We start from the raw sequence: 57,671 nt of genomic DNA, 5'->3' as shown, positions 1-57,671 counted from the left end.
ATTTCCGGTTACGCCGGAGCGTCGCGCCAATCCGGCGTGGGCTGAAAACTGTGTTGATGGTGATGAGATCAACCTGTTTGATATTCTGCCGCTGTTTCGCCTGAACGATGGCGACGGCGGTTTCTATCTTGATAAAGCCTGCGTGGTGTCGCGCGATCCGCTGGATCCGGACAACTTTGGCAAACAGAACGTCGGCATTTATCGTATGGAGGTGAAGGGCAAACGCAAGCTTGGCCTGCAGCCGGTGCCGATGCACGATATCGCGCTGCACCTGCATAAAGCCGAAGAGCGCGGTGAAGATCTGCCGATTGCCATCACGCTGGGTAACGATCCGATTATCACCCTGATGGGGGCCACGCCGCTGAAGTACGATCAGTCGGAATACGAAATGGCGGGAGCGCTGCGTGAAAGTCCGTATCCGATCGCTACCGCGCCGCTCACCGGCTTTGACGTGCCATGGGGTTCGGAAGTGATCCTCGAAGGGGTAATTGAAAGCCGTAAGCGTGAAATCGAAGGGCCGTTTGGCGAGTTTACCGGGCACTATTCCGGTGGACGTAATATGACGGTCGTGCGTATCGATAAAGTCTCTTATCGCACCAAACCTATTTTTGAATCGCTGTATCTGGGGATGCCGTGGACGGAGATTGACTACCTGATGGGGCCGGCAACCTGCGTACCGCTTTATCAACAGTTGAAAGCCGAATTCCCGGAAGTGCAGGCGGTGAATGCCATGTATACCCACGGTTTGCTGGCGATTATCTCCACCAAAAAACGCTACGGTGGCTTTGCCCGCGCGGTGGGGCTGCGCGCAATGACGACGCCGCATGGCCTGGGTTACGTGAAAATGGTGATTATGGTTGATGAGGATGTTGATCCGTTCAACCTGCCGCAGGTGATGTGGGCGCTGTCTTCGAAGGTCAATCCGGCGGGCGATCTGGTGCAATTGCCGAATATGTCGGTGCTGGAGCTTGATCCGGGTTCCAGTCCGGCGGGGATTACCGACAAGTTAATTATTGATGCGACCACGCCGGTTGCGCCGGATAACCGTGGGCACTACAGCCAGCCGGTATGCGATTTACCGGAAACGAAAGCCTGGGCAGAAAAACTGACCGCCATGCTGGCCAACCGTAAATAAGGAGTAGCAGATGATTTGTCCACGTTGTGCCGATGAACATATTGAAGTGATGGCAAACTCGCCGGTAAAAGGTGTCTGGACGGTATATCAGTGCCAGCATTGTCTATACACCTGGCGTGATACTGAGCCGCTACGCCGTACCAGCCGCGAGCACTACCCGCAAGCGTTTCGCATGACGCAGAAGGATATTGATGACGCACCGATGGTGCCGAGTATTCCACCGCTGCTGGCAGAAGATAAGCGCTAATCAACACGCCGGGTGCGGCTTCCTTACCCGGCCTACATATAGCGATATTTTGAAGGCCCGATAAGCGTATCACTATCGGGCATTACGGCGTTACACCAGACTCTTCAACCGGTAGATCCACTCCAGCGCCTGGCGAGGCGTTAGCGAATCCGGGTCGAGATTTTCCAGTGCTTCAACGGCGGGCGACGTTTCTTCCGGAGCTGACAGGAGCGACATCTGTGTGCCGTCGACCTGAGTTGCAGCAACATTCGGCGCGATGCTTTCCAGTTCGCGCAGTTTTTGCCGCGCGCGTTTAATAACCTCTTTTGGTACACCTGCCAGGGCAGCTACCGCCAGACCATAGCTCTTGCTCGCCGCACCATCCTGTACGCTGTGCATGAAGGCGATGGTATCGCCGTGCTCTAACGCATCAAGATGCACATTTGCTACGCCTTCCATTTTCTCCGGTAACTGAGTCAGTTCGAAGTAGTGGGTGGCAAACAACGTTAATGCTTTGATTTTATTGGCCAGATTTTCAGCGCACGCCCACGCCAGCGACAGGCCGTCGTAGGTGGAGGTGCCGCGTCCAATCTCATCCATCAGCACCAGGCTGTTCTCGGTGGCGTTATGCAGAATGTTGGCGGTTTCGGTCATTTCTACCATGAAGGTAGAACGACCGGAGGCCAGATCATCCGCCGCGCCCACGCGGGTAAAGATGCGGTCGATAGGCCCGATCTCCACTTTCTGCGCCGGAACGTAGCTGCCGATGTAGGCCAGCAGCGCAATTAACGCAGTCTGGCGCATATAGGTACTTTTACCCCCCATGTTCGGGCCGGTGATAATCAGCATCCGTCGCTGAGGCGAGAGGTTAAGTGGGTTGGCGATAAACGGCTCGGTCAGCACCTGTTCAACTACCGGATGACGTCCCTCGGTAATACGAATACCAGGCTTGTCGGTGAAGGTCGGGCAGGTGTAATTCAGGGTATAAGCGCGTTCCGCAAGGTTGACCAGTACGTCCAGTTCTGCCAGCGCGCTGGCGCTTTGTTGCAAATCAGCCAGGTGCGGCAGCAGCATATCGAACAGCTCATCGTACAGCTGTTTTTCCAGCGCCAGCGCTTTACCTTTTGATGTCAGAACTTTGTCTTCGTACTCTTTCAGCTCCGGAATAATGTAGCGTTCGGCGTTTTTCAGCGTCTGGCGACGCACATAGTTAATCGGCGCCAGATGACTTTGCCCGCGACTGATCTGAATGTAGTAGCCGTGAACGGCGTTAAACCCAACCTTCAGCGTATCAAGGCCGGTGCGCTCGCGCTCACGGATTTCCAGTCTGTCCAGATAGTCAGTTGCGCCATCAGCTAGCGCTCGCCACTCGTCCAGTTCTTCGTTATAGCCTGGGGCGATGACGCCACCGTCGCGAACCAGCACAGGTGGAGCTTCCACTACGGCACGTTCCAGCAGTTCACGCAGCTCAGCAAACTCACCCATTTTCTCGCGCAGCATCTGTACGGGGGCACTGTCTACGCTTTCCAGTTGTGCGCGCAGTTCCGGTAATTGCTGGAATGCATGACGCATACGGGCCAGATCGCGCGGACGCGCGGTACGCAGGGCCAGACGTGCCAGGATACGTTCAAGATCGCCGACCTGACGCAGCACGGGTTGCAATTCACCGGTGGAATCCTGTAGCGCGCCGATGGTCTGTTGGCGTTCAGTGAGGACTCTGGTGTCGCGGACCGGCATATGCAGCCAGCGCTTGAGCATACGGCTGCCCATCGGCGTCACGGTGCAGTCGAGTACTGAAGCCAGCGTGTTTTCAACGCCGCCCGCCAGGTTCTGGGTAATTTCCAGATTGCGGCGCGTGGCGGCATCCATAATGATGCTGTCCTGCTGACGTTCCATGGTGATGGAACGAATATGCGGCAGCGAGGTACGCTGGGTATCTTTTACGTATTGCAGCAGGCAGCCGGCCGCGCATAATCCACGCGGGGCGTTTTCTACGCCAAAGCCAATCAGATCCCGCGTGCCAAACTGCAGGTTTAGCTGCTGGCGAGCGGTATCGATTTCAAATTCCCATAGTGGACGACGACGTAATCCGCGACGTCCCTCAATCAGTGAGGTTTCAGCGAAATCTTCGGCATACAACAGTTCAGCGGGATTAGTGCGCTGCAATTCTGCGGCCATGGTCTCGCGGTCGGCGGGTTCGCTAACACGAAAACGCCCGGAGCTGATATCCAGCGTGGCGTAACCATAACCTTTACTGTCCTGCCAGATAGCGGCCAGCAGGTTGTCCTGGCGTTCCTGTAACAGCGCTTCATCACTGATGGTGCCTGGCGTGACGATACGGACCACTTTGCGCTCGACCGGACCTTTGCTGGTCGCCGGATCGCCAATCTGTTCACAAATAGCGACTGATTCACCCTGGTTGACCAGCTTGGCGAGGTAGTTTTCTACCGCATGGTGAGGAATGCCCGCCATCGGGATTGGCTCGCCCGCAGACGCGCCGCGTTTGGTCAGGGAGATATCAAGCAACTGAGACGCACGTTTCGCATCGTCATAAAACAGTTCGTAAAAGTCGCCCATGCGGTAAAACAACAGTATCTCCGGGTGCTGGGCTTTCAGCTTGAGATACTGCTGCATCATTGGGGTGTGGTTCGTGAAGTCCGTATCAAGTGACTCTTTCATATCGCTTTTGCTCTTTTTTTAATCTTTTTGGGGACCTGGGCAGTCTCACGTGAGCCCCTGGAAACTCACATAAACCCACAAATTTGTCATTCGAAAGCCGCCTGATGGGCAGTAACGACGAGCGTTGGCTCGACCTGAATGGTCTATCTTATCACCGACAACGACCGAGATTCATCCGTAGGTTTTATCGCCAGGGTGCTGATGGATTATTGATTTTCCGGCAAAGCATAATTCTGGCAGTACAGATAGGGGATCCCCTCTTTGGTAATCAGGTATGTCTCGCTGTTCAGCGCAAAAAAATCGACGTTGGATACGCTGGTGTTGGTCAGGAAAAAATCGGGGAGGAGTTCCTGAATAAGGCTGGCGGGAGCTGTTTCGCGATTGGAAATTTGGATTTTCTGTGAAATCCAAACCGGGCTTGAGCCGTAGCTGGATTGTGTAAAAAGTACCATGCGTTGCACGGTTTGCTCATTATTTTCGGCATCTTTGATAATACCATCAATATTCACAATACCTTTACTGCCCCCGGTTTTAATATCAATAATCCCTCGGAACGAGCTTGTATTGCGTACAATTTCGATGGCAGAGCGGCAGGTGAGATCATGTAACTCGCCATTGTTCTTACTGTACCGATAGACGACAGTAAGAATAAGCGCAGCAAAACAAAGCAGCAGGATAATACCTGTCTGGATGCGGGACGTTCGGGGATATAAGTTCATTAGCTATCATACCGTGGGTAATATACCGACTGACAGGCATTTTCTTGCCTGGCTTTTATCGGTGAGCGACACACCAGCACGGACAGTTTCTTAGACTCAGGATAGGTCGTGATATAGATAAATTTATGGCTCTGACACAGTCCTGGGTTTTTGTCGATAAACGCGGTATGCCGGGAGAAATTACTGGCATCGTTATTGAAATAATACTGACAGCCAGTGGGTGCTTTATCCGCAGTGATATAGCCGGAGAAATAATCATCGCTGGCTTGCCACGGATATAATATAAGCACACAAATTATCAGGGTAAGTGCCAACATTATCGTTTCTGCTGTCGTTATCAAAGGTTGACGCAGTGTGTCAGCCAAAAATTCCTCAATGGTGGCATCTGGCGCTAAGGATTCTTCAGCAGAAGCAGAGTTCTCCTCCGGTGTTTCAATGACCTGAATATCAAACTCTTCTTGAATGATCAGCCCTTTGCGGGGGATCGTTGTGATCAGCGGTTGTTCAAGCTCCAGCTGCAGTAAGCTTTTACGCAACGAGAGAATGCTTTGATAAAAGGCGTTGAAACTCACCTGCCGGTGATTTTTACCCCAACCGAATTCCAGCAATTCGTTTTGAGAAACCACTTGCCCGCGATGTTGAATAAGTAATAAAAGACATAACGACGCTGAGTGTTTGAGTTTTATCCGCTGATTGGGGTGATCTACCCGCGCCAGACATTGTGTGGCTGGCGTAAATATTATTCTATTTTCAATCAGATAACTGACATTGCCAGTCTCAGACATATTGTCTCTACTCTTGATGATGCGTCTGGTGGTTGTTTAGTCATGATACCACTGAGCCTATAAAGACCACCAGCATGGACCTGATTCCACAGCGAGAACCGCGAAGTGTTGCAAATTGGTATCATAATATAACAAGAATGAAAACTTTTTAATGAAAATAAAATCCATTAAAATCAATTGATTGTATCTTTTTGGCTACTCTGCAAAGAACAGAAAGATGAAAAAATGTCGACAAAGATGATTGCCATTAATTCTTTATGGACAGCGCCATATACTGCATGGCACCACCACGCGAAAACAGCATGAACCTTAACGCGTCAATGGCACCAGGGAATGCCGGTGGTAGATGTAGATGGGAATAAATGTCAGCTTGTTTGCGAGCTGACATTTATTTTTAGTGCCGAGTAAATTTAACCATCTTTTTGACTAAGCCATAATTTGCGGTAGAGAGTCCCATGTTCCAGAAAGAAATTGAAAATGCTGTAGTGCTCGTTGGCGATGAAATGAAGAAGTCGGATAATGCCTGGCTGTCGTTACGTAAAAAACGTCAGCGTATTGATTTGAAGACCGATGGACAAATCTTATTTCTGGAGAAAGGGACTGTCTCTGTTTATCGTGTGGAAAACGATTTAGTCACCGTGAGTATTTCTGCACCTGCTATTCTCGGCCTGCCACAAATGCGTACGGAAGTGGCTGGTCACTATTTACGTTGTGATACCGATTGTGAAATGTGGGCGATGAGCGTACAAAATGCCGATCACCTGTTTACGACCAAAAACTTATGGAAGCAGGCGTTTGATATCTTAACGCATCATCTTCAACGTTATTTTCAGCGTGAGGCGTTGCAGTCGCACCGCACTATACGTGAGCAGATTATTGAACACGTGAAATATATCTGGTCGATGGAACCAGAGGTTCGCGAGAAAACATCCGTGTATACTTTTATTTTGACCCGTAACCATATTTCACGTAGTGCCATCCATAAGGTGTTACAGGAGCTGGTTAATGACGGGAAAATCACCCTGAATCGTGGAAAGCTCTCTTTTTGCACGCCGTTATAAATTCATGCGCTCCCCGGCAAAATGTAAGGGAGCGCAACCGATCAACGTTCTCTGAGTGCTTCCGCGCGTGCGCGAATAATCGGTTTTAACAGGTAGCTCAGAATCGTTTTCTTGCCGGTGAGAATATCGACGCTCGCCACCATGCCGGGAATGATCAGCATCGGATGCTCTTTTGTTCCCAGGTAATTTTTGTCCGTCTGCAAACGCACAATATAAAAGCTTCTCCCCTGCTTATCGGTAACGGTGTCCGGGCTTATCTGCACTACTTCGCCTTGCAGACCGCCATAGATGGTGTAATCGTAAGCGGTAAATTTCACCATCGCATGTTGACCCGGATGGAGGAAGGCGATATCGCGCGGCTGGATTTTGGCTTCGATTAACAGTTTGTCATCCAGCGGAACGATTTCCACCAGATCGCTGCCCGGTTGAATGACGCCGCCGATAGTATTCACCATCACCTGCTGGACGATACCCCGCACCGGTGAGGTGACCATGGTACGGTTCACCCGATCCTCCAGTGCTTTAACGCTTGCCTGGGTTTTACTCAGATTGGTGCGAGCTTCATTGAGTTGGGCCAGCGCATCGCTCTGGAAACGGCCACGGCTTTCACCGATTTTATTCTCAATCTCTTTAATTTCTGACGTAGCCTTGGGCAGCGACAGGCTAATAGAATTGAGCTGCCCGGCGGTTTCCACTTCGGTACGACGCAGTCGCAGCAGTTCGACTTTTGAAATGGCGCCTGAAGCGAGCAGCGGCTCGGACATTTTGATTTCCTGACGGATTAACCCGAGGCTGTGCTTAAACTGATCCTCCTTTGACTCAAAGTCGCGCAGTTCCTGTTTTTTCTGCACCAGCTGTTCTTCGAGCCCGGAAATTTCGTTGTGAAATTGTTCCCGGCGGCTGTTGTACAGCTCGGTTTCTCCCCGGGCGACTTCCGGCGCCTGGCTGGCTATCTCGGGTGAAATCACAAAGTCCCGGTTTTCAACTTCCGCCGTCAGGCGTTCTACCTTGGCGCGCAGACCGAGTTTGTCGGCTTCGGTTTCACCCACGTTGGAGGCGAAACGCGTGTCATCGAGGTGCAGTAGTGGAGTTCCGGCGTTAACGATTTGCCCTTCATGCACGTACAGCTCGGTGACAATTCCCCCTTCCAGGTTCTGGATTTTTTGCAGTTTTGATGAAGGGATCGCTTTGCCTTCACCGCGTGTCACTTCATCAATTTTTGCAAAACCAGCCCAGATGAAGGACAGCACCACCAGCGCGAGGATCACCCACAACGTCAGTCGTATCACTCTTGGGGCGTCATCAATTATGGCCTGACTGACCTCATTAATACTGTCGGTTTGATTTTCATCACGACCGCGAAAATAGTGCTGCATATAGCTGCGGGCACGAGTCAGGAGATCAGCGAGACGCATTAATTTGCCCCTTTTTCAACGCATCCATCACTACCCCTTTCGGACCGTCTGCGATGATGCGACCTTTATCAACAATAATCAGACGGTCAACCAGCGACAGCATGGAAGCGCGGTGCGTGACCAGTAATAACGTTTTTCCCGCAATACAGGGGGCCAGCGCGTGTTTGATCTTCTCTTCGCTGGTGTTGTCCATCGAACTGGTGGGTTCATCCAGTAGCAGGAGAGGGGGATCAAGCAACAGTGCGCGCGCGAGCGCCACCGCCTGCCGTTGCCCACCGGAAAGCTGGGAGCCGCGTTCGCCTACCTGCAGGTTATAGCCGTCGGGATGCAGGCGTGCGAATTCGTTGACGCCAGCCAGTTCTGCCGCTCGCAGCATGGTTTCGTCATCGACATAGCGCGCTCCGCACAGCAGGTTATCGCGCAGCGTGCCGTTGAATAGCTGGATGTCCTGTGGCACGTAGCCGATGCTGTGGCGCAGATCGTTCACATCCAGTTGACGAGAGTCGATACCATCGATCAGCAGGTTCCCGGCGCTCGGCTGGTATAAATTGACGATTAGTTTACTCAACGAACTTTTACCGGAACCGCTGCGCCCGATAATGCCGATGCGCTCACCGGGCTGAATGGTCAGATTAATTTTGTGCAGCGACAGGTTTTGTTGCTCCGGGTAGCTGAAATCCACATCGCGAAATTCAATACTGCCCTGTAACTGTTCACGCTTGAGTGGGTTTTCATCCGCACGGCGCTCCTGTGTCAGCGACATCATTTTCTCAGTGTTTTTGATGGTCAGTTTCGCCTGCTGATAGCGGGCGATAAGGCCGGTGAGCTGACCCAGCGGCATCAAGGCGCGACCATTGAGCATGTAGCAGGCGATCAAGCCACCCATACTCAGTTTGCCGTCGATAATCATGTACACCCCGACGATGATCATCACCACGCCTGAAATTTGCTGGAACCAGCCGGTGAGGTTGCTGGCCAGGCTGGACAAGGTTTTCACCCGCAGTTCGAGACGGCTCAGGCTGCCCAGCGTTTGTTCCCACTGGAACTGGCGTTCGCTTTGGGCATTATTCACTTTGATGGCATCCAGACTGCTCAGGGTTTCAATCAGTAGTGCCTGACGTTCGCTGGCGAGGCTCATGGTCTTTGCCACCGCAGCGTTGACCGGCTTTTGTAGTGCCCAACTGCACAACAGGGCAATCGGTAATGTCAGTACCGGGATCCATGCCAGCGCGCCGCCGATAATGCCAATAACAATCAGCAGTAACAGGGTGAAGGGCAAATCGATAATTGTCGTCAAAGTGAGGGATGAGAGGAAATCACGCAGTGACTGAAACTCGTGAATGTTTTGTGCAAAGCTGCCCACGCGTGCCGGGCGCTCTTTCATCTCCATACCGACAATGCGCTCAAATAGGGTTGAAGAGATGATGAGATCGCTTTTCTTACCTGCAATATCAAGGCAGATACCGCGCAGCATTTTTAAAATCAGATCAAAGACAAAAGCCAGGCAGATGCCGACTGCCAGCACCCATAATGTGACCGTTGCCTGGTTTGGCACGACGCGGTCATACACATTCATGGTAAAGAGCGGTGTGCCGAGCGCAATCAGGTTGATTAACAGACTGGCCAATACCGCATCCATATACAGAAAACGCGACAGCTTCAGCGTGTCTTTAAACCAGGATTTGGTACGCGGCAGAAAGGCCTCTGCCTGCAAATCGAATTCGTGGCGCGGATGCGCAAAAATGACTTTGCCCGCATAGTTTTGCTCAAGCGTGGCGGCATCAACGCAAATTTCACCACCTTCGCTTTCGCTGGGCATAAAGCGGGCGCTGCCGTCATCGTTCCATGCCAACAACACCCCGGTTCCCCCTGCGTTCAATAACAAGACAGCAGGCAGAGACATTGCCGGAATTTTATCGAGCGTGCGCGTGACGACTCGCGCCTTTAAACCGGCCCTTGCCGCTGCGCGTGGAAATATATTCAGCGTGAGCCGATCGTTTTCTAATGGCAGGCCACTGCTTAATGTTGAACGACTCGCCGGTTTACCGTGCAGAGAACACAGAATCAGTAAGCTATCTAATAACGGGTCGTCATTATGGCTACGTGGGTCGTGATGTTGAGAATTAGGACGAGCGTAATTCTCAGGGTCGTCATTTAATAATTCGGCTTGTGCACTCATTTTCGCAACCATTCTGACCGTGCACGGTTAAATAATAGCAAGCTAATTATAAGCGTGCAGGTCAGGGATTTATTGGGGATTAATAATTATTAATGAAGTTCCGGTAAGCTATTTTCTTCTGCTGAATCTACCGGTTGCCCCGAAGGCGGCGGTGTGATTTTTAGAATATTCATTAATTCCCCGGTGCGTTCGCTAATACGATAGCCACTGGTCATGGCCAGATAACGTAATTCAACAAGACGGCGTTTAGAGGAGAACACTTCATTTTCACTATCGAGTAAATCCAGCAGCGTACGCTCGCCAAGACTAAATTGATCCTGATAAGCCGTGCGCACTTTGACGCTGCGGTCGGCATATTCTTCCGCCGAAGGAAGCTGAGCGCGTGCGTTTTGCAGTGCGGTCCAGGCCAGGCGCAGCTCCTGATTCAGCTGGCGCAGCGTGTTATTACGTACATCCTGAGCCTGCTTGTGCAGATAAGCGCGGGAGTTCATGTTGGCTTTGTCGCTGCCGCCCTGGAACAGGTTGTAGTGCAGTTTGACCATCGCTTCCCACTCTTCGGTGTGTGCGCGAGTGGTATCGGTGTTGTTGCTAATCCCGCGGGAAAGCTCAACGTCCACACGTGGATAGAAGGTGGATTTCGACGCTTCATACTGCTGGTGCGCAGCTTCGATATCCGCATTGGCAGACTTCAGTAATGGATTATTTTTTTCCATCCGACTTTTGGCATCTTCCAGCGAGGTTGGCAGCTGAGAGTCAATGCTCTCTGGCTGGCTTAAGCCCTGCGGATCCATGCCCGTCACGCTGACAAAGGTGGTTTTCGCGTCTTCAAGGTTAGTCTGCTCGGTCAGCAGGTTGTTTCGCGCCTGCGCCAGACGCGCTTCGGCCTGCATAAAATCCCCGGAGCGCCCAACGCCCTGATCGGTACGCAGTTTTATCTGGTCGTAAATGCGCTCGTGGTTCGCCAGATCGTCTTCAGCAAGGCGCACAAACTCTTCGCGTTGCAGCACGTCGAAATAGGCCTGAATCACCGCATAAGCGGTGCTTTCACTGGTGTTCATCACACCGTAGGCGCGTGAGTCAACGGTCGCTTTTTGTCGCGCCACTTCGCTGTTGGTCGCAAAGCCGTTAAACACATTCTGCTCGAGGCTGATAGTCGCCTCGTTAGGTGATTGAGTCAGACCGTTATTGCGCCCTGTAGCGCGGGTAGTTGCATCATCAACATTTTTGCGCCCGGCCTCGGCATTTAAATTCAGTGATGGCAAATAGCCACCTTGTGCCGCCCGCAGATCTTGCTCCGAGGAATAACGGCTATTTATTGCAGCATTAACTTCAGGATGATTCGCTAATGCATCTTTAACGGTATTTTGTAAGTCTTCTGCGTTTACTGCATTTATTGAAAAACATGAAAGCAGAAAAACTAAAAACTTCTTCATGACATGAATGCCCTATATCTCACGGTTATGACATCCAGGTGTCGTCGCTATCATCCATTTTTACAAACACGTTATATTAATTAACAAATATGAATTGTCTTAATTGATGGCTGTAATCAGCTATTCAGCGACATGTTTTGTCACATCGTGTTTTATTTTTGGTTATTTTTTATTATATTCATTTGCCAGTCAAGTCTCATGTAATTGCATTCTATAAAATGTGTTTTTTTCTACATTGAGATATTAATGTTTACATTAATTGAATGTGATATTTGTTCGTTAATGTATTAACGAGTTTATAAAAATAATGATGGTAATTAAGTGAGGTTACGGTGAGCAAATTACTCGGTGTGATCAAAGCAATTATTGGACAGGTTTACGTAGTTGATGCCAATGGTGCACAACGACTGGTTCATGAAGGCGACAGGGTATATAGCGGTGAAGAAATTGTGACCGGTGCCAGCGGCGCGGTAAGTATCTCTTTACCAGACGGAAAAACACTGGATATAGGCCGTAATAGCCATTGGGGTGAGCACGGGCTACAGGTTAGCCATCATCCGGAAAGTAGTGCTCAGGATATTGCCGCCGCACAAAAGGCCATTGCCGATGGCGCTGACCCGACGCAGGTGCTGGAAGCCACCGCGGCGGGTAATGAAGCACCGGCAACATTAGAAGGTGGCGGCGGGGGGCACACTCTGGTTCAGCTTGAATTGACCGGGCAGGTGGTTGATCCGACAGCAGGTTTTAACACTAAAGGTCTGGGAAGCCCGAACTGGGATATCAATCTGCCGATAGGGGGAGTTACCGCAGGTTCCGCGAGTGTTTTCCCGCCTGAGGTACAAATTACCGAGTTTGCCGGCAACGACGGTTTCATTAACAAAAGCGAATTCCATCAGACCCATTTAAGCGGCACCAGTAATCAAAATCACATCACACTCACCTTCACCGATAGCCAAAAAAACACATTCACCGTTACTGTTCCGGTGAGCAACGGGCACTGGAATATTGATACCGATCTGGGGGGACTGGTCCCGGGAAATGTAACAGTGGTGGCAATAGCCACCGATGTGACGGGACGAACGGCAGAAAGTTTTGATCATGCGCTGATTGATATTACCGGACCACACATCGACATTACCATTGATAACGTCACGCCGGATAACCTCATTAACTACGAAGAGTCGCGTCAACCGCAAACCCTGATCCACGGGTCGGTCGGCGGCGATACTAAACCCGGCGATATCGTTACTTTATTGGTTGATGGTAAAGAATATACCGGTGTTGTTACCGACCCCGGAAATGGGACTCTGACTTATACCATCCCGGTACTGACCCAGGGGTTACTGCATGACCCGAACATTCACGCCACATTAACTTCTACTGACGACGCAGGAAACACCACCATTGTTTCCACGGATCATCACGTCAATAACGACCTGTATGCGCAAAATGCCGTGACCATTGAAACGGTGGCGAATGATGATGTCGTTAACGCTAATGAGTCTCGTATGCCGACCATTATTTCTGGCATTGCCAGCGGTGATGCGAAAGCGGGTGATCCGGTTACGTTGACCATTCAGGGCAAAGCGTTTCACGGCACGGTTTTCGACGATCATGGCCAGCTACGCTATGAAATCGTTGTGCCTTCCGCAACTCTCAAAGAGGGGGCTAACGATGTACAGGTGACGCTGGTAAGCCATGACGCAGTAGGTAATGAAGCCACTGCTGTGACGCACCGCACCGTGGTGCTGGACACCCAGGCACATAACGCCCTCACGATTGATGATGTCACGACAGATAACACCCTGAATCGTGCTGAGCTGTATATGCGTAACCAGGTGATTTCCGGAACTGTCAGCGGGGAAGACGCGAAGGCTGGCGACCCAGTACTGGTAGAGATCAACGGTCACCAGTACAACGGTCAGATCATCGATCTCGGCAATAGCACGCTGGGCTATCGTATTGCGGTGAACGCTGCCGATTTTGCCAACAACGTTGCAAAAGTCGATGGTTATATGGACGTGAAGGTAACGGTCACCTCTCACGATGCGGCGGGCAACCTGGCGATTGCCACCGACACCCACAGCGTGCATGTCGACAACTTCGCGGAAAACACGGTACATATCGACACCGTCGCGAACGACAATGTGGTCAACGCCATTGAAAACCGCATGACCACACTGATAAGCGGCATGGCAGGCGGCGATGCCAAAGTGGGGGATGCCGTTACCGTCAGTGTACAGGGGCAGAGTTTTACCGGAACGGTGGTCGATGATAACGGCGAACTGCGCTACGAAGTGGCAGTGCCGGTCGGCACGCTGAAGGAAGGTAAAAATGCGGTGGTGGTGACGCTGGTCAGCCACGATGCGGTGGGTAACGAAGTGACCGCACTGGCGCACCGTACCGTGGTGCTGGACACTAAAGCGCATAACACCGTCAATATTCATGATGTCACCGACGACAACACCCTGAATTTCACGGAGCTGTCGGCGGCGAAGCAGACGATTACCGGAAACGTGCGCGGGGAAGACGCGAAAGCGGGCGACCCGGTGCAGGTGGAGATTAACGGCCACCGGTATCACGGCCAGGTGATTGATACCGGGAAAAATACCCTCGGTTATCGCATCGAGGTGGATTCTGCGGCGTTCTCTGACAACGTCGGTCATGTGCTGAAAGAGGCGACGGTCCATGTCAGCGTCACCTCCCACGATGCGGCGGGCAACCTGGCGATTGCCACCAGCAGCCACGACGTGCATCTCGACAACTTCGCGGAAAACACGGTACATATCGATACCGTCGCGAACGACAATGTGGTCAACGCCATTGAAAACCGCATGACCACGCTGATAAGCGGCGTGGCAGGCGGCGATGCCAAAGCGGGCGATGCTGTGACCGTCAGCGTGCGGGGGCAGAGTTTTACCGGAACGGTGGTCGATGATAACGGCGAACTGCGCTACGAAGTGGCGGTGCCGGTCGGCACGCTGAAGGAAGGTAAAAATGCGGTGGTGGTGACGCTGGTCAGCCACGATGCGGTGGGTAATGAAGTGACCGCGCTGGCGCACCGTACCGTGGTGCTGGACACTAAAGCGCATAACACCGTCAATATTCATGATGTCACTGCCGACAATACCCTGAACTTTACTGAGCTGTCGGCGGCGAAGCAGGTGATTACCGGAAACGTGCGCGGGGAAGACGCGAAAGCGGGCGACCCGGTGCTGGTAGAGATTAACGGCTACCAGTATCACGGCCAGGTGATTGATACCGGGAAAAATACCCTCGGTTATCGCATCGAGGTGGATTCTGCGGCGTTCTCTGACAACGTCGGTCATGTGCTGAAAGAGGTGACGGTCCATGTCAGCGTCACCTCCCACGATGCGGCGGGCAATCTGGCGATTGCCACCAGCAGCCATGATGTGCATATCGACAACTTCGCGGAAAACACGGTACATATCGATACCGTCGCGGGTGATGACCTTATTAATATTAAGGAGTTTTCCGCGAACGGCGGCTTTACGCAGATCGCCGGTACCGTAACCGGCGTGGATGCGAAGATGGGGGATGCGGTTACCCTGGCACTGAAGGGCGGCGAGGTGATTCACAGTGTGGTTATCGCGCTGGCGGGCGGTGGACTGGGCTATAGCATCCCGGTAAATAGCCATAAGCTGGTAACTCATCCGGAATTTACGGTTTCTGTTACCTCTACGGATCCGGCAGGGAACAGCGTCACGCATTCTGAAACCAAAACCATCAGCGCCGATCTGTATACACAGTCGTATATCACCATTGATGACGTGACGGCTGATAACTTTATCAACATCAAGGAATCGACGGACAATCACGGCAAGACCACCATCAGTGGCACGGTGAGCGGAGATGCAAAAGAGCATGACACCGTTCAGCTGGTGATTAATGGTCAACACTATTCGGGGGAAGTGGAGAAGCTGGCGAACGGCAATCTGGTCTACCATATCCCGGTGGATACCCAGAACCTGGTCAACAACCCGGTGATTCATGCCAGCATCCATACCACGGACGAGCATGGCAACGAAATGACGGCGGTGACGAAACACCACGTTGGGCTGGATCTGGACGCCAGCGCCTCTATCGGCATCGATACCGTCGCAAGTGATGACATTATCAGTAAAGCCGAGTCCAACCTGCATAAGACGATCATCACGGGGTCGGTCGGCGATGATGCGCAGAAAGAAGATGTTGTCACCTTAACCTTCAATGGCAAAACCTATAGCGGTAAGGTCTTTGAACGGCCTGACCACTCGCTGGGCTACCGCATTGAAGTCAGCACCGACAACCTGCAGGATGGCAGCGACCAGAAGGTCCATGTCTCCATCTCAACCGTCGACGAACACGGCAACCCAGCAACGGCAACGTCCGAGCATACGGTGCATATCGATCTGCACGCGGAAGCGACGATTACGATTGATCCGGTGACTGACGATAACACCCTGAACCATAGCGAACTGAACGAGGCTCAGCAAATCATCACCGGCACCGTCGGCGGGGATGCGAAGCTTCACGACGTTGTCAGCCTTGAGATCAATGGCCACACGTTTAAGGGTGAAGTCATTACGTTGAATAACGGTCAACTGGGCTACCAAATCCCGGTCGACTCGTCGGCGTTCAGCAACAACCAGGGCCACCAGGATAAAAACGTCAACATCAAGGCGACGGTTGTCTCGCATGATGCGGTAGGCAACGAAGTGACGGCGATCAGCAACCACGACGTGCATATCGACAACTTTGCGGTAAACCAGGTGCATATTGGTTCCATCGCCGGTGATGACGTTATTAATATCAAGGAGTTTTCCGCCAACGGCGGTATCACGCAGATCGCCGGTACTGTCACCGGCGTGGATGCGGCGGCCGGGGATGTGGTGACGCTGCAGCTGGATGGCGTCACGGTGATGCAAGGCGTTGTTATCACGCTGGCGGGCGGCAAGCTGGGCTTTAGCTTCCCGATGAAAACTCATATGCTGATGAGTCATCCGGAAATTACCATTTCGGTCACCTCCAGCGATGCGGCAGGGAACAGCGTCACGCATTCTGCGACGAAAACCATTAGCGCTGATATGTACACCCAATCGCATATCACCATTGATGGCGTGACGGATGATAACTTCATCAACATCAAAGAATCGACGGACCATAACGGTAAGACCACCATCAGCGGCACGGTAAGCGGCGATGCGAAAGAGTACGATACCGTTGAGCTGGTGATTAATGGTCAGCACTACTCAGGCACGGTGGAGAAGCTGGCGAACGGTGGCCTCGGCTATCATATCCCGGTGGACACCCAGAACCTGGTCAACGATCCGGTGATTCATGCGAGCATTCACACCACGGATAGTCATGGTAACGAAACCACGGCAACCGCGGATCGTACCGTGGGTCTGGATCTGGACGCCAGCGCCTCTATCGGCATCGATACCGTCGCAAGTGATGACATTATCAGTAAAGCCGAGTCCGACCTGCATAAGACGATCATCACGGGGCCGGTTGGCGGCGATGCGCAGAAAGACGATGTTGTCACCTTAACCTTCAATGGCAAAACCTATAGCGGCAAGGTCTTTGAACTGCCTGACCATTCGCTGGGTTACAGCATTGAAGTCAGCACCGATAATCTGAAAGATGGCAGCGACCAGAAGGTCCATGTCTCCATTTCAACCGTCGATGAACACGGTAACCCGTCAACGGTAACGCACGACCATATGGTGCATATCGATCTGCACGCGGAAGCGACGATTACGATTGATCCGGTGACGGATGATAACGTACTCAACCATTTCGAGTTGGACAAGAGCTGGCAGTTGGTTAGCGGCGTCGTGGGTAAAGACGCCCAGGTTGACGATGATGTGCGCGTTGAGATTAACGGTAACACCTATACCGGCAAGGTTATCGTTCTGGGCAACGGTCAATTGGGGTATCAAATCCCGGTTCTGTCCTCTGACTTTAGCGACAACCAGAGCAACCAGGACAAAGATGTCACCTTCAAGGCTACCGTAACGTCGCACGATGCCGTGGGGAACGAAGTTGTCAAGTCCACGACGCATACAGTAAAAATTGATAACCACGCCCAGGCAGGGATTACCATTGATACCGTGGCGGGCGACAATATGATTAACGGCGCCGAGTCCACAAAACACACCACCGAAGTGATGGGTACCGTTTCTGGTGATGTGCACATGGGCGATAAAGTGATTGTTACCGTCAATGGTCACCACTACGACGCAACGGTACAGAAACTCCCGGAGCACAATAATGCGCTGGGCTATAAGCTGGATGTGCTGACGGGCGATCTGGTGAAAGATCCGCATATCGTTGCGCAGGTGGTTGGGGTCGATAATGTTGGCAACCAGCAGAAAGCCGAAGCCACGCAGGATATGGCGGTAGATTTGCACGCGAAAGCGCTGCTGACTATCGATCCTGTTACCGGCGACAATATGGTCAACGGCGATGAATCCCGCCAGCCGTTCACCTATGTGACCGGCAGAGTCGGCGGCGATGTGCACGCCAATGATACCGTTTACCTTACCGTGAATGGTCATACCCTGACCGGGAAAGTCAGCGATCAGGGCGGTCATCTCGGGTATAGCATCAAAGTCAGTACCGCCGATCTGCTGTCCGATCCGCATTTAACGGCCACCGTTAGCACCACCGATGTTGCGGGCAACCCGGCGACGGCCAATGCTGAGACCACGGTGGTGATCGATACCCGCATCGACGCGACGATTACAATCGACGACGTTACGCCAGACAACACGCTGAATTATGACGAGCAGCATCAGACCACTACGGTTGTGAGCGGCACCGTGACCGGCGAAGTTCAAAAAGGCGACCCGCTGGTCATGACCATCAACGGCGTCACTTATAAAGGTTCGGTGGACGATATCAATGGCCATCTGGGCTACCGTATTATCGTCAATACCGCCGATCTGGTCGCCAACCCGCATATTGAAGTCACCATGGACGTTACCGATGCGGCGAAGAACCATGCGCACGTGGTGGCGCACCATGACGTTAATCTGGACGACGAGGCTTTTGCTGCGATCACTATCGATCGCGTGACGGGTGATAACGTTCTGAACGGTACTGAACTGCAGGCGCCGAAAACGATCATCAGCGGCACGGTGGGCGGCGACGCGCACAAGGGGAATATCGTTCATCTGGTGGTTGACGGTCATGCGGTTGATGCGACGGTGGTCGAACTGCCGAAGCTGGGGACGCTGGGCTATAGCGTCGAGGTGGATACCCAGTGGCTGAAAAACGACCCGAATATCACGGCGACGATTACTACCCATGATGACGCAGGGAATAGCGCGACGGCGGATGCGAAAAGCACGGTGACCATCGACGATCACGCCGAGGCTATCGTTCATATTGACCCGCTGGTAACGGATCATAATGATGATGTTATCAGCTACAAAGATGCGCATAACCCGCAGACCACCGTGACCGGTAGCGTGGGTGGTGATGTGCGTGTGGGCGATCAGGTTGAACTGACTATTAACAATCAGACCTACTATGCGGAGGTTAAGGATAACGGCAACGGCCAGCACGTGTTTAGCACTCAGGTTTCAACGCTCGACCTGCTGATGGACCCGAATATTAAGGCTGACGTGACGGCAAAGGATGCGGCTGGCAACGTTGCGCACGGGCATGATGATAGGCCGGTGGAGATTGATACCCATGCGGATGCCGGAATTTATATTGAATCTGCGAAGGCCTGGCCATATGTTGGCTATGCACCTGGAAGCCATCCTGAATTTATAAGGGTTGAAGGGTATGTCACCCCAGACGCACAGTTTGGGGATTTGGTGACGATCGATGTCGGTGGCAATCATCTGCAAACGCAAGTGATCACGATGCCGAATGGAGCGCTGGGCTACACGTTGGATATACTTTCGTCAAAATGGAATGACAACGGTAATATCACGGTATCCATCACCACACATGATAACCATGGTAATACGGCAACTGCGGTAGAACATCGGTTTATTGACCTACCCTGGATGACCCCGACCATTGTTCCAGCGGATGCCTCTTTTGGTATTCACACAGTGACATCGACAACCCCACCACCGCTGGGTACGACGACCACACCGCAGAAGCCGCATGTCCAGCTCACCGTCGATCCAGTTGCGGGCGATGATGTGCTTAACCATGATGAAGCGGGCAAACCGACCACGCCGGTTCGTGGTCTGCTCACTGGGGATGTGAGCGTCAATGATACGGTTATTGTCACCATTAACGGCCATCAATATCCTGGCAAAGTGATCCAGATCCCGGGCCTGCCGGGTGAATTTGGCTATCAGGTTGATGTCCCTACTGACGTGCTTAAAGCGCATCCGACGTTCGAAGTGTCCGTCTCCGTGCATAATTCTGCGGGCAATGACTCGGCGGCGGTAACGAAGACCATCACCGTCGACACCGATAACCCGGTCCATATCACGATGGATAAGGTTGCTGGCGATGACGTTATCAACGGCAGCGAAGCGAAAAGCGGCACAACAACGATCAGCGGTACGGTCAGCGGCGAAGGCATTCATGACGGCAGCATAGTTTCGCTGCAGGTGAATGGTAATACCTTAACCGCCGTGGTGCATGCAGGCACCACGGGATGGGTCTGGTCGCAGGATGTCAGCATCAACGAGCTGCGTAATAACCCGGACATTACCGCGTCGGTAAGCGCGACCGATGCGGCCGGAAACACTGGCACTGATTTGACATCGAAGCACGTTGAAGTCGATCTCAAAGCCGATGCGGGCGTCACGGTAGATAACATCACCACCGATAACGTACTGAATGCGCAGGAAGCCGGACTGTCTACGATCGCGGTGAGCGGTTCCGTTTCGGGTGACGTCAACCCGGGTGAAAGCGTGACGCTGGAGGTTAACGGTAAAACTATTACCGCGACTATCGATGCGAATAAGCACTACACCGTTGCTGTGAATACGTCAGACCTGGTAGCTGACCATACCATCGACGCTAAAGTGACCGGCCACGACAATCACGGTAACGTTCAGGACGCCAATTTCACCAAAGCGTTTTCTGTCGACACCACGGCAACGGCTGCGGTAACGGTTAACACCGTGGGCGGTGACGACGTTATCAACGCCGCTGAGATTCAGGCTGGCAAGGTTGAAGTCAGCGGTACCGTGGATGGTGACGTACACAAAACCGACAAGGTCTATATCACCGTTAATGGCAACCAGGTTGAGGCCACTGTCATTGAGCTGCCGCATATGAACGGGCAGTTGGGGTATAAAGCATTCGTGAGTACCACGGATCTTCAGGCCGATCCGACTATTCATGTCAGCGTGACGGGTCATGATACGGCAGGTAATATCCAGACTGCGACGTATGACAAAATCGTGATAATTGACGATCGCGTGGATGCGACAATTGTCCTGGACCCAGTGTCCAATGATGACGTGCTGAATAACGTTGAAGCCGGGAAACCGACCACCATCATCACCGGTTCTGTGACCGGCGACGTTGAGGTCGGCGATCAGGTTACCGTCACCGTCAATGGCAAAGATCTGCCGGCGATAGTCTCCGACAGCGGCGGTAAGAAGGTGTTCCGCGTTGAAGTCAGTACGGTTGATTTGGTTCATGACCAGCATATTACTGCCCATGTCGTCGCCCATGACGATGCCGGTAACCGCCAGCAGATTGATACCGATAAGACGATCCTCATCGACCGCGTGGCTTCAGGTACCGTCGACATTGACAGCGTCACGGCGGATAACGTCCTCAACCACCAGGAGCTGTCGGGGCAGAAGGTGACCATCACCGGCCATGTCGGCGGTGACGCGCAGCTTTATGATCCGGTTACCTTGACCATCGGCGGGCATAAGTATCAAGGGAGCGTCATCACCCTGAGCGGCGGCGGTCTGGGCTATCAGATTGACGTGGATTCGGCGGTTCTACGTAGTGATGCGCACAAAGTTATTGACGTTGAGCTTACCGGCCATGACGCGCCGGGGAACCCGTTCACCGCAAAATCGACACATACCTATTCCGTTGATGAGCAGGCCAACGGTGCAATTACCATTAATGACCACATCGCAGGCGACAACGTCGTTAACCTGAATGAATCGAAGTCAGACACGGTGATTAAATTTACGGTTTCCGGCGACACTCACCCGACCGATGTCGTTGATGTTAGCGTCAATGGCAACAACATGAAGGCTTCGTTGGTACCTGGCTCCTCGACGGTTTATCAGGTTGCGGTTCCGGGAACGTATCTGAATGAGGGCGATAATAAGATTGAGGTGAAAACGACGTTACACGATGACGCAGGGAATACGTTAGACGTGCACGATCAGAAAAACGTGGTGCTGGATACTCATGCCGATGGTGCGATTACTATCAATGACGGCATCGCAGCAGATAACGTCGTTAACCTGAAAGAATCGCAGTCAGACACAGTGATTCGCTTTACGGTCTCTGGGGATACCCATTCTACCGATGTTGTTGAAGTGAATATCAACGGTCACCTTATGAAGGCTACGCTGGCACCTGGATCATCAACGGTTTATCAGGTTGCTGTCCAGAGCGCATATCTGAAGGAAGGTATCAATGATATTGATGTGAAAACGACGTTACACGACGACGCGGGTAATACAATCGATGTGAGCGATCACAAAACCATCGTCCTTGATACACACGCTGACGCCAGTATCGTGGTAGATAAGATCGCCGGTGATAACCACATCTCGCGTGCCGAATCACAGGATGCCGTCACGCATATTACCGGCAGCGTGAGCGGTGATGTGAATGATGGCGATCATATTAAAGCGCTGGTAAATGGTCATCAGTACGATGCCATTCTTCATCAGGGCATTAATGGGTTGACCTATGACATTGAGGCCGATACCTCCGCATTCCGTGCCGGTCATAACCGTGTGAACGTATTGGTCGAGGCGCATGATAACCACGGTAATATTACGCCTTATAGCCAAACGTTGAACGTGACGATGGACGAGCCTGCACCAGTGAAAGGGCATACGGTGGATAAAGGGAATCATGCTGCGATGCAGCATGCGCTGCATAACCTGTTCGACGACAACGCATTATCTCTGTCTTATGCACCAGCAGCGACCGGACACGGTCAGGCGACAGCGGTACTCAGCGCCGATGATAAGGCGAAGGGGGGGCTTGAAAAAGTCGATCTCAGCGATCTGGCGCGTGAACTGCATGAAGGTGTGGATATTGCGAAGTACATTCAAAGCGGCGGCGATCATCACCTGATCGCCAGTCCGGCGAAAGTGGCGCATGGAATAGATACCGCGCTGTCTACTCCGGCAAGCGGCGATCTGCATTCTCCGACCTACTCGTTGGATCACCTGATTGCTAAACCCGATCAAAACCACACTCACTAACGATTGCCTGCTGCCCTGTGTAAACAGAGCAGCAGCGTCATGTAAAATGAAAAGGCACTGATATGAACTCTGATTCATCTGCTGCAAACGTGCAGACAGAAGGCGTGGCAAAAAGTCCTGAAAATGACAACCAGCAGGCTTTAGCGATGCTGCAAAAAAGCGACCTGGAGATGGTTCGCGTGCTCGACGATTTGATTTACCTGTTGATCCGTAAAGGCGTGATTGCTATTACCGATCTTCCAGCGATGGCGCAGGTTAAATTAATGAATCGCGCGAACGCGCGCCAGGAACTTGGCGGGTTAGAACAACTGCTTGGCAACGATGATCGTATATTTTAGCTGATGCAGGCAGTTTGTAGGCCGGATAAGCGTAGCGCCATCCGGCTATACAAAGGCGTATCAAGACGCCAGTTTTATCACAATGGTGCGGGCTCACCTAATAATTGCCCCATTGCACCATCAATCCCTAATTCTTGCAGCACCATAAGCTCACCTTCCGTTTCAACTCGCTCGGCAATGAGCGGCAAATCAATACTGCGCGTGGCACTGCACAATACTTCAATAAACAAACGCTTATCATTTTCCTCATCAATTTTGCGGATATAGCTGCTGTCGATTTTCAGATAGGCAAGACCCCATTGCGACAGATGGCCGATCATATCGAAACGGCTACCGAAGTGTTGCAGTCCCAGCGCGCAGCGATGCTGACCTGCGGCTTTAACAAATGCCGCCATCTGATGGGGGCCTGGTAACTGATTTTCATCCAGTTCCAGAATCAGCTTGCTGGCTAATTTCGGTGAGTACCGTAACGGATTGAGCAGGTCTGCAATGGCGGTCGCGCTGGCGACAGAACTGCCAGAAATACTCAACGCTAGTTTTCCGGGCGCGGTTTTCAACTGGTTCAATGTGAGCTTCAACATGACTTTATCGAGTCGATGACTCCAGCCAAAGCGGTGGATCCACGGCAAGAACCGCCCCGCGGTAATGGCGTTACCCTGCTCATCAATAATGCGCGACAGTACCTTGTAATGCAGGATTTTGTCCGGCTGGCGGCAATCGACCACCGGCTGATAAACCAACTGAAACTGTTGATTTGTCAGCGCATGCTCCAGACGAACAAACCACAAATGCTGATCTTCTGTAGCTGCAGGTATTTCGGTGGTAGGAACGACCTGATGGTTGGTGTGTGTTTCCGCTTCAACCAGCAGGCGATCGGCCTGGATCAGCAATGACTGGGCATTTTCTCCGGCGCTGAATGGCACCATGCTGGTATAGGCAACCGGCTGTTGGTCTGACATTCCAGTAGCGTAAAAGGCCGTGAGTTTCTGAGACAATGAATTACACAGCTCCAGCATTTCTCCGTGCGTCACGCCAGGGCAGAGTAGGGCGAATTCACCGCCGCGAATGCGGGCGAGCGTGCTGTCGAGAGGGGCATACTTTTCTCTGTGCGCGTTCAGCAGGTTGGCGATGTTGAGTAACAGCTTATCAGTATGCGGTCCGCCAAAGCGCTGATTCAGGCCACCTAAATCCTGAACGCGAACCAGCATCAGATATCCTGGTGCCGTATCGGCATCACTCAGTCGCGCCTGGAGCTGCATATCGAATGCCCGGCGGTTGGCTACCCCGGTCTGGCTGTCGAGATAAGCTTCATTGTGCAGGCGTTCGCTGTAGATAGCTTGTTCTTCAAATAACGATTTAAGCTTAGCTGCCATTAAATTCATGGCGCCTACAACGCGGCGTAATTCCGGCGTTTTGGGTAACTCGTGGAGTGTCAGAAACTCGCGACGGGTAATAGCTTCGGATTGTTTTGCCATGTAATTGAGTGGGCGCAGCAGTTTGCGCAGCAGCAGAATACCGGCGATTAAGCAGGCAAGACTACAGGACAGCATCCACAACAGATTGCCTAAGGTATTGTCCCACAGACGCTGCACGGCAAAGATAGGATCGCTGGTCACTTCCACGCGAGCTGCCTGCTGCCAGCCGCGCATAATCGTTGCTTCACCGGTTTGCGGGGTGACATCCACCAGATCGACGAACCAACCGGGAACGTTGGGAATTGTCGCTACCGCGCTACGCTCAAGCATTATTTTGCCGTTTGCCAGATCGACGATGCGGATTTTTTTGTAGTAACCGCTATCGAAAATGGAACTGACCATCAGCTCGATCATTGCCGGGTCGTTGACGTTGGGCGTCAGCGAAACGCCTAGCGCCGTTGCGGCATCCTGGGCATGTGAAAGGAGTTGGTTATTGGACTGATTGCGAGAACTCTCCAGCGTCACAATAAAATTGCCGCTGAACACAACCATCATAAAGAGAGAGATTGCCAGAAGTAACTGTTTAAAAAGAGACACGGGCGATTCCTATTTATCCATCGGGAAGCCTTCTTCCCGCATTTTGGTGAAAACTTGCTGCCAGCGAGAAAGCCTCTTGCTGTCCCCAACGCGTTTATTGTTTTGATTGCCGGGAAGCCAAAGGCCAGTGTTGTTAAAGGAGTAGACGGGTAATAAGTCCATGCGCTGCGTAGCAGGCGAAATGGTGCTGGTCAGGCTGTCGAGCACCAGAGGAATCGCCCCAGGGGTGGCGTACCAGGTGAGCACCATATGCGCGCGATTTAAACGCAGGGCTTTAACGTAGGTGATGCGAAGTTTGTCTTCTGACACGCCCAACTGGCGGAGGGTGAAATATTTGGCGATTGCGTAGTCTTCACAATCCGCCTCACCTTTGCGCAGCGACTCGATAGGGGTCGCCCAGTAATCGACGTTATGCCAGACATCAATATCTTCGGTATAGCGGATCTTCTCGTTAAAGAATTGGTTTACGGCGCGTAATTGCGTTTGCTCGTCAGCATTACGCAACTGGAGCAGAAGCTGTTGCCAGGCGTGGATCCGTTGCTGTGCTTCTGGTGTTGCCGGGCCATATAGCGCATCGGACTTTTGTTGAATATTGGCAAAATCCCAGGCCGCGCGTAGCGAATGGACTGACAGCAATAGCAGCAGCGCCCCGGGGATTTTCCATAGGCGTAGCAGGCGGTGGCGTAAGCAGCGGCGGATAATGTTCAATGGCTATGCTGGCAACTGCCCGGTGACGGGTTTTTCATCTTTTCGCAGGACCAGGGGGACAACCACTTTTTACGTAATTGCACGTTGGCCGGCGAGGCAAAAAAATCTGTCAGCGTACTGTCAACAAACGTCACAAACTGCGGATCGTTTTTCCTCATCATAATGGCATAGTGCATCTCATTGCCGATGCTCTCAGAAGAGACGCTGAACAGTTCAGGTTGCTCGCTATGATTAATCAGCGGCCAGGCCAGAATGTCATCGACAAAGAAAGCGGCGGATTCATTATGCGCCATTTTCTCAAATGCGCCGTTTATAGTGGTGGTGGTAATCGTTGAAATATTAAGGTGTTGCTCTCTGTTGGCTTTATTAAATTCCAGCAAATCTTTAGAGCTACCGGTCAGACTTACCGTGCGTCCTTTTAGATCGGCAATTGAATTTATATTATTTTTACGCAAAGAGATGATGCGCATTTTCGCGGTGTAGTAGTTGAGCGAAAATGAAACGCTGGAGGTCCGCTCCGGTGCGTTAGTATTTACACCACAGTCCATATCTATTTTCCGTGTGTTTAATGCGGAGAAACGTTCGGCAAAATTCACGGGGATATAATGAATGGTTAAGCTGTTGAGCTTCAAATACTGGCGCAACTTATCGGCAATCATGTTACATACCGCGATGGTATAACCCGTGACTTTGCCATTGTGGTCAGTAAAAGAAAACGGTGGCAGCTGGCGATAACCCACGTTGAGCACGCTGCTGTTCTGAATATGATCGAGCGTCGCGGCGTTCTGCTGCGCCATCAGCGCGGGGGTGATACCGATGCCTGCCAGTAAAAACAGCCATTGCACTATGCGGTTCACCCTTGTCATCTCACGATTAATTATATTTTTCATAATCAAAACTGATCTTCTTTTTAGCAGACGTTAATGCTTTCAGGTTATCTGACATGGGAATGTTTAAATTAATGGCTTTCGGCGGGATCGGTGACTGAAACCATTTATTGTACAGCGCAGTAAATTCGTTGCTGGCCATCAGCGAGGAGAGAGTGTCATCAACAAATTCTTTAAATTCTTTATCGTGTAACGGGAGTAACAAGCCGGCCGGTAGCGGGGCGCTGAGCGCAATGTCGGAAAGTTTATAGTCTCCAGGATTAGGCGTTTGCGCGATCATCCCTTTGAGTAAAACCGTACTGGAGATCAGTGCAGAATACTCACCATTCTTCAGTTCATTGAAGGCGGTAATGTTGTTGGTATCGAGTTGAATATTAATATCCAGGTCATTGGCGGCATTCACTTTTTGCAGTTGCTCAACGTAAATCGTGCCGCTTTTTACCAGTACGCTATGTCCGGAAAGCTCTGCCAGATTGTCGTTGCTTTCATTTTTACGCATGACGAAGCGGGTACTTGAAAAATAAAACGGCAGCGAGAACTCGCTAATGCTGTGGCGACTTTTCGAATAAAAGGCCGGGATACACATGATGTCTGCCATGTGATTTTTAATCAGGACAAACTGCGAGGCCGAGTTAGCTTTTACCCACTCGACCTTCAGGTTTTTAAGCTGAAGTTTTGTCTTGAGCGCGCTGACGATACTGTTGCAAATATCAATGGAATAGCCGGCAGGTACGTTGCCATTCTGCCAGGAGAAAGGAAACGCATCATCCTGATAACCAAGGGTAATGCTTTTCTTGCTGGCGATTTGCTCCAGCGTGTGCAACGGCAGGGCTGAGCCTGCTAAGCATGGCGTTGCTGAAACTATTAACAGGGCAAAAATCGTCAGCATGCGCTTTACCTGGCGAAAGAAGTCAGACATTGCACAGTCCTTCTTCAATGACCTCTTTGGCAAATGCGGAAAGCACTTCACGCTCGCGCAGCGGATAGCTAAAGAAATAGCCCTGAACATTCTGGCACTCAATGTCGCGCAGAATGTCACGCTGCTGCGCGGTTTCTACCCCTTCAGCGGTGACCGACATATTGTACTTATGGGCAAACTGAATCAGCATCACAATCAAATACTGACTGGCATTATCTTGCTGGAGCTTATCGACCAGCGTGCGCGCAATCTTGATGCGAGTGAAAGGATAGATCAGCAGATAATCCAGCGCCGCGTAGCCGGTGCCTAAATCATCCATCGCGATTTCAATGCCCAGAGAGCGAATCTCTTGCAGCACGGGTAAGGCAATCGACTTATCCAGCTTTTCGGATTCAGTAATTTCTATTTCAAGGCGCTCGGCTGAAAGTTGACTGATGCGTAACGCATCTTTGATAACGTCAACCAGCCCCGGACTGTGCAGCTGGTAGGCCGATATATTGACGGCTACCCTGATACGTTCCGGCCATTTGGCAGCGGCTTCACAGGACTGACGAATAATCCATTCGCCCAAACGGACAATCAGACCGGAGTTCTCGGCAATGTTGATAAAATAATCAGGGTAAATCAGACCCTTGGTGGGATGATTCCAGCGTATCAGCGATTCGTAGCCATACACGCTTTCATCTTCCAGATTGATGATTGGCTGGTAATGAAGCTCGAATTCCTTGTTATCAATACCATCGATGATTTCCTGATTAATAAACAGACTGTGGGTATGCTTCATCACCATGCCGTCTTCGAAGAAATGGAAGCAACCCCGGCCATGATGTTTTGAGGCGTACATGGCAAGGTCGGCATTGATCATCAACGTCGAGGTATTATTGCCCTGATACGGCGCGGTGGTGATACCGATACTGCAGCTGATGGAAAAAGTATGCGTACTCCAGGTAAACGGGGTGCTAAGCGCACGAATAATCCGCTTCGCCAGCCGATTCGCTTCTTTGATGGCGTTATCGCTGACATGTTGCAGAATGGCGAATTCATCACCGCCCAGACGCGCTGCGATATCGTTAGGTCCCAGCAAGAGTTGTAGGCGCTGGGCAACGCTGATTAACAGCTCATCGCCCGCTTTATGACCAAAGGTGTCGTTTACTGGTTTGAAGTTGTCGAGGTCAATCAACAGCAGGTTAAATGGTTTTTCGTCCTGATGGATTTCACTGACGCGTTTATCTAACGCCTGGCCAAACGAAACGCGGTTGGGCAATCCGGTCAGTGAATCATGATGGGCCATATGCTCCATCTTTTGCGACATTTCATGCATTCGTTGCAGATAGCCGCGTTCTTTCATGGCGACGCGCAATTTTTCAATCGCCCCGGCCAGATGTCCAATCTCATCGTCCTGATCAAGATAGGGCGTTATACAGTCCGTCTCTTCATGGGCGATGCGGGTAAGGGAGTTAATCAGCAGCGGAACCGGACGGAATAAACGGCGCATAAACATCGTGACCAGTGCCAGCGTTACCAGCAAAATCAGGACAAAAATGATACTGCTTTTTTTCAGCATCGCATCGTAGGTGGCGTAGAGATCGCTTTTTTTTCCAATGCTGCTAATCAGGCTACCGAGGATCTCACCTGAAGGCGTCAAAATAGGAACGGCGCTGATAAAGCACTCTTCGCCATTAATCTGGGCGAAGCCAACATAGTAGTTACCCAGCACATCGCGCGGCAGACGACCGGGGAAAGAGATGATCCCATCACCCTCTTCTGACTTGTTGTTGATGCCAACAAACCCTTTCTCCGGCGTATACAGAAACAACCAGGTGGGGCTATGGGTCTGTACTGATGCCAGTGCCAGAACGTCAACCGGGTTATAACCGGTTTGCATAATAGAGTCGGTGTCACCAATCTGTCTGTCGGAGACAATGCGGGATATCTGCCCTGCATCGCTGGTTTCGACCGAAACGGTGGTATACACGTTGCGGATGATGTAGGTCATAATCTGTGCATTCGCCTCAGCTCGTTGTACCCACTGCTGATAAGAAAAGTTATCTATCAGGCTCCAGTTGGTAAACGCGCCAGCACTAAACGCAATAACGATACCCGCCAGCAAGAATTGCGTTATTTTGCCAGTGATTGAATGTTGCCACCCTTTTATTGCTTTAAGGGAAAACAGAGACTTTGCCACGGATTATGTTAATTCCTGAAAAGATTGTTCGGTGCTAAAATTAATTTCTGTTATTACTTGATGGAATATTATTGTTGCAAATAAGTAGATGAAAGATGTGAAACGTAATGACGTAACAAATAACTAACATTGAACCATGGTGAGTAATGACAAAAATAACGGTATGCGAATATAGATAACGCTGCTCTTTTCGTCAATAGGCAAAAGTGTACATAAAAATACATTTTCTGAATGACCCTTTCAGGATATTAATGTTGACATTCATGGTGCTTGAGAAGATTTTTTATACGTACTGGTTGGAGGTGTTGGGAAACTGACAGCGGCTTTTTTGTTTTTTGCGAAACATCAATGAATTAGCAGTTTTTTGGACAGGCGTTTTAGTGATTTAATCCCCACAGGATGTCCATTTTTGTCTATAAATGGGTATTTATTTCCTGATTTGATATGAATAATATGCTCTCTTCATTATAGAACCTTATTTTATTTTCTCAGTGCGCGGTCAATGTTGACAATTTTGCTATGGTTCATCGGCTGACCCAAAAGGATTTGTTTGTGACATTCGAGTCTGGATTAAAGTCCTATTGGTATAGTGCATAGCGGATAAATTGATTTGGACGCAATAATAAATTCAAACACGATAAAAAACATTCGGGAATGGTGCCTGCCACTTGTCTTACCTGGCCTTTTTTACCCGCTGGCACAATATCTTAACGGTTATAGCATTCTCAATAATACTATTTTAACAGTTTACGATCTCAAGCTAGCCGTATTTTCTGCCGCATTGGTCTTGTTTGGTTTTCGGGTGTTGCCGGGATTTCTTCTGTTCCTGACGGTCATGTTTGTGGTCGGTCCGCAAAATGAACGGGTAGATGCGTTGTGCCTGATCATCGCGTCGACCTTAAGTTATGCCGCGTACCGCAAATTCACCGGCAGACGCAGCTGCGTTAGCTTTGGTCGCATCAAAATTAGCTTTAATCGTCTGCTCTGGCTTTGCGGCTACAACGTCCTGCTGTATCTGGTGTTCAGCAAACTCTTTGCAATGTTTGTCGCCCACGGACAACGCCCCGATGTGGATAACATTCCGGCGTTGAGTCTGGGCATGCTGGTACGTATTCAGGGGATCATCAACGGTTGCCTGACGGGGATCCCTTTATTTTACAAGATTTACCGCATCATTCGTCGACCGTCTTTCCTGCTGACCTTTCTGCGGGCCATTGCCGAACAGTGTAAAGGCAATATCGGTGTCTACGGCGTTATATCCTGGTGCATCTTGCTGTTTTTTCTGATGTTCTTCTTAACATCACCGGATAATTTGGATGTTTTTTTCTCTATCTATAGCCTGATCCTGTTATTTCCGTTGATGTTGTGGGGAGCAATCAAGATTGGCCACTTGTTCACAATGCTGGTGTGGACGATCGTATTAATCATCTTAGGCAAACATAACGACAGCTATATCGCCAGCGATGTTAACTTCATGCTGCATCAGGCGCTGGTTTCGACGTTGATCTTTGTCTTTTCACTCACCATTGTGATCATGGGGGTACTGGCAAAATTTACCCGTCAGCGCTTTAACCAGGCGCTGCTGCTGGGGCTGACTGACCCGATGACAGGCATGGCAAATTTACGGGCGCTGAAGACGGAGTTATTTACCACTGAACGCGCGACTGTATGTCTGATACAGATCCCCGAGCTGGAGCTTTTTTCGCGTCGCTATGGTTTTCATTTCCGCGCCCGCTACCAGAAGATCCTTGCTGAGCATTTGCGCAGACATCTGGTGAAAAGCGAGAAAGTCTATTACCACGCGGGTTATGATCTGCTCATCCGGCTGGAAAATGGCACCTGGGAGCGGCTATGCGATCTGTATCAGGCCGCCAACAGTTTTCGTCTCTTTTACAACAACCATCGGTTGGGTTTTCGCAGTGGTTTGGGCTATTGCCTGATTAACGATCTGAGCGATGACATTTATCAGTTGGTGGGGAAACTGGGCATGGTGGCGGGTTTATCACTCACCAACGGCAGGCCGGAAAACCTTGAGGCGCAGCATAGCCGGATCCTTGGCAACCACATTGTTGATAAAACGGAAATTCGCACTGCGCTGCAAAATGCGCTGGATAACAATGCGTTTGTCCTGATGGCACAGCCAATAGTTAGTACCCACGGTGAAGCGCCGTATCATGAAATATTGATCCGTATGCTTAACGAACGGGGAGAATTTATTCCACCGAACAGTTTTCTGCCGGTTGCTCATGATGCGGGGCTGGCACCGGATATCGATCTCTGGGTTATCGAAAATACCCTCAAATTTATGCGTAACCACCCGCAGCATTGTTTTTCTATTAACCTGGCACCGGTGACGGTGTGTCGTTCAAATATTGTCATGAAGATCACCCAACTCCTGCACGACTACGCGGTGGAGCCACAGCGGATTATTTTTGAAATAACGGAAGCAGATACGTTATCAGACAAAGAACAAACCGTGGAAACGCTACGTTTAATACGTCAGCTGGGATGTCGGGTGGCAATTGATGACTTTGGCACCGGGTTTGCGAGTCATGCGCGCTTGATGAACATCGAAGCAGATATCCTGAAAATAGATGGCTCTTTTATTCGACGGATCACCGAAAGTGAAATTAGTTACTACATCGTTGAGTCATTCTGCCGCGTTGCTGAAATGAAAAAAATGCAGGTGGTCGCTGAATTTGTCGAGAACGCCACTATTCAGGCCTGTCTGGAAAAAATGAATGTGGGCTGGTTACAGGGATATCACATTGGCAAACCTACGCCGCTGTTCACGCTCGAATCACAGGGCGCTAGCTCCTGATGACCAAAAAAAGAGAAATTTCTTCTCAGGTAGAGAATAAAAATCATGAGTGACATTATTAAAGTAAAAAATCGAACGGCGAATACCACCAGTGAGGGACCGCGCGCTCGACTATTGTCCTGGCTGCACAACATCCATCCCGGTGTGGCGATGAAGCTCGGTATGATTTTGGTTGTTTGTATCGCAACGTTGCTGATTGGCGCCTCTTTTATATTATCGTCTTATCTTTCCAGAGAATTGCAGGTCAATGCGCTGGAGATGATTAAAACCAACACGCGGATATTCCACAACAGTATTTCTAACGAGTTTCAGCGTGTGACTCGTGATGCGGAACATTACAGCAATGTTTATATTAATAATTATCAAAACGTTGCCAATAAACCGCTGCGTTATATGGACTCTACTGAATTAAAAGCGGTGCTGAGCAACCCGAACACCAACGCGCACTTCACCGAATTAACCAGCGTATTTGCCAGTACGTTTATTCTGCAAGGCGAGCAATTTGTGCGTGTCAGCAGTACGTTACTGGCGAGTTCAGGCAATACGGCAACAGCAACAGCGCTAGGGCATGATAATCCTGCGTTGCCGCTGCTTTTGAAAAATAAACCCTTTTCCGGTGTGGTCACACTGTTCGGTAAACAGTTTATTAGTCACTACGAACCGATTGCCGACAAATATGGTCAGGTCGTGGGGGCCGTCGCGGTGGGTTTCGACGTCAAACAGAGTTTGCAACCGATCATTCAGCGTTTGTTGAATGTGCATATTGGTAAAGATGGCTACGCCTATGTGCTGGATGCCGGATTTGAACCTGGTCGTATGTTGGTCCACCCCTCGTTGAGCAACCAGCAGGCAATTAATATTACCGATGCCAATGGTTTTAAGCTGTTTGCCGACATGCTCGAACACAAGAATGGCATCACTTACTACAACTGGGTGAGCGGTTATGGCGCATTGCCGAAGACCAAAGTTGCCGTTTATGAATACGTTGAAGGGATAAACTGGATAATCGCCACCACCAACTATGTTGATGATGTCGCCAAGAGCAGCAATCTGGTGCGTAACGGTCTGCTGCTGTTTACCGCTCTGCTGCTGCCCATCATTTTACTGCTGATTGCTGTGGCCAGCCGTTTCCTGATTTCCCGGCGCTTAAACCGTGTCTTGGGGATTGCACAAACCATTGCCGAAGGCGACTTAACGGTGGATGTTCAGGTCGATCACCACGATGAGATCGGCGCACTGCTGAGTGCGGTGGAGATGATGCGTCAGCGTCTGCACTCGTTGGTAGGCGGTATGGTTTCTCATGCAAATTCGGTACATCAGGCATCTTTGCATATTACCGAAGCGGTCGATGGGCAGGCATCAACCAGCGTGGAAACCTCATCTTCAGTGGCTGAAATTACCTCCACCATGGAAGAGCTGTCTGCCTCATCGACACAGATAGCCGAACACTCACGGGCGGTTGTGGATATTGCCAACCAGACGCTCGAGGACTGCAATAAAGGCTCCGAGTCGATGTCGCAATTGCTGATGCGTATGACGGATATTGATACCGACAATCAGCAAAATATGCGTGAAATCATGATGCTTGGTAATAAGTCGACGGAAATCAGTCGCGTGATGGTGATCATTAACAGCGTCGCGGATCAGACGAAACTTATCGCCTTTAACGCAGCGCTCGAAGCTGCCAGCGCCGGGGAAGCCGGTAAGCGTTTCTCGGTGGTGGCGGCTGAAATCCGCCGTCTGGCGGATTCGGTGACGGAATCGACGGTTGAAATTGAAAATAAGATCAACGAGATCCAAAACGCGATTAATCGTCTGGTGCTGAACGCGGAAAAAGGCGGCGAGAGCATTAAAGCGGGCGCAATAGCCTGTAAAGTCAGTGCTGAACATCTGAACGATATCGTTGTTACGGCTGAACAAACCTCGACGGCGGCGCTACAAATATCGCTATCAACACAGCAACAGAAAACGGCGAGTAATCAGGTGGTCATGGCGCTACGTGAGATCGTTGTTGCCAGTAACTATACCTCGCAATCTATCAAAGACATTCTGGTTGTCAGTCAGGATATGACACAACTGTCGAAAGCGCTGAAAGAGGCTTCGTCCTCATTCACACTGACGGAAACAGATGCATGAATAGCAGCAACATTCGGGTGCTGATCCTCGACCTGGGCAGCGCATCGCGTAATGAGCTGGTCAGGCAACTGGAGGATCACCCGCACATTAAGGTGGTGGGGCAAGCAGCCCATCGCAGGCAGGCGATCCGACTGTTGCAACAGCTGATGCCTGACCTGCTGATTCTGACGCTGGATGTCTCGAGCGCCGATAACGTCGAGATCGTGGAAACGATCATGGCAACCAGCGCAATCCCGATCCTTGTCATGAGATTTTATCCAGAGAATCAATGGGATGATGACTACATTTCCCGTGGTGCGTTGGCGGTGTTGCACCATAGCAGTGATTCACCACTCTCAACGGATGCTTTGCATCGTAAAGTAGAATTATTGGTCGGTGTAAAAGTCATTCGACATATCAAGGGATTACGCTATCCAGGCGAACCGGTAATCCCCACTACACGACCGATGATAGACGTTGTAAAAACGCCACAAGACTGGCCTTTTGTGCTGGCGATTGCCTGTTCGACGGGCGGGCCGCAGGCGCTAAGTAAGCTGTTACAGGATCTGCCCGGTACGTTTCCGTGCCCGGTGCTTATTGCCCAACATATTGCCGATGGCTTCGCGAAAAATATGGTGCATTGGCTGGATAGCGTGACCGATCTGAAGGTGCGACTGGCGCAGGAGGACGATCGGGTGGAAGCGGGGTATGTGTATATATTGCCGCCGGAGCAGCACCTGATCGTCAAAAGCAACCAGCGTTTAGCGGCGATCCCAAGACAGGAAAGCGATGTTTACCATCCCAGTTGCAACCTGTTGCTGGAGTCGGTGGCTGAGGTGTTTCGCGAAAAAGCCGTCGGACTGATTATGACCGGCATGGGCAGCGATGGCTGCCGCGGCATTGAGCTTATTGTCCGCCGTGGCGGAACAACGCTGGCGCAGGACGAAGAAAGTTCGGTGGTATTCGGTATGAATAAGAACGCGATCGACAAGCAACTAATACACCGCACGATCCCTCTGGATGGCCTTGCTGCGGTACTGCTTTCGATGGCCTGCCACGGGCATGTTGAGAGTATATTGCCATGATCCCTAATCTTCCTGACTATGCGCGCCTGATCAAAGAACGGGTCGGTTTGCACTTCGATAACGCCATGGAAGCATTGCTGAAAACGGCGCTGGGTCGGCGAATGGCCGAGCGAAAAATCAATGATTACTATGAATACTATGAACAACTGCGTAGCTCGCAGAATGAGTTTGATAGTTTCATAACGCTGATTACGATTAACGAAACCTATTTTTTCCGTGAAAGCGATACGCTGGATTTAATCTGCGATAAATGGATCCCGCGTCTGTTGCAACAGCGCAGCGGCCCGGTGCGTATTCTGAGTGCCGGATGCTCTTCCGGAGAGGAAGCCTACTCGTTGGCGATCAAGCTGCATGAGAAATACCTCGGCGGGATGGCCCAGCGCATCGAAATTTACGGCTGTGATATTGACCCGGCAATCCTGGCAAAAGCCCGCAACGCCTGCTATTCAAGCTACTCGTTTCGCGGCGTCGACCCGAGTATTCAGCAACGCTACTTTACCCGCTCGGGAAACCTCTACCGGCTGCATGATGAGATCCGTGAGAAGGTCTCCTTCCATCGCACCAACATTATAAAAGAACAGTTACTGCCGGAAGTGGACATCATTTTGCTGCGCAATGTGTCCATCTATTTTGATACGCCAACGCGTCGCGAGCTGCACGGTAATTTGCTGAAGATGTTGCAACCACAGGGAGCCTTATTTTTTGGCAATGCGGAAACGCTGGCTAACAATTTCGACATTCTGAAGCTGGAGCAGGAAGAGGGGATTTTCTATTTTTGCCACCATCGTGAAGCGGCAAGGGTTGTGCCTGTCCACAGAGTTGCGGTGCGCATTCCGCAGCCGAGAGCGGTAGTTGAACAGGTTCCTCTCGTGCCCACTGCGCAGCAGAGTAATGACTGGCTGAAGAAAGCGCGCGCCAGCCTCGATGAAAAATGTTTTTCTGAAGCTGAAAAGTGTATCGCCTGTGTATTACGTGACGATCCCCGTAATCAGGATGCGCTTTTGATCCAGGGCGTTATTGCCCTCGAACAGCGTGAGTTTTCTCAAACAGCCGGAAACGCACAGCAGATCCTCGCCCAGGATGAGTGGTCGGCAGAGGCCAAAATGCTGCTCGGCCTGGCGATGATGTGGCAACACCAGACCCAGCAGGCCATCGCCTGGTTCAAACAGGTGGTTTATCAGGAACCTGGCTACTGGCCTGCACACTATTATCTGGCTGAAATGTACCGGCAAAGCGAGTTATACCAGCCTGCTCAACGGACTTATCGTGTGGTGATGCAGTTACTGAACGACGAGATAAACAATCCGTCCTCGGTTTGTCGTCTGCGTTTGCCAATGGTATTTCCTGGCAATACGTTTCGTTTCTTGTGTGAACATCAACTGGCGCAATTCGCCCACCAAAGTGGCTAATAAGAGCGATTATGGCTATCGATCTGAAAAAATTCGTTCTGCGCTTTATTGATGAAGGGAGAGGTCATTTGCAGACGATCAGCGAAGGGGCGTTTCTCCTCTCCGCTGATGAGCATACCGACGCCTGGATAGGTGAGATGTTTCGCGCTGCGCATACCCTGAAAGGGGGGGCGCGGATGCTGAAGCTGCAGAGTATTGCCGATGTCACGCATCATCTTGAAGATGTATTGAGTGAACTGCGTGACAACAAACTGACGCCGGACAGGGCGCTGGGCAATCTGATCCATGAGTCTGTGGAGTATCTTTCTGGTCAGCTTACCCAGCTTTTTGTCAGCGAAGGGGATAATCAGTTGCCACCGGCGGATGCCGGGCTGTGCGAACGCCTTGCCCGCGCCAGTCGGGGAGAGGATATCACGCTGGCTGTCGAAACCGCCGGGGCAACAGAAAAACCGGTAGTCCCAGCGCCTGCGACACCTTCCAGCATGGATGCCGGTATTAAGCAGGCGGATTTCGTTCGGGTAAAGCTGAATAAGCTCGATGGCCTGATCGACATTTTGGGGGAGGTACTCGCCGGACATGATCGCCTGGAACAGCAGATACAAAACCTGAGTCAACTGGTACCACGGTTACCGGGATTAAGCGCTGAACAGCTTCGCCAGCAGATCCACGACTTTAGCGCCCAGCTAAAAGAAAGCGTTCAGCTCCAGCATTTGCAGATGTTTGAACTGTACGATGTGGCGGCGCGGATCCGTATGCTGCCACTTTCAACATTGTTTGAACCCATTTCGCTGCAGGTCAGCGAACTGGCTTCCACACTGAACAAGCAGGTGGTGTGCCGCTTTGTTGGCGGAGAAGTGGAAATCGACCGCCAGCTCATTGATCGGCTTTCGGAGTCGCTGACGCATCTACTGCGTAATGCCGTCGATCACGGGATTGGTGAGATCGACGAACGTCTGGCGCTCGGTAAATCCACTCGCGGCACGATTACCATCACTACTCAGCAGGACGGCAGCGGGATATTACTGCGTATCGAAGATGATGGCCGTGGTCTGAACTATGAGGCCATCAGCGCGAAGGCGGTCAGTAAAGGTCTGGTTCCTGCTTCAATGGTGGGGCAGCTCTCCGAGCAGGAATGTAATGAGCTGATTTTTCATCCCGGCTTTTCGACCAGCAAGATAGTCTCCGAGCTTTCTGGTCGCGGCGTTGGTCTTGATGTGGTGCGCAAAACGGTGGTGACCGACCTGCAAGGCGATTTGCAGGTTTATAGCCGCCCGGGAGTCGGGACCAGCTTTAACCTGCGGTTGCCTGTTTCGTTAACCATGATGCGGATTTTGCAATTTGAAGAGCAGGGGCACCTGTTTGGACTGGCTGCGCAGTATGTGGTTGAGGTAGTGGAATGCACGCCACAGGGGATCAGCGATATCGCCGGACGTCCAGCCATTATCTTGCATAACGAGTTTATCCCGGTGGTTTGCGTAGGTAGCTTGCTGGGCATTCATGAACGCCAGAGCAGCTTTTCAACGCCTGGACAGCGATTAATTGTGGTGCAGAACCAGTACAGCAAAATGGCGCTGCAAGTGGATAAGCTGCTCGATGAACGCAAGATGATGATCAAACCGCTACCGAAGCATATGCAACAGCAGTCGCTGGTCTCCGGGATGGTACAAACACCGGATAACCAACTGGTCAGCATCCTGCACGTTCCCGCGCTGATGGCGATAGCGCAACAATCACGGCAAACCAGTACACCAGCGCCAGCCACGAGCGTAGCGCAGGATGCATGGCATGTGCTGGTGGTCGATGACTCACTGAATACCCGTGAGATAGAAAAGAACGTGCTGGAAGCGCACGGCTATCAGGTGACTCTGGCAGAAGACGGGCTGTCGGGGCTGCAAAAAGCGAAGCTGACCCAGTTTGATGCCGTACTGACGGATGTCGAAATGCCGTTTATGGATGGTTTCACCTTCACCAAATCGTTGCGTGGGGAGAAAAACTACCAGCATACGCCAATCATCATCGTGACGTCCCGCGCGAAGGAAGAAGACCGGCGACGGGGGATTCAGGTGGGTGCGGATGCCTACATCGCCAAGGGCGATTTCGAGCAGGACAGTTTGATAAAAACATTAAAAATGCTTTTGTGCTGATGGCGCAAAATCGAGAGAGAAAATGCGAATTTTATTAGTTGATGATGATCTTTTTGCGGCTGAACTGGCATCCATATTTTTGCAAATGGACGGCTACGATGTGGTGATTGTGGAAAGCGCGATTTCCGCCCTGGCGTGCCTGGACTCGGATAACAACATCGACCTGGTGATTAGCGATCTGCATATGCCAGAGATCAGTGGGTTGGATTTGCTGGCGCTGTTACGCGCTCAGGATTGGGCTAAGCCTTTTATTTTACTGAGTGCCAATGAAGTAACGGGCAGCGACGCTCTGTACGACCGTTGGGTGAAAAAAGATGAAAACCTCGCGGAAAATCTGGGGGCTGCTGTCAATGCGCTACTGCAACCATCTGCGATTAACTGAATAAGCCTACGTGTTTGATGAAACAAGAAAATAAGCATATAGCGATGGCGGCAGCGCAGGAAAAAATAGCGCGTTTGCGGCAGGGGTTTCTACGCCGAATTCCCGACATGCTGGCACAAGCGGAAAGATTACTCGTTCAACTGGTCGCAGAGCCTAGCGAAGCCTGTCGCAAACAGCTACATATCCTGCTGCACAGTATTCACGGTTCGGCAGGGTCCTTTGGCTTTAGCCCGCTGGCGAATGCCTCAGCAGAAGGTGAGCGTTTACTAACAGAACCGGAAACAGAGCAAAGCACATTGCATTACGATGAGCTGCGGCGAATCATCAGGTGGTTGTACACCCTGACCCAGGAGCAGCTCAATCTTGAACATCGTATCAGCGATACGGAGTTCACATTACCGATCGCCGCGCAGCGCCCGGAAGAGGGATATGTTCGGCGGGCCAGTAAGCCTATCTACCTGTGTGATGATGATATTGACCAGGTCGAGCTTCTCGCGACCCAACTGCGCTGTTTTGGTTTTACCTGCCATGTGTTCGCGAACACGCAGGATTTCACTCAGGCCGTATTGTCGCAACCGCCTGCCGTGGTGATTATGGATGTTAGCTTTCCGGACAACGCCTACGGTGGACCGCTGGCAATGTCGGATTTGAAACAAAAAGTGGGCAAACCTTTCCCTGTGCTGTTTCTCTCGTGTCATAGCGATTTCAATGCCCGCGTCAACGCCATCAAATCTGGCTGTGATGGCTACTACGTAAAACCTGCCTCTATCACCGATTTAGTCCAGGAACTTCATCGCCTGACTCAACCGTCACTGAAAAAGCCTTACCAGGTATTGTTGATCGATGACGAACCCGCGGTGGCGGAATACAACGCGGAGATGCTGCGCTTGGCGGGCATGGAAGTGCATGTGCTGGAAAAACCTCACTATCTACTGCATGTACTGAATGCGCAGCCGATCGATCTGGTGTTGATGGATTATCACATGCCGGAGTTCAGCGGTGAGGAACTGACAAAACTGATTCGCCAAATACCGCAGCATATTGGCCTGCCTATCGCCTATCTCTCCAGCGAGACCAACAAGCATGCGCAGTTGGGAGCAATGAGCATCGGCGCGGAGGATTTTATCCTCAAACAGAGCGACCCAGAGGAGCTGATCCGCGCCGTATCGATCCGCGCGGAAAGAATGCGCGTCCTGCGTGCACGCATGTCGCAGGACAGTCTGAGCGGGTTATATAACCACTCAACGACCACCCATTTTCTCAAAAGCGCGATTGCCGAGTCGAACTACAGCGGCAACCCGTTTTGTATGGTGATGGTGGACCTGGATCGCTTTAAAAGTATTAACGATACCTACGGTCATGCGGTCGGTGACCAGGTAATTGTCGGTATTTCGCAGTTGTTCTCCCATCGCTTACGCAGCACCGATATCGTTGGCCGTTATGGTGGTGAAGAGTTTGTCATCATTATGCCCAACACCAGCAGTGACAAGGCCGCGCGCGTGGTCGAACGATTGCGTAGGGATTACGAGCAGGTCACATTTTCCGTTAACGACGCCAGTTTTCACAGTACCTTCAGCGCGGGTATTGCCCAGTGGCAGTTTGGCGATCGGATTGAAACGCTACGCGAACGCGCCGATCAGGCGCTGTATGCCGCGAAACAAAATGGCCGTAACACTTTCTGCATTGCCGAGTAAAAGGAGTCAATATGAGCCAACAGCTGGAGCAGATTCTTGCGCTGAACCATGGTGAAAAGCCGGAGTGTGAAAACGTTGATGAACCCCAGAGCACGCTGGTGTTATTTCAACTGGCGGGTAAAAATTTTGCCTTCTATGGGGCGCAAATTAAAGAGATCCTTGCTGAGCGCCCGATCTCCTGGGTTCCCTGTTGCGCGCCAATGCTTGAAGGGGTCATCAACTATCGTGGACGGGTGGAATCGGTAATGAGACTGGATAGCCTGATCGATAAACCTACCGTTAATTCGGCAGGTAAGCGCACTATTCTGATTGGTTGCGCCGAGAAAATGCAAAGTGGGATCCTGATAGATAAACTGATTGATGTGTTGGAAGTCGCCGAAAGCCAGATTCATTTGCCAGGAGATTCGTTGCCCCCGGCGTTACAAAGCATCGCTGTGGGGGTGGTTAACGTGATAGAAACCTGGTACACGCTGCTCGATCTGAATCTGGTCTTTGAGCGTTATCAGGAGACCAGCGGTTATGACGGCACCCACTAATCTGGCGGCGGTACGTATTACTTTGGGAGCGCTAACGTTGTATATACCGGCAAACCAGGTTGGTGTGTGTTCGTTGGTGACTCAGGTTGTGCCTGAAATCCCCCGATTTAGCCAGTGGCTGGGGATTGCGGATGAGCCGCAGGAGGGATGGCATTTGCATCTACGCGTCCCGGACAGTGGCGTTGAAACCGGCTGGTACCTATGGGGACAACTTGAGAATGTGATGCTCTCCGGCGACATTATTTTTGCCGTACCTCCGCTTCTGGCGCGTAACTGTCATCTGCCTGCGCTTCGTGCCCTGGTGGGACGTGAGGCGTTTAGCCCGCTATTAAGCTGGCGCTGACACGCTGCGGGAGCTTTAACGGTCCCGCAGCATGAGAAGGCTGGGAGTGCTAAATCCCGTTACTGGATATAAGCATCAACAGCCCGACTGACCAGCTTAGTCATAAAGTTGTCAATCTTATCAATGGTCTGCTTGTCCTGAAGATCGTAGGTTTTTGCTACGTCATCCAGGTTTTCATAACCGACCCAAACTCGCCCGATCTTATCCTGCCATATGGAGACACGTAACGGCAGATCCAGCGCGACACCCTGTTTATCCTGCATCAGTTTTGTGCCGACTTTAGGGTTACCAAATACCAGGACTTTCGTTGGCCTGAGGTTCATTCCCGCGCCCTCGGCATTTTTCTCGTGATCAATTTCGGTGAATACCGGAACGCCTTCGCTTTTCAGAATGGCTTTCAGTCGGGAGACCGTCTCATCGACTGAGAATTTACTTTCCTGGTTTTTGATCTTCTCTGAATTTAACCCAGAACCCAGCCCGATTTTATAGGCTTCAGCGATATCACGAGCCACCTGAGTCATGTCTACGCCTTCTTTGTTGGTCAGCATTGTCACGCAAACCAGTTCATCACCGGCGGTAAAGCGGCTCAGATAGGCACTAAAGCCACCTGTGGTTCCTTTGATTTCCAGAAAACCAGGATGGCGGGTAAATTCCCAGCCGGCCATGGCAGGCACGACTTTGCCATTTTTCAGTTTTGCCGGGCTATAGATAATGTCGCGTAGCTTTTTGTCTTTAACCAGCGTGCTGCCGGCAAGACCGATATCCCACTTACTGATGTCTTCCGCTGACGACCACAGACCACCGTAGGCGAACAGATTATCAGTGGCGATCGCGCTGACAGGCGCCAGTTTGTCACCCGCTGCGACGTAACCTGTTGCAGGCTCAACAGGGTTGATCCAGTCAATTTCTGACTTAAATTTCGAATGCTGATTATGTTGCTTATCAGGCGTCGGGCGATCAAGGAATGCTTTCGTTGGCATGTCTTTTGCGAACATGGTGCTTTGCAGACCTAACGGCGCAATTTGGTATTTGTTGACGAAGTCTACGTAACTCATTCCGCTGACTTTCTCGATAGCCATACCTAACAGGATAAAGTCAGTTGCGCTGGAGTTGATGTCCGTGCCATTTTTAAATTCGAGCGGTTTATCTTTAACAAGATCAACCAGCTGCGCAGGTGTATATTTTTGCTCTTGTTTATAGCCGAAAGATCTGAAATCAGGGATCCCGGATGAGTGCTGCATTAATTCCAGAATCGTAATGTTATGCCAGCTTTCCGGCAGGCCAGGCAAATAAACACTCACAGGAGTATTAAGATCCAATTTACCTTGCTCTACCAGTTGCATTACTGCGACTGCAGTAAAAGCTTGCGTGATAGGGCCAATTCCCCACATGGTTTTGGTGGAAGCAAGCTCATCATTGGCAGCCGTTGCCAGACCGTATCCCGCTGAACGCGGAATATAAGGCGCCTGAACAATCGCCATGGATAAACCCGGCAGATTATTTTTCGCCATTACCTCGGCAATGATCTGATCGATATATTTGCCGTTGACCTTTAATTGTGGATCACCACGGTTAACTAAGTAAGTTGTCTCATTTGTACTGGCAGCGGCCAATACCTGAGTAGCTGAAACAGACATGGAAAGTAAAATACATGCCGAAATAACCTTTAACTTAAGATTCATGGAAAAGCTCCGCGCTTAATGAAATTTATTTTGATGGCTAATGGATGAGCGATGTTGTACATACAATTACCCTCGGTAACCGTACTCATAGCTATTACTTAGCTGCTGCCTTTACCTTTTCAACCGTGGTGTCGGTGTCCCATAAATCATTGGCAATGATGCGGTAGTTGGTTAGAGCGGCGAGATAACCGTCACCTTCCGGAATGCGCGGACCCGCTGTCGCATCTTTAACGACGACAACTTCAAAACCTTGCTCAATCAATTCACGCATATGGGATTCAATACACAGATTGGCAGCCATACCGGCGAGAATGACCTGTGAGACACCGCGTTTTCTTAATTGCAGTACCAGGTCGTTGGTTTCTGGTCCGAAAATCTTATGCGGTGAGGCAATGACCGTTTCGCCATCATAAATATATGGCTTAAACTGCGGTAAAAAGTCTGCGCCGGAATTTTCAAAATTCTCCATCGTCAGTGGACCTTTACGACTGAACATTCCAGTGCCGTGCATAAATGTTTCTCCCGGTGCGGTAGATTGCCATTTATGGTCGTGCGGAAAGTAATAATGTGGAGAAATAAAAACAGGCATTTGTGCTTCTTTTGCCATTTTGAACAACGTATCGAGATTTTCTACAGTATTATTTTCAATAATGCTGTCTTTAAAAACCTCCCAGCCAATACCCTGAGGACTTAAAAAATCGATCTGTGGATCGACTACCACCAACGCAGCTTCCTTATTATTAAGTGTTATACCTTTGCGTGGTAAGCCATAGGCCTCTGGTTCAGAATAGATTTCTGACATGCTCATCTTGCTCATAAAATTTACCTGTATTTTTATCTAATGTGATAGTGACTATCTGATTATTAAATAGCGCTGGTAAATATGGCATGGTTTCAGAACGGGGCATTTGTTCAGGACGCTGGGAATATTGTCATTACGTATTCTAATAACGATAGTGGGCATATCACTGCCCACTCCGTTAGAGGTCGTATTGCTGGCGTCGCCGTTCTAAACGACGGTCGCGCAGGGTGGAATAAATAAAGGTCATCACAAACAGTAGTGAAAATAGTACGACGATGGTGGGGGCCGGTGCACTGTCGATGAAAAAAGACAGGTACACGCCCATAAACGAGGTAACGACCGACATAATCACCGCCAGCCACAAGGCGTGGGAAAATTTCCGCGTCATTAAAATCGCAATGGCGCCAGGCGCAATCAGTAAGGAGATCGACAAAATAATCCCTACTGATTTTAGCGTGGCGACAATCGTCAGGGCGATCATGCACAGCAGGCCGTAATGTAGCAGTGCAGTGTTAAGCCCACTGGCCTTTGCCTGATGCGGGTCGAACGCATGCAGCAGCAGATCTTTCCACTTAAGCCCAATAATAAGCGCTATCCCAAGCGTAATAACCGCGGTTTGTATGATGTCGCTGAACGATACGCCCAGCATGTCGCCGAACAGAATATGATCGAGATGGACCTCTGACTGGATAGAGACGTACAGCACCAGCCCTGCGCCAAACATGCCGGAAAAGACGATTCCCATCAGGGTATCGCGTTTGATGCGGCTGTTATCGTCGAGATAACCCGTCGCCACCGCACAGAACAGCCCGGCGATAAATGCGCCAATTGCCAGTGGGATGCCCGCAATCCACGCCAGTACAATTCCCGGGAAAACCGCGTGGCTCATTGCATCACCCATCAGCGCCCAGCCTTTGAGTACTAAAAATACAGACAGCAGCGCGCAGGGCACGGCGACAATGGTGGAGATGACCAGCGCATTGACCATAAAACCAAACTGAAAGGGTTCCAGCAGCGTTGTTAAGATCATACTGACTCCTTGTTCACCAGACGGGCGCGGCGGCGATTCGCCAGCAGACCGTGTTTTGGCGCGAAGACAAATGCCAGCAGGAACAGCAGCGTTTGCAGAACGACAATAATTCCGCCGGTTGCACCGTCCAGCCAGTAGCTCAGCCAGGCACCGAAAAAGCTGGTCAGGCTGCCAATAGCTACGGCGATAGTGAGCAGGCGTGGAAAACGATCGGTCAGCAGCCAGGCCGTTGCACCGGGCGTAACCACCAGGCAAATCACCAGAAATGCGCCGACGGTTTGCAGCGCGGCGACCGTGGAAACGGAGAGCAGCGTAAAAAATAACAGCTTCAACCGGCCCGGATTCAGACCGATAGAGCGCGCGTGGTTTTCATCAAAAAAAACCACCATCAGATCTTTCCACTTCAAAAACAGGATGGTTAGCGAAATAACCCCGATGATGGCCAGTTGCAGAATATCTTCTGGCGCAATCGCCAGCACGTTGCCGAGAATAATGGTCTGAATATTCACCGACATCGGATTGAGCGACACCATAAACAGCCCGATACCGAAAAAAGACGAAAAAATCAGTCCGATAATCGCATCTTCCTTCAGGCGCGAACGTTGATTAAGAAACAGCATACTGCCCGCCGCCAGTCCGCCGGAAAGGAATGCGCCAAGCGCGAAGGGAAGCCCTAACATATAAGCGCCTGCCACGCCCGGCACGATCGAGTGCGACAGCGCATCGCCAATCAGCGACCAGCCTTTGAGCATCAGATAGCAGGAGAGAAACGCACACAGGCCGCCGACCATTGCCGAGACCCACATGGCGTTGAGCATGTACTGGTAGCCAAACGGCTCCGTTAGCCAGTTCATGGTTATTCCCCCTCGTTTGCCGTGCGTCGCGAAATAAACGGGCGTTCATCATCGGTAATTACGTGCTGTTCACCGCCGCTCAGCGCAACGTGACGCAGTACACCGCTGAATGCCAGTTCGAGATTCTCGGGGGTAAAGGTGGTTTCGGTGGGTCCACTTGCCAGCACCGTGCCCTTAATCATCACCGTGTAATCACAAAACTCGGTGACGGATCCCAAATTATGGGTAGAGACCAGCATGGTTCGACCCTCATCACGCAGTTCACGCAGCAGGTCGATGATCCGGGCCTCGGTTTTTACATCCACGCCGGTAAAGGGTTCATCCAGTAAAATAACCTGTCCGTCCTGTGCAATGGCCCTTGCCAGAAAAACACGCTTTTTCTGCCCACCGGACAGTTCACCTATCTGACGATGGCGATAATCCAGCATATCAACTCGCGCCAGCGCCGCATCTACGCAGGCGTGGTCAATTTGTTTTGGTCGACGCAGCCAGCCCATATGGCCAAAGCGTCCCATCATCACCACATCTTCCACCAGTACCGGAAACGACCAGTCCACCTCTTCTGACTGGGGGACATAGGCGATCAGATTCTGTTTGAGCGCCTTATTTACCGGCTGTTGCAGAATTGAGATTTCCCCCTGCGCCAGGCGGACAAAACCCATCAGCGCTTTAAAAAGCGTTGATTTTCCCGAACCGTTTACGCCGACCAGAGCGGCAATTGAGCCGCCCGGAACCTGAAAAGTGGCGTCCCGCAATGCGGTATGACCGTTGCGATACGTCACCGTAACCTGATTTACGGTAATCGCAGAGTGACTCATGGTTGGCTCTCCAGACCCTTGTTGATGCCGTTAACAATTGTTTGCGTGGTGACGCGCAGTAAATCCAGATAGGTCGGTACCGGACCGTCGGCTGCACTGAGCGAATCGACATACAGCACGCCGCCGTAATGTGCGCCAGACTCACGGGCAACCTGACGCGCTGGTTTGTCGGACACGGTGCTTTCGCTAAATACCGTCGGGATATGATGCTCTCTGATGGCATCGATAACCTTGCGTACCTGCTTGGGCGTACCCTGCTGATCGGCATTGATCGGCCACAGATACAGCTCCTTGAGATTGTTATCACGAGCTAAATAAGAGAATGCGCCTTCGCTGGTGACCAGCCAGCGTTTATCAGCAGGGAGCTTTGCCAGTTCTGTATGCAGTGGCGCCAGGGTCTGCTGGATTTTCGCTTTATAATTCTGCGCATTATTCTGGTAGGTTGCGGCATTGTCCGGATCATATTTGATCAGCGCATCGCGAATGTTATCCACGTAGATCAGCGCGTTCTCTGCTGACATCCAGGCATGCGGGTTTGGTTTACCGTTGTACGGCCCTTCGCTGATGCCCATTGGCTGCACGCCGTTTGAGACCATCACTTCAGGTACGCCGGACAAATTTTGGTAGAAGCGGGCAAACCATAGTTCGAGGTTTAGACCGTTGGAGACAATAAGCTGTGCACCTTGCGCCCGTTTAATATCGCCTGGGGTTGGTTGATATTCGTGAATTTCAGCACCCGGTTTGGTGATAGAACTAACGTCCGCCGCGTCACCTGCTACATTGCTTGCCATATCGGCAATCACCGTAAAGGTGGTCACCACTTTGAATTTTTCTTTCGCCCAGGCGGGTGACAGCGTCAGCGCTGTTAACACGCTGGCAAGGAGAAATGACTTCAGATGGGGCAGATGCGGCATAGTATCCCTCGCAACAAAGTGGTTAATTTATCATCGAATATAGCCTTTGCTATGTTATATAGCACATGGCATAAACAAATGAAAATAATTCTTATTTGCGTAGGTTGCTAAGGAATAGACGGGGGATAATGTATTTTACGCCGGCACGATTGCCGGCGTGTTGGGGATGAATAACCCGGTGATTATGACTTTTGGAACTCAGTAACGGTTTCCCATGCTACCTGTTGTAACGCTTTGGCGGTGGCAGGGGTCATGTCCGTATCAACAGGAAGCGCGCCGCCGACAGGAGACTGGTTGTACAGGGTGGCGAAGAATACGCAAGCGGCGAGATATGTACCAGAAATAGAAGGGTGTACACCATCATGATAATACAAGTTAATTTCCGGATGGGTCTTGCGAGCTTTCTCGAAAGCGAGACCTACCGGAGCCACATATCCCCCCGTTTTTTGCGCAATGGAGATATAAGCATCCGCCAGCTTTTGGCTATCTTCGGGTTTAGCTTTCTTCGGCCAGGTCATGAAATAGACAACTTTTGCACCTGCTTTATGCGCCATCTCAGCCATTTGGGTTGCAGAGTCAACGAAATTTTTCCGGGTACTTTCTTTCTTTGAAATTGTTTCTGTGGAGTTCCCCTGTAATACCACTACATCCCATTTCTGTAACGTGTTCTGGTAGCGCATATTCTCAATTTGCCAGCCTAAATGACCGCTGGAAATCGTGATCCCCCGATATTTATAGCCTTTGGCATGGTCAGGCAGTAAAGACTGCGTCAAATCCCGTAATCGGGTATTGATATTATTGTTATAGAACGTGAACGAGTTACCATAAAGCGCGACGATTTTATTCTCGCCATCCATTTTAGCATGTGCGGAAGGCGCTAATAACGTATCAGCGTGAGCGCAGATACTACTCAGTGCCAGGACCGTTGCTGTGGCAAGCAAAGTTATCTTTTTCATCGATTATCTCTTAGAAGTCGTAACGGAGTCCAACGATGAGCGCATCATCATTGGTTTTTTTGTTCTTACTGGCGAATTCTTTATCGTAAGTAAATGATAACCACGTATCCTCAGCCAATGTTAATTGCGCCTCAGCACGCCAGTCTTCTTTTTCAGCAATATCTTTACCATCTTCATTTAAAAAACTATATCCGGTGAGAACCTTGACGGTGCCAAAATTGTAGGAAATGAGTGAATCCATCCCTTTATAATTATTATCGCTTTTGTTATCGCGAGAAATAGAAGTACGCAATGCGGTTACCGCGACTTCATAGGCTTTATAACTGAGTTGTAATCCTCCCATAATTTGATCGTTTTGATTACGCCCATCGGTGGTCACTACGCCATCCTGTCGTTTGTAACGACTGGCCGCGAGTGCGGGTGTAATTCTAAAATCACCAAATTTGAAAGACTTGCGATAGCTGGCCATCGCGCCGTAATCCAGGGCTTCGTTATCGCTGTTGCCATTCCCAGAAACCCACGCCAGCTGAATCTCATTGCCAGCAAATTTGGCGTTCCACTGTACGGTGCCGTCCTGGCGGTTGAACTGGTATGAATCATCAATGGTTGTAATGCCATAGCTATAGATATTAGGGGTGAAATTTTTGTACTTATCGGTCATTTTCATTACCTGATACAACGGATTTTTGGTTCTCCCGGTGATCAGTTCACCCCATGTTTTATTTGACAGACCGACATAGGAATAACGGGCCTCCATATCGCTTTCACCGGTATTGTTATCATTTTTTTCGGTACGCACCTGCCATTCCAGTCGACCCACGATTTTGGTATCTGGCAGAAGATCCAGATCTCGGGTGAGGTAAATACCTACACGGCCACCCAGATCGCTTCGGCTTTCACTGCCAGCAAATGAATTCTGACCACTTGCTATTTTTCCCTCAACGCGGCCATAGATATCCAGAGTATTGCCATCCTTATTATAGACGTTTAAGGCGAACGCCGAGGAACTCATACCCATAAGTAATATTAGTGAATAATTTTTTAGCTTCATGTCATCCCTCAAACCAGCATTAGTTTCCTGACCATAAAATAAAGTTCACAGCGAGGTAATTGTTTGTGGAAAAGGAGTGTCAGCGGTATGGGAATTATTTTTTCTCGTAATGAAATGTGATTATTCACGCATAAATATCACTAATTTCACTATTGTATTAATGGTTCTTATAATTAATGCGCATTTCTGCTGAAATATTACGCCTGCTTGGAATGTAATCCACAAATTACTGTGAAGTACATCTCATTTCTACTTGGTGGAAAAAACGAAAATGGGAATATTGTATTCTCATGGCCGTTTTTTGGGTGGGAATACTATTTTCCCCTATAATCTGGAAAACAGATCCTGCAAAATTGATTAATCACATTTTCGATTATGATGCATTCATTGGCCGGAGAGGCGCTGTATGTTCGGTAAGCAAACAACGGTATTTGATTCTGATCTTTATTCTTCATTGTTCACCCAAGGTCGGATGCGGGAAATATGGTCTGACGACAATCTGCTGCGGTGTTGGTTGCGATTTGAGTCAACCGTCGCTCGAGTGCAAGGTGAGCAGGGGATTATCCCTGAGCAAGCCGCCGTCGAAATTGAAAAAACGTGCAGGGAAATACGGATAGATTGGCCGGCTCTTGCACAGGAAACACAGACGGTTGGTATGGCGATAAAACCGCTGATCGATCAGATCTCTGCTTGCGGTACACCGTTAGTAAGTCAGTTTTTGCACTGGGGATGTACTACCCAGGATCTGCTGGACTCTGGCATGGCGATGAGACTGCAACAAACGTTGCAGCTGCTGCGCGAGCAATTGCTCGATGTTGGCGAGGCAATGAAAGCGATGGCAATACGTCATACCCGAACGGTGATGGTTGCACGCACCAATTCAGTGGATGCTTCTGCGACAACGTGGGGGCTGCATGTTTGCAGTTATCTGGCAGAGATTAACCGCCATCTGATAAGACTTCAGCAGCTGTACCCGCGAGCTGTAACCGGGCTCTTTGGCGGCGCGGTAGGTAATTTGGCCTCCGTAGGAGAGCAGGGAATGGAAACACGTGAACGACTGATGTTGGCACTGGGTCTGAACGTACCCTGCGGCATTAATAATGCCAGCCAGGATGCGGTTGTTGAAGTTGTGCAGTTTTTTGCCCTTGTTCACGGCACGCTATGTCGTCTGGCCAACGATGTCGAAACAATGGGACGCACGCCGATTGCTGAAGTGCTTGAGGGAGAAGGTGGTGGAGGGTCGAGCACGATGCCGCACAAGGTTAATCCGCGCGCCAGTAACATGATGCAAACGCTGGCAAGGATGGGATGGATGTATGCGTCTGGCGCCCCAGCAATGCTGGATCAACAGGATGTGCGAGCCGCCTCAATGAGGGTATTAAACTGGACAATCCTCCCGGAGGCCTCAAATGCTTTATCGACCAGCCTGACACGCGCAAAGAATCTGCTTTCGCATCTCATCATTAATGAAGAGAAGATGCGTGCTAATTTCGATTGCTCAAAGCACTTTATTATGTCGGAATCACTGACGATGAGACTTGCCGCCAAAATCGGCAGAGAGTCCGCCTATAACTTAGTGAAAAACCTGCTAAAGCATGCAACTGGAGAGCACAGCTTCATGGAGATCGTGCAGGCTAGCCCGGAAATCCGCGCATCATTGTCTGTAGAGGAAATTACCGCCGCCTGCGAGCCGCTGTCATATATCGGGGCTAACGACGCGCTAATAGCTGAAACTTTAGCTGAGTTCGAGCGCGTGAAAACGGTAGAGATTGCCTGATTTGTCTTGCTGCCGGGAGGGATAACTCTCCTGGCGGCTGGCGGTGCTAAGTGTTGTGTGCTGATGCAGAAAACGTTTCGAAAAAGACAAATAACTCTTCCAGTTGTGCAAAATTCCCCTCGTTATCTCCTTTCTCATAAGCCAGATGCAATATGAGTTCGATAAAAAAGAAGCCGAGTATACGGCTTTGAAAAATGGACTGTACGTCGCTGGGAAGAACAAACTGCAGATCGCAAAATTTACCGTAAGGGTTCGCTTCTGAGTTGGTAACCAGTACCACGACGGCGTTCTTTTTTCTGAACCACTTTGCAATATTGAGGGCAACCCGATTAAATCGATAGTAGGAGAACACAATCAGGACATCCTCTTCCTCAATATTGATGAGACATTTGGGGAGTTCGCTGATGTCCGTCGGTAAAAGGGTGATGTCACTGCGAAAGTACTTTAACAGTGTACAAAAATGCGTTGCCATTGCATGAGATGATGACGGACCGACGACATAAATATGACGTTGATTGTTCAGTACCAGATCGATAAACGCATTAAGGCTTTCAATGTCGATATTATTTTTAAATTGATTAAATAATTCTGATACTTTATGGGTGAAATCAGTAACGATACTTTCAGTGGTAATGCTGGGATTGTTACGTAGTTTGATGTTTTTCTCAAAAGGTGCGGATATTTTATTTTTTGACAGCGTAATGTCTAATGCTTTGCGAAAAGCGGCGTAACCCGTAAACCCAATCTTATTTAAAAATCGGCCAATGGTTGCTTTGCTTACCATCGCATTTTGCGAGAGGTCAACAATGCCATGATAGGGAAGTTCATTGAAGTGTTTATTAATGTACTCATTGAGTCGGCACTCAGATTCAGTTAGATCACCCATATTAAGAGTAAGTAAGTTATACTCATCCAGACTTAACGTGTTTTTTTTGTACATGGATAACACCCGATGACTATTGTATATCAACGTTGTTATAGGGTAATACACTTTCGACGTCAATCATAGAATGAATATGTTGGAAACCCGCATCCAGCCTTTTCTGAGGTCTGCGACTACATTCAGATGTAGTTGCGATCTTACTCACAAAAAGAGGTGGGAAAACACCTTTCCCGTATTTTACAACCACACAACCCATTACAATTAAATCTCAATATTTGAGCATGTAATACGATAAATTTACGTACATATTATAGCTGCTTATATATGGGAGTGATTTTTTACTATCCTATATAAGCTATGATGATATGACAGGTAACCCTACCCGATTTGTATGGCATAGGAATTGTTATTATGACAGCGTTTATTATAGCAATAGTGATAACAGTTATTGCTGCATGGTTAATTGTGAAAAATTATCAGCCGCAAACTGTTTTATTACTCGCTGGACTGGCATTATTGACCATTACCGTACTGTTTTATCCTGAAAACAGCATTCTCTACGATAAAGCAAAATCCACGGGGTCAACCTGGTTGGATATCTTTAGCTTTGCAAAAGAATCGCTCACCACACAAATTGCAGGTATTGGTCTTATCATCATGGCTGCGGGTGGATTTGCCAGCTATATGGATCACATTAAAGCGTCGAATGCGATGGTCAATATGTGCATTCGACCGCTGCAGGTGATTAAAGCGCCTTACCTGATCCTTGCGCTGGGGTATATCTGCGCACAGCTTCTGCATGTGGCAATTTCAAGTGCGGCGGGACTGGCGATGTTGCTGCTGGTGACATTCTTCCCGGTTCTGGTTCGTCTGGGGGTCAGTAAAGCCTCTGCGGCCGCGATGATTGGTCTGTGCGCGTTTATGGATCTAGGGCCCGCGGTAGGTACTGCGAATCTGGCGGCTAAACATGCTGGCATGGAAAGCGCGATCTACTTTGCGCATTACCAGATGCCGGTTGCGGTGGTGGTGATGCTGGCCGTTGCGGTGGTGATTTACTTTACCGCGAAGTATTTCGACAAAAAAGATGGCTTCGTACCGGGGGCGCAAAGCGTGGCGCAAGCGGAAGAAGAAGGCCGAAAGGTACCCGCTATTTACGCGCTGTTACCCGTCCTGCCTGTCGTTCTGGTGCTGGTCTTTAGCCCTTTGGTTATCAAGTCCATCAAAATAGACGTGGTCACGGCGATGATCCTTGGCGCTGTCGTCGCATTTTTCTTTGAACTGGTGGCTACCCGAGATTTCAAAAGCTGCTGCAAAGGGATACAGGTCTTTTTCAAAGGGATGGGCAGCATGTTTACCAGCATCGTTTCCTTGCTGGTGTGTGCGGATATCTATGCCCAGGGGCTGCAGAAAATTGGTGCGGTGGACTACCTGTTACAGTCAGTGCAAAACGCAGGACTGGGCTTTACCAGCATGACCCTGGTGATGACCGCACTGGTGGGTGTAACCGCCGTCCTGACGGGCTCTGGCGTTGCCGCCTTTTTCTCCTTCTCCGGCCTGGCCCCCTCCATTGCAGCAAAATTTGGTGAGAGTGCAGTCAATATGATCCTGCCTATGCAGTTAATGGCGGGAATGGGGCGCTCAATGTCCCCAGTGGCTGGAATCATTATTGCGGTGAGTAAAGCAGGAGAATGTTCACCGTTTATGATCGTCAGAAGAACGCTGCTTCCAGCGCTGGCCGGTATCGCGGCGATGCTGGTTGCCAACTATGTCCTGATTTGAATCCCTGGAGCCTGCTAATGCAGGCTCTTATTTTTTATCTGGTTGTAATTTATGGATGGCAACGTGACAAACGATGTTTTATACGTCCCGTTTACGGGGAAGTTACTGCTTGAATCTCCGTTATTAAACAAGGGAAGCAGCTTCACGCAGCAAGAAAGGTATGACTTTAACCTGAGTGGGCTACTGCCTTGTGCCATTGAGAATATTGATGAACAAGCCGAACGGGCGTATCAACAATATCTTGAGGCTGAATCCCACAACGCTCGACATATTTACTTGCGTAATATCCAGGATACTAACGAAACGTTATTTTATTACCTGTTGAAAAAGCATCTTCCAGAGATGCTGCCCATCGTTTATACCCCGGTAGTCGGGGCCGCCTGTGAAAAATTCTCGTGGATATATCGTCGTGCACGCGGTGTCTTTATCTCCTGGCCCGATCGCGATCGTATTGACGATATTTTGCATGATATTCCGCGGCACGATATCAAGGTCATCGTCGTCACCGATGGTGAGCGCATTCTGGGGCTAGGTGACCAGGGCGTTGGCGGTATGGGGATTCCTATCGGGAAACTGTCGCTCTATACCGTCTGTGGCGGGGTAAATCCGGCGAATACGCTACCTATTTTACTGGATGTCGGCACGAATAATGCGCGACTGCTGGACGATCCGCGCTATATCGGCTGGCGTCATCCGCGCATAACTGGTGAAGACTATTTCGCATTTATTGGAATGTTTATTGCCGCCGTAAAACGGCGCTGGCCTAACGTTCTGCTGCAGTTTGAAGATTTTGCCCAGCATACTGCGGTGCCGCTGCTGGACCGTTATCGCGATGAGATGTGCTGTTTTAACGATGACATTCAGGGCACGGCGTCGGTAGCTCTGGCGACTCTGGTTGCGGCCTGCCGAGGCAGCGGTCGTGACTTCCGTCAGCAATCAATCGTAATTGTGGGGGCGGGTGCTGCAGGATGTGGGATCGCCCGGCATATTATTGCCTGCCGCATCAGTGAAGGAATGAGCGAGGACGAAGCCAGACGGAGCATTTTTATGGTGGATCGCGACGGTCTGGTGATGACCACCAATAATGCCTTAGCTGATTTCCAGCAACCGCTGGCGCAGTCTCCCGAGGCCGTATCTTACTGGCAGTTTGAGGGGCTGGCACCGTCGCTACTGGAGGTTATCCACAATGCCAAACCCACGGTGATGCTGGGTGTGTCGGGTCAGGCTGGATTGTTCTCGCAGGAGGTCATTAGCACGATGTACCAATACTGCGGCCGCCCGATCGTTATGCCGTTGTCGAATCCCACTTCGAGAATGGAAGCGCGACCAGAAGATATCATTCGCTGGACCGAGGGACAGGCCATCATCGCGACCGGTAGTCCCTGCGGTGTGATTGAATTTAATGGACGCTCCATTACGGTGGCGCAGTGTAATAACGTGTATGTTTTCCCGGCCATCGGTCTGGGGGCTATCGCCAGTGGTGCGACACGCGTAACAGAGGCTATGCTGATGGCGGCAAGCCGTGCGCTGGCCGATGCTTCCCCGTTGGTGCGTAACGGGGAAGGTGCTCTGTTGCCGGAGATTGAGACAATCTGTGAGGTGACCCGCAGCATTGCCTTTGAGGTCGGTAAGGCAGCGCAGCTGTCGGGCGTGGCAGAGAAGATGAGCGACGACGCGCTGTTGCAAAGCATAAAAGATAACTTTTGGTTACCACACTACCGTCCTTATAAACGCAGGGCAATTTAGCCGTTGTGACGAGTAAGTGGTACTCGGGTCTTGGTTGCCTTCATGATTAAGGTGTATTATTTATGCAACTTAATTGTGGAGGCATCATGTCCGGCAAACGCATTGCACGTGAAAAAATGACGATCCAGAGAATGATTTCGCTCTACGAGAGCCAGTGCCCGCAGGCTTCAGGCGAGCCGGGGCATTACGATGCGTTATTTGCCTATGCGCAAAAGCGCCTCGACAAGTGCGTATTTGGTGAGGAAAAACCGGCCTGTAAACAGTGTCCTGTGCACTGTTATCAACCTGCTAAACGCGAAGAGATGAAGCAAATTATGCGTTGGGCTGGGCCGAGAATGCTCTGGCGTCACCCGATTCTGACCGTACGTCACCTGATTGATGACAAACGTCCAGTGCCGGAGTTACCCGAGAAGTACCAGCGGAAAAAATAAGGTCGCTGTGCGCCGGATGGCGGCTGCGCCTTATCTGGCCTACGAGAATAAGTGCATCTGTCGCGTAGGCCCGATGCGCATTGCGCCATCGGGCAACTTAGCCATGTGGTGATGAATGGCGACTACGCTTTGGTGGCAATCAGAATAGCTGAGGCTTTGATCAGCGCAACAACACGGCTTCCCTGACTCAGTTTCATCTCTTGCTGACTTTCGTTGGTGACGACGGCAACAATCTCGAAGCCTGCGTCAGTTTTGATATGTACCGTGGCGTTGACTGCGCCTTCTGTGACCTGGGAAACACTGCCAGCAAACTGGTTGCGGGCAGAGAACTTCAGA

The 57,671-nt window shown here is 50.6% G+C and carries 39 protein-coding genes (2 of these 39 cut by a window edge); 18 read left to right on the top strand and 21 right to left on the bottom strand.

The window, feature by feature from the left end:
* Positions 1–1,135, top strand: partial view of a non-oxidative hydroxyarylic acid decarboxylases subunit C gene (locus tag SK38_RS17480; protein WP_003825816.1) — the 3' portion only. 293 nt of this gene lie to the left of the window's left edge; the window shows 1,135 of its 1,428 coding nt (coding positions 294–1,428); its start codon lies off the left edge, out of view; it ends in the stop codon at positions 1,133–1,135.
* A gap of 10 nt (positions 1,136–1,145) precedes the next feature.
* Complete coding sequence (locus tag SK38_RS17475; protein ID WP_032944812.1) at positions 1,146–1,382, top strand: non-oxidative hydroxyarylic acid decarboxylases subunit D; 237 nt, start codon at positions 1,146–1,148, stop codon at positions 1,380–1,382.
* A 90-nt stretch (positions 1,383–1,472) separates the two neighbouring features.
* On the opposite strand, the gene mutS is transcribed toward SK38_RS17475, so the two are convergent.
* The 3 genes from mutS to SK38_RS17460 form a co-directional block, all read right to left on the bottom strand.
* The gene (gene mutS / locus SK38_RS17470) at positions 1,473–4,040 is read right to left on the bottom strand and encodes a DNA mismatch repair protein MutS (RefSeq protein ID WP_048236664.1); all 2,568 of its coding nucleotides are present in this window, start codon (positions 4,038–4,040) and stop codon (positions 1,473–1,475) included.
* A gap of 206 nt (positions 4,041–4,246) precedes the next feature.
* Positions 4,247–4,759 carry a hypothetical protein gene (locus tag SK38_RS17465; protein ID WP_032944798.1) on the bottom strand — a complete coding sequence of 171 codons (513 nt, stop codon included), beginning with the start codon at positions 4,757–4,759 and terminating at the stop codon, positions 4,247–4,249.
* Positions 4,759–5,544 (bottom strand): winged helix-turn-helix domain-containing protein, encoded by a 786-nt coding sequence (locus SK38_RS17460; RefSeq protein WP_048236662.1) that lies wholly within the window; start codon positions 5,542–5,544, stop codon positions 4,759–4,761. Before SK38_RS17460 ends, SK38_RS17465 begins: the two co-directional genes overlap by 1 nt.
* 455 nt (positions 5,545–5,999) lie before the next feature.
* Here SK38_RS17460 and SK38_RS17455 point away from each other — a divergent pair, with 455 nt between their 5' ends.
* Positions 6,000–6,605: a helix-turn-helix domain-containing protein gene (locus tag SK38_RS17455; RefSeq protein WP_008785664.1), complete on the top strand. Its 606-nt coding sequence runs from the start codon at positions 6,000–6,002 to the stop codon at positions 6,603–6,605.
* Positions 6,606–6,646: 41 nt separating this feature from the next.
* Here the strand turns inward: SK38_RS17455 and SK38_RS17450 are convergent, their stop codons facing one another.
* The 3 genes from SK38_RS17450 to SK38_RS17440 form a co-directional block, all read right to left on the bottom strand.
* The gene (locus tag SK38_RS17450; RefSeq protein WP_053069349.1) at positions 6,647–8,020 is read right to left on the bottom strand and encodes an HlyD family type I secretion periplasmic adaptor subunit; all 1,374 of its coding nucleotides are present in this window, start codon (positions 8,018–8,020) and stop codon (positions 6,647–6,649) included.
* Positions 8,007–10,199: a type I secretion system permease/ATPase gene (locus tag SK38_RS17445; RefSeq protein ID WP_048236660.1), complete on the bottom strand. Its 2,193-nt coding sequence runs from the start codon at positions 10,197–10,199 to the stop codon at positions 8,007–8,009. Before SK38_RS17445 ends, SK38_RS17450 begins: the two co-directional genes overlap by 14 nt.
* 89 nt (positions 10,200–10,288) lie before the next feature.
* Positions 10,289–11,632, bottom strand: a complete 1,344-nt coding sequence (locus SK38_RS17440) for a TolC family outer membrane protein (protein WP_048236659.1) — start codon at positions 11,630–11,632, stop codon at positions 10,289–10,291.
* 332 nt (positions 11,633–11,964) lie between these two features.
* On the opposite strand from SK38_RS17440, the gene SK38_RS17435 reads away from it, so the two are divergent.
* Positions 11,965–23,034 (top strand): retention module-containing protein, encoded by an 11,070-nt coding sequence (locus tag SK38_RS17435; RefSeq protein ID WP_048236657.1) that lies wholly within the window; start codon positions 11,965–11,967, stop codon positions 23,032–23,034.
* Between the two features lie 62 nt (positions 23,035–23,096).
* Positions 23,097–23,372: a hypothetical protein gene (locus SK38_RS17430; protein ID WP_048236656.1), complete on the top strand. Its 276-nt coding sequence runs from the start codon at positions 23,097–23,099 to the stop codon at positions 23,370–23,372.
* Between the two features lie 77 nt (positions 23,373–23,449).
* On the opposite strand, the gene lapD is transcribed toward SK38_RS17430, so the two are convergent.
* The 5 genes from lapD to SK38_RS17405 are packed head-to-tail and all read right to left on the bottom strand — an operon-like array spanning position 23,450 to position 30,083.
* Positions 23,450–25,384, bottom strand: coding sequence for a cyclic di-GMP receptor LapD (gene lapD, locus SK38_RS17425; protein WP_048236655.1), 1,935 nt, complete (start codon positions 25,382–25,384; stop codon positions 23,450–23,452).
* 9 nt (positions 25,385–25,393) lie between these two features.
* Entirely contained in the window at positions 25,394–26,086 is a 693-nt protein-coding gene (gene lapG / locus SK38_RS17420) for a cysteine protease LapG (protein WP_032941747.1), read from the bottom strand.
* Positions 26,087–26,088: 2 nt separating this feature from the next.
* Positions 26,089–26,982 (bottom strand): transporter substrate-binding domain-containing protein, encoded by an 894-nt coding sequence (locus tag SK38_RS17415; RefSeq protein WP_032944789.1) that lies wholly within the window; start codon positions 26,980–26,982, stop codon positions 26,089–26,091.
* Positions 26,966–27,898 (bottom strand): amino acid ABC transporter substrate-binding protein, encoded by a 933-nt coding sequence (locus SK38_RS17410; protein WP_048236654.1) that lies wholly within the window; start codon positions 27,896–27,898, stop codon positions 26,966–26,968. Before SK38_RS17410 ends, SK38_RS17415 begins: the two co-directional genes overlap by 17 nt.
* Positions 27,891–30,083 (bottom strand): putative bifunctional diguanylate cyclase/phosphodiesterase, encoded by a 2,193-nt coding sequence (locus SK38_RS17405; RefSeq protein ID WP_003825843.1) that lies wholly within the window; start codon positions 30,081–30,083, stop codon positions 27,891–27,893. The genes SK38_RS17410 and SK38_RS17405 overlap by 8 nt, the downstream gene beginning before the upstream one ends.
* Positions 30,084–30,693: 610 nt before the next feature.
* On the opposite strand from SK38_RS17405, the gene SK38_RS17400 reads away from it, so the two are divergent.
* Genes SK38_RS17400 through SK38_RS17360 form a run of 9 tightly spaced genes read left to right on the top strand, consistent with a single transcriptional unit; the run spans position 30,694 to position 42,612 of the window.
* A complete protein-coding gene (locus tag SK38_RS17400) occupies positions 30,694–32,904 on the top strand; it encodes a sensor domain-containing phosphodiesterase (protein WP_008785653.1) in 2,211 nt (736 codons plus the stop codon).
* A 45-nt stretch (positions 32,905–32,949) separates the two neighbouring features.
* On the top strand, positions 32,950–35,040 hold the full coding sequence (locus SK38_RS17395; RefSeq protein ID WP_048236652.1) for a methyl-accepting chemotaxis protein: 2,091 nt from the start codon (positions 32,950–32,952) through the stop codon (positions 35,038–35,040).
* Entirely contained in the window at positions 35,037–36,104 is a 1,068-nt protein-coding gene (locus SK38_RS17390; RefSeq protein ID WP_048236651.1) for a chemotaxis protein CheB, read from the top strand. Before SK38_RS17395 ends, SK38_RS17390 begins: the two co-directional genes overlap by 4 nt.
* Entirely contained in the window at positions 36,101–37,513 is a 1,413-nt protein-coding gene (locus tag SK38_RS17385; RefSeq protein ID WP_048236650.1) for a CheR family methyltransferase, read from the top strand. Before SK38_RS17390 ends, SK38_RS17385 begins: the two co-directional genes overlap by 4 nt.
* Before the next feature lie 11 nt (positions 37,514–37,524).
* Complete coding sequence (locus SK38_RS17380) at positions 37,525–39,657, top strand: hybrid sensor histidine kinase/response regulator (RefSeq protein ID WP_048236648.1); 2,133 nt, start codon at positions 37,525–37,527, stop codon at positions 39,655–39,657.
* Between the two features lie 22 nt (positions 39,658–39,679).
* Complete coding sequence (locus SK38_RS17375) at positions 39,680–40,039, top strand: response regulator (RefSeq protein ID WP_008785648.1); 360 nt, start codon at positions 39,680–39,682, stop codon at positions 40,037–40,039.
* A 17-nt stretch (positions 40,040–40,056) separates the two neighbouring features.
* Positions 40,057–41,733, top strand: coding sequence for a diguanylate cyclase (locus tag SK38_RS17370; protein WP_048236647.1), 1,677 nt, complete (start codon positions 40,057–40,059; stop codon positions 41,731–41,733).
* A gap of 11 nt (positions 41,734–41,744) precedes the next feature.
* Positions 41,745–42,269, top strand: a complete 525-nt coding sequence (locus SK38_RS17365; protein WP_048236646.1) for a chemotaxis protein CheW — start codon at positions 41,745–41,747, stop codon at positions 42,267–42,269.
* On the top strand, positions 42,253–42,612 hold the full coding sequence (locus tag SK38_RS17360; RefSeq protein WP_003825861.1) for a hypothetical protein: 360 nt from the start codon (positions 42,253–42,255) through the stop codon (positions 42,610–42,612). The genes SK38_RS17365 and SK38_RS17360 overlap by 17 nt, the downstream gene beginning before the upstream one ends.
* A gap of 59 nt (positions 42,613–42,671) precedes the next feature.
* Here SK38_RS17360 and SK38_RS17355 read toward each other — a convergent pair whose 3' ends face one another.
* From SK38_RS17355 to SK38_RS17320, 8 genes are all read right to left on the bottom strand, one after another.
* Positions 42,672–44,294: a serine hydrolase gene (locus SK38_RS17355; RefSeq protein WP_048236645.1), complete on the bottom strand. Its 1,623-nt coding sequence runs from the start codon at positions 44,292–44,294 to the stop codon at positions 42,672–42,674.
* 94 nt (positions 44,295–44,388) lie between these two features.
* Positions 44,389–45,111 (bottom strand): cysteine hydrolase family protein, encoded by a 723-nt coding sequence (locus SK38_RS17350; protein WP_075553065.1) that lies wholly within the window; start codon positions 45,109–45,111, stop codon positions 44,389–44,391.
* 163 nt (positions 45,112–45,274) lie between these two features.
* Positions 45,275–46,126, bottom strand: coding sequence for an iron/manganese ABC transporter permease subunit SitD (gene sitD / locus SK38_RS17345; RefSeq protein WP_032944764.1), 852 nt, complete (start codon positions 46,124–46,126; stop codon positions 45,275–45,277).
* Positions 46,123–46,980, bottom strand: coding sequence for an iron/manganese ABC transporter permease subunit SitC (gene sitC, locus SK38_RS17340; protein WP_008785642.1), 858 nt, complete (start codon positions 46,978–46,980; stop codon positions 46,123–46,125). The genes sitD and sitC overlap by 4 nt, the downstream gene beginning before the upstream one ends.
* Before the next feature lie 2 nt (positions 46,981–46,982).
* Positions 46,983–47,798 (bottom strand): iron/manganese ABC transporter ATP-binding protein SitB, encoded by an 816-nt coding sequence (gene sitB / locus SK38_RS17335; RefSeq protein ID WP_003825870.1) that lies wholly within the window; start codon positions 47,796–47,798, stop codon positions 46,983–46,985.
* On the bottom strand, positions 47,795–48,712 hold the full coding sequence (locus SK38_RS17330) for a metal ABC transporter substrate-binding protein (protein WP_048236643.1): 918 nt from the start codon (positions 48,710–48,712) through the stop codon (positions 47,795–47,797). Before SK38_RS17330 ends, sitB begins: the two co-directional genes overlap by 4 nt.
* A 182-nt stretch (positions 48,713–48,894) precedes the next feature.
* Positions 48,895–49,668 carry an SGNH/GDSL hydrolase family protein gene (locus tag SK38_RS17325; RefSeq protein WP_048236642.1) on the bottom strand — a complete coding sequence of 258 codons (774 nt, stop codon included), beginning with the start codon at positions 49,666–49,668 and terminating at the stop codon, positions 48,895–48,897.
* Between the two features lie 10 nt (positions 49,669–49,678).
* Positions 49,679–50,719, bottom strand: a complete 1,041-nt coding sequence (locus tag SK38_RS17320) for a porin (protein ID WP_032944758.1) — start codon at positions 50,717–50,719, stop codon at positions 49,679–49,681.
* A gap of 406 nt (positions 50,720–51,125) precedes the next feature.
* Between SK38_RS17320 and SK38_RS17315 the strand changes: the two genes are divergently transcribed.
* Positions 51,126–52,496 (top strand): class-II fumarase/aspartase family protein, encoded by a 1,371-nt coding sequence (locus SK38_RS17315; RefSeq protein ID WP_048236641.1) that lies wholly within the window; start codon positions 51,126–51,128, stop codon positions 52,494–52,496.
* 46 nt (positions 52,497–52,542) lie between these two features.
* Here the strand turns inward: SK38_RS17315 and SK38_RS17310 are convergent, their stop codons facing one another.
* Positions 52,543–53,436: a MurR/RpiR family transcriptional regulator gene (locus SK38_RS17310; RefSeq protein ID WP_003825882.1), complete on the bottom strand. Its 894-nt coding sequence runs from the start codon at positions 53,434–53,436 to the stop codon at positions 52,543–52,545.
* Positions 53,437–53,790: 354 nt separating this feature from the next.
* Here SK38_RS17310 and dcuC point away from each other — a divergent pair, with 354 nt between their 5' ends.
* The 3 genes from dcuC to SK38_RS17295 all read left to right on the top strand — a co-directional run bounded on the left by dcuC (position 53,791) and on the right by SK38_RS17295 (position 57,335).
* Positions 53,791–55,158 (top strand): C4-dicarboxylate transporter DcuC, encoded by a 1,368-nt coding sequence (gene dcuC / locus SK38_RS17305; protein ID WP_003825883.1) that lies wholly within the window; start codon positions 53,791–53,793, stop codon positions 55,156–55,158.
* Between the two features lie 51 nt (positions 55,159–55,209).
* Positions 55,210–56,904 carry an NAD-dependent malic enzyme gene (locus tag SK38_RS17300; protein ID WP_048236639.1) on the top strand — a complete coding sequence of 565 codons (1,695 nt, stop codon included), beginning with the start codon at positions 55,210–55,212 and terminating at the stop codon, positions 56,902–56,904.
* Between the two features lie 86 nt (positions 56,905–56,990).
* The gene (locus tag SK38_RS17295) at positions 56,991–57,335 is read left to right on the top strand and encodes a nitrous oxide-stimulated promoter family protein (protein ID WP_048236638.1); all 345 of its coding nucleotides are present in this window, start codon (positions 56,991–56,993) and stop codon (positions 57,333–57,335) included.
* Positions 57,336–57,457: 122 nt separating this feature from the next.
* Here SK38_RS17295 and SK38_RS17290 read toward each other — a convergent pair whose 3' ends face one another.
* A protein-coding gene (locus SK38_RS17290; RefSeq protein ID WP_003825890.1) for a TOBE domain-containing protein crosses the window boundary here: on the bottom strand, positions 57,458–57,671 show its final stretch. 215 nt of this gene lie beyond the right edge of the window; only the last 214 of its 429 coding nucleotides appear in the window; its start codon lies off the right edge, out of view — the gene reads right to left on this strand; its stop codon occupies positions 57,458–57,460.

The organism is Citrobacter sp. MGH110 (genome assembly GCF_001037515.1).
Taxonomy (GTDB): domain Bacteria; phylum Pseudomonadota; class Gammaproteobacteria; order Enterobacterales; family Enterobacteriaceae; genus Citrobacter; species Citrobacter portucalensis.
This window is presented reverse-complemented; position numbering and strand designations above follow the sequence as displayed.

Bases quoted from the DNA above. Each gene is read 5' to 3' on its own strand.
- SK38_RS17315 (WP_048236641.1), top strand. From the start codon at position 51,126: ATGTTCGGTAAGCAAACAACGGTATTTGATTCTGATCTTTATTCTTCA.
- SK38_RS17475 (WP_032944812.1), top strand. From the start codon at position 1,146: ATGATTTGTCCACGTTGTGCCGATGAACATATTGAAGTGATGGCAAAC.
- sitB (WP_003825870.1), bottom strand. From the start codon at position 47,798: ATGAGTCACTCTGCGATTACCGTAAATCAGGTTACGGTGACGTATCGC.
- SK38_RS17430 (WP_048236656.1), top strand. From the start codon at position 23,097: ATGAACTCTGATTCATCTGCTGCAAACGTGCAGACAGAAGGCGTGGCA.
- SK38_RS17295 (WP_048236638.1), top strand. From the start codon at position 56,991: ATGTCCGGCAAACGCATTGCACGTGAAAAAATGACGATCCAGAGAATG.
- SK38_RS17310 (WP_003825882.1), bottom strand. From the start codon at position 53,436: ATGTACAAAAAAAACACGTTAAGTCTGGATGAGTATAACTTACTTACT.
- SK38_RS17300 (WP_048236639.1), top strand. From the start codon at position 55,210: ATGGATGGCAACGTGACAAACGATGTTTTATACGTCCCGTTTACGGGG.
- SK38_RS17370 (WP_048236647.1), top strand. From the start codon at position 40,057: ATGAAACAAGAAAATAAGCATATAGCGATGGCGGCAGCGCAGGAAAAA.
- SK38_RS17320 (WP_032944758.1), bottom strand. From the start codon at position 50,719: ATGAAGCTAAAAAATTATTCACTAATATTACTTATGGGTATGAGTTCC.
- SK38_RS17330 (WP_048236643.1), bottom strand. From the start codon at position 48,712: ATGCCGCATCTGCCCCATCTGAAGTCATTTCTCCTTGCCAGCGTGTTA.
- SK38_RS17460 (WP_048236662.1), bottom strand. From the start codon at position 5,544: ATGTCTGAGACTGGCAATGTCAGTTATCTGATTGAAAATAGAATAATA.
- SK38_RS17465 (WP_032944798.1), bottom strand. From the start codon at position 4,759: ATGAACTTATATCCCCGAACGTCCCGCATCCAGACAGGTATTATCCTG.
- SK38_RS17450 (WP_053069349.1), bottom strand. From the start codon at position 8,020: ATGCGTCTCGCTGATCTCCTGACTCGTGCCCGCAGCTATATGCAGCAC.
- SK38_RS17350 (WP_075553065.1), bottom strand. From the start codon at position 45,111: ATGAGCAAGATGAGCATGTCAGAAATCTATTCTGAACCAGAGGCCTAT.
- sitC (WP_008785642.1), bottom strand. From the start codon at position 46,980: ATGAACTGGCTAACGGAGCCGTTTGGCTACCAGTACATGCTCAACGCC.
- SK38_RS17380 (WP_048236648.1), top strand. From the start codon at position 37,525: ATGGCTATCGATCTGAAAAAATTCGTTCTGCGCTTTATTGATGAAGGG.
- mutS (WP_048236664.1), bottom strand. From the start codon at position 4,040: ATGAAAGAGTCACTTGATACGGACTTCACGAACCACACCCCAATGATG.
- SK38_RS17325 (WP_048236642.1), bottom strand. From the start codon at position 49,668: ATGAAAAAGATAACTTTGCTTGCCACAGCAACGGTCCTGGCACTGAGT.
- sitD (WP_032944764.1), bottom strand. From the start codon at position 46,126: ATGATCTTAACAACGCTGCTGGAACCCTTTCAGTTTGGTTTTATGGTC.
- SK38_RS17445 (WP_048236660.1), bottom strand. From the start codon at position 10,199: ATGAGTGCACAAGCCGAATTATTAAATGACGACCCTGAGAATTACGCT.
- SK38_RS17360 (WP_003825861.1), top strand. From the start codon at position 42,253: ATGACGGCACCCACTAATCTGGCGGCGGTACGTATTACTTTGGGAGCG.
- SK38_RS17395 (WP_048236652.1), top strand. From the start codon at position 32,950: ATGAGTGACATTATTAAAGTAAAAAATCGAACGGCGAATACCACCAGT.
- SK38_RS17355 (WP_048236645.1), bottom strand. From the start codon at position 44,294: ATGAATCTTAAGTTAAAGGTTATTTCGGCATGTATTTTACTTTCCATG.
- SK38_RS17375 (WP_008785648.1), top strand. From the start codon at position 39,680: ATGCGAATTTTATTAGTTGATGATGATCTTTTTGCGGCTGAACTGGCA.
- SK38_RS17415 (WP_032944789.1), bottom strand. From the start codon at position 26,982: ATGAAAAATATAATTAATCGTGAGATGACAAGGGTGAACCGCATAGTG.
- SK38_RS17365 (WP_048236646.1), top strand. From the start codon at position 41,745: ATGAGCCAACAGCTGGAGCAGATTCTTGCGCTGAACCATGGTGAAAAG.
- dcuC (WP_003825883.1), top strand. From the start codon at position 53,791: ATGACAGCGTTTATTATAGCAATAGTGATAACAGTTATTGCTGCATGG.
- SK38_RS17390 (WP_048236651.1), top strand. From the start codon at position 35,037: ATGAATAGCAGCAACATTCGGGTGCTGATCCTCGACCTGGGCAGCGCA.
- SK38_RS17410 (WP_048236654.1), bottom strand. From the start codon at position 27,898: ATGTCTGACTTCTTTCGCCAGGTAAAGCGCATGCTGACGATTTTTGCC.
- SK38_RS17440 (WP_048236659.1), bottom strand. From the start codon at position 11,632: ATGAAGAAGTTTTTAGTTTTTCTGCTTTCATGTTTTTCAATAAATGCA.
- SK38_RS17455 (WP_008785664.1), top strand. From the start codon at position 6,000: ATGTTCCAGAAAGAAATTGAAAATGCTGTAGTGCTCGTTGGCGATGAA.
- SK38_RS17385 (WP_048236650.1), top strand. From the start codon at position 36,101: ATGATCCCTAATCTTCCTGACTATGCGCGCCTGATCAAAGAACGGGTC.